This window comes from Sedimentisphaera cyanobacteriorum (genome assembly GCF_001997385.1).
In the GTDB taxonomy this organism is placed as follows: Bacteria; Planctomycetota; Phycisphaerae; order Sedimentisphaerales; family Sedimentisphaeraceae; genus Sedimentisphaera; species Sedimentisphaera cyanobacteriorum.
This window is the reverse complement of sequence record NZ_CP019633.1, coordinates 1730145-1787815: the sequence shown is the minus strand read 5'-3', so window position 1 is coordinate 1787815 and position 57671 is coordinate 1730145. Positions and strand designations below refer to the sequence as shown.

The 57671-nt window shown below is 46.3% G+C and carries 40 protein-coding genes, 1 tRNA gene and 1 other RNA gene (2 of these 42 cut by a window edge); 23 read left to right on the top strand and 19 right to left on the bottom strand.

Annotation, left to right across the window (positions count from 1 at the left end):
• The 3 genes from L21SP3_RS07170 to L21SP3_RS07160 all read right to left on the bottom strand — a co-directional run.
• Positions 1-1327, bottom strand: partial view of an IS5 family transposase gene (locus tag L21SP3_RS07170; protein WP_227806747.1) — the 5' portion only. 17 nt of this gene lie to the left of the window's left edge; 1327 of the gene's 1344 nt are visible here — the first part of the coding sequence; it begins with the start codon at positions 1325-1327; the stop codon falls past the left edge of the window.
• Between the two features lie 280 nt (positions 1328-1607).
• Positions 1608-2609, bottom strand: a complete 1002-nt coding sequence (locus L21SP3_RS07165) for a hypothetical protein (RefSeq protein WP_077540203.1) — start codon at positions 2607-2609, stop codon at positions 1608-1610.
• A gap of 5 nt (positions 2610-2614) precedes the next feature.
• Positions 2615-3223, bottom strand: a complete 609-nt coding sequence (locus tag L21SP3_RS07160; RefSeq protein ID WP_077540202.1) for an RNA polymerase sigma factor — start codon at positions 3221-3223, stop codon at positions 2615-2617.
• A gap of 324 nt (positions 3224-3547) precedes the next feature.
• On the opposite strand from L21SP3_RS07160, the gene ispD reads away from it, so the two are divergent.
• Entirely contained in the window at positions 3548-4279 is a 732-nt protein-coding gene (gene ispD, locus L21SP3_RS07155; protein WP_077540201.1) for a 2-C-methyl-D-erythritol 4-phosphate cytidylyltransferase, read from the top strand.
• Between the two features lie 34 nt (positions 4280-4313).
• The gene (locus tag L21SP3_RS07150; RefSeq protein WP_077540200.1) at positions 4314-4694 is read left to right on the top strand and encodes a PH domain-containing protein; all 381 of its coding nucleotides are present in this window, start codon (positions 4314-4316) and stop codon (positions 4692-4694) included.
• A 6-nt stretch (positions 4695-4700) separates the two neighbouring features.
• On the opposite strand, the gene aroE is transcribed toward L21SP3_RS07150, so the two are convergent.
• From aroE to L21SP3_RS07120, 6 genes are all read right to left on the bottom strand, one after another.
• Positions 4701-6224, bottom strand: a complete 1524-nt coding sequence (aroE, locus tag L21SP3_RS07145; RefSeq protein WP_077540199.1) for a shikimate dehydrogenase — start codon at positions 6222-6224, stop codon at positions 4701-4703.
• On the bottom strand, positions 6221-6574 hold the full coding sequence (locus tag L21SP3_RS07140; protein WP_077540198.1) for a hypothetical protein: 354 nt from the start codon (positions 6572-6574) through the stop codon (positions 6221-6223). The genes aroE and L21SP3_RS07140 overlap by 4 nt, the downstream gene beginning before the upstream one ends.
• Positions 6575-6741: 167 nt before the next feature.
• Complete coding sequence (gene purH / locus L21SP3_RS07135) at positions 6742-8355, bottom strand: bifunctional phosphoribosylaminoimidazolecarboxamide formyltransferase/IMP cyclohydrolase (protein ID WP_077540197.1); 1614 nt, start codon at positions 8353-8355, stop codon at positions 6742-6744.
• Between the two features lie 106 nt (positions 8356-8461).
• Complete coding sequence (locus L21SP3_RS07130) at positions 8462-9577, bottom strand: outer membrane protein assembly factor BamB family protein (protein ID WP_123785161.1); 1116 nt, start codon at positions 9575-9577, stop codon at positions 8462-8464.
• A gap of 398 nt (positions 9578-9975) precedes the next feature.
• The gene (locus L21SP3_RS07125) at positions 9976-10173 is read right to left on the bottom strand and encodes a type II toxin-antitoxin system Phd/YefM family antitoxin (protein ID WP_077540195.1); all 198 of its coding nucleotides are present in this window, start codon (positions 10171-10173) and stop codon (positions 9976-9978) included.
• 102 nt (positions 10174-10275) lie between these two features.
• A protein-coding gene (locus L21SP3_RS07120; protein WP_390612105.1) for an IS3 family transposase occupies positions 10276-11420 on the bottom strand; the annotation gives its coding sequence in 2 pieces (ribosomal slippage) (positions 10276-11159 and positions 11159-11420; 1146 coding nt in all).
• 197 nt (positions 11421-11617) lie between these two features.
• On the opposite strand from L21SP3_RS07120, the gene leuS reads away from it, so the two are divergent.
• On the top strand, positions 11618-14179 hold the full coding sequence (gene leuS / locus L21SP3_RS07115; RefSeq protein ID WP_077540194.1) for a leucine--tRNA ligase: 2562 nt from the start codon (positions 11618-11620) through the stop codon (positions 14177-14179).
• Positions 14180-14191: 12 nt separating this feature from the next.
• Positions 14192-14590: a hypothetical protein gene (locus L21SP3_RS07110; protein ID WP_077540193.1), complete on the top strand. Its 399-nt coding sequence runs from the start codon at positions 14192-14194 to the stop codon at positions 14588-14590.
• A gap of 16 nt (positions 14591-14606) precedes the next feature.
• On the opposite strand, the gene L21SP3_RS07105 is transcribed toward L21SP3_RS07110, so the two are convergent.
• Both L21SP3_RS07105 and L21SP3_RS07100 read right to left on the bottom strand, forming a co-directional pair.
• A complete protein-coding gene (locus L21SP3_RS07105; RefSeq protein ID WP_077540192.1) occupies positions 14607-15986 on the bottom strand; it encodes a sugar transferase in 1380 nt (459 codons plus the stop codon).
• 210 nt (positions 15987-16196) lie between these two features.
• Positions 16197-18242: an SLC5 family protein gene (locus L21SP3_RS07100; RefSeq protein WP_123785160.1), complete on the bottom strand. Its 2046-nt coding sequence runs from the start codon at positions 18240-18242 to the stop codon at positions 16197-16199.
• A gap of 341 nt (positions 18243-18583) precedes the next feature.
• Here L21SP3_RS07100 and gatB point away from each other — a divergent pair, with 341 nt between their 5' ends.
• Entirely contained in the window at positions 18584-20047 is a 1464-nt protein-coding gene (gatB, locus tag L21SP3_RS07095; protein ID WP_077540190.1) for an Asp-tRNA(Asn)/Glu-tRNA(Gln) amidotransferase subunit GatB, read from the top strand.
• 127 nt (positions 20048-20174) lie between these two features.
• Here gatB and L21SP3_RS07090 read toward each other — a convergent pair whose 3' ends face one another.
• The gene (locus tag L21SP3_RS07090) at positions 20175-25565 is read right to left on the bottom strand and encodes an RHS repeat-associated core domain-containing protein (protein ID WP_123785159.1); all 5391 of its coding nucleotides are present in this window, start codon (positions 25563-25565) and stop codon (positions 20175-20177) included.
• A 256-nt stretch (positions 25566-25821) separates the two neighbouring features.
• Here L21SP3_RS07090 and L21SP3_RS07085 point away from each other — a divergent pair, with 256 nt between their 5' ends.
• The gene (locus L21SP3_RS07085; RefSeq protein ID WP_077540188.1) at positions 25822-26334 is read left to right on the top strand and encodes a manganese efflux pump MntP; all 513 of its coding nucleotides are present in this window, start codon (positions 25822-25824) and stop codon (positions 26332-26334) included.
• Between the two features lie 557 nt (positions 26335-26891).
• Here the strand turns inward: L21SP3_RS07085 and recA are convergent.
• Positions 26892-27965: a recombinase RecA gene (recA, locus tag L21SP3_RS07080; RefSeq protein ID WP_077540187.1), complete on the bottom strand. Its 1074-nt coding sequence runs from the start codon at positions 27963-27965 to the stop codon at positions 26892-26894.
• A 314-nt stretch (positions 27966-28279) separates the two neighbouring features.
• Between recA and L21SP3_RS07075 the strand changes: the two genes are divergently transcribed.
• The 7 genes from L21SP3_RS07075 (at position 28280) to L21SP3_RS07045 (ending at position 38084) form a co-directional block, all read left to right on the top strand.
• Positions 28280-29671: a sigma-54-dependent transcriptional regulator gene (locus tag L21SP3_RS07075; RefSeq protein ID WP_077540186.1), complete on the top strand. Its 1392-nt coding sequence runs from the start codon at positions 28280-28282 to the stop codon at positions 29669-29671.
• 20 nt (positions 29672-29691) lie between these two features.
• Positions 29692-30249, top strand: coding sequence for a nitroreductase family protein (locus L21SP3_RS07070; RefSeq protein WP_077540185.1), 558 nt, complete (start codon positions 29692-29694; stop codon positions 30247-30249).
• A 42-nt stretch (positions 30250-30291) separates the two neighbouring features.
• The gene (locus L21SP3_RS07065) at positions 30292-31659 is read left to right on the top strand and encodes a sulfatase-like hydrolase/transferase (protein WP_077540184.1); all 1368 of its coding nucleotides are present in this window, start codon (positions 30292-30294) and stop codon (positions 31657-31659) included.
• Positions 31660-31702: 43 nt separating this feature from the next.
• A complete protein-coding gene (locus L21SP3_RS07060) occupies positions 31703-32659 on the top strand; it encodes an ROK family protein (RefSeq protein WP_077540183.1) in 957 nt (318 codons plus the stop codon).
• Positions 32660-32685: 26 nt separating this feature from the next.
• Positions 32686-35031 (top strand): beta-galactosidase, encoded by a 2346-nt coding sequence (locus L21SP3_RS07055; protein ID WP_077540182.1) that lies wholly within the window; start codon positions 32686-32688, stop codon positions 35029-35031.
• 126 nt (positions 35032-35157) lie between these two features.
• Positions 35158-36576: a sigma 54-interacting transcriptional regulator gene (locus L21SP3_RS07050; protein WP_077540181.1), complete on the top strand. Its 1419-nt coding sequence runs from the start codon at positions 35158-35160 to the stop codon at positions 36574-36576.
• Positions 36577-36596: 20 nt separating this feature from the next.
• Positions 36597-38084: a TIGR03790 family protein gene (locus tag L21SP3_RS07045; protein WP_077540180.1), complete on the top strand. Its 1488-nt coding sequence runs from the start codon at positions 36597-36599 to the stop codon at positions 38082-38084.
• Positions 38085-38286: 202 nt separating this feature from the next.
• Here L21SP3_RS07045 and L21SP3_RS07040 read toward each other — a convergent pair whose 3' ends face one another.
• Positions 38287-39138, bottom strand: coding sequence for a type II secretion system protein (locus L21SP3_RS07040; protein ID WP_077540179.1), 852 nt, complete (start codon positions 39136-39138; stop codon positions 38287-38289).
• Between the two features lie 395 nt (positions 39139-39533).
• Between L21SP3_RS07040 and L21SP3_RS07035 the strand changes: the two genes are divergently transcribed.
• From L21SP3_RS07035 to ssrA, 5 genes are all read left to right on the top strand, one after another.
• Complete coding sequence (locus L21SP3_RS07035; RefSeq protein ID WP_077540178.1) at positions 39534-40265, top strand: TorF family putative porin; 732 nt, start codon at positions 39534-39536, stop codon at positions 40263-40265.
• Positions 40266-41025: 760 nt separating this feature from the next.
• Positions 41026-41835, top strand: coding sequence for a pyrroline-5-carboxylate reductase (proC, locus tag L21SP3_RS07030; protein WP_077540177.1), 810 nt, complete (start codon positions 41026-41028; stop codon positions 41833-41835).
• A 15-nt stretch (positions 41836-41850) separates the two neighbouring features.
• Complete coding sequence (locus tag L21SP3_RS07025; RefSeq protein WP_161488136.1) at positions 41851-42084, top strand: DUF2905 domain-containing protein; 234 nt, start codon at positions 41851-41853, stop codon at positions 42082-42084.
• On the top strand, positions 42081-42710 hold the full coding sequence (locus tag L21SP3_RS07020; RefSeq protein WP_077540175.1) for a M48 family metallopeptidase: 630 nt from the start codon (positions 42081-42083) through the stop codon (positions 42708-42710). The genes L21SP3_RS07025 and L21SP3_RS07020 overlap by 4 nt, the downstream gene beginning before the upstream one ends.
• Positions 42711-42756: 46 nt before the next feature.
• Positions 42757-43119, top strand: a transfer-messenger RNA (tmRNA) gene (gene ssrA, locus L21SP3_RS07015).
• 161 nt (positions 43120-43280) lie between these two features.
• Here ssrA and L21SP3_RS07010 read toward each other — a convergent pair.
• The gene (locus tag L21SP3_RS07010; RefSeq protein WP_077540174.1) at positions 43281-44810 is read right to left on the bottom strand and encodes an alkaline phosphatase D family protein; all 1530 of its coding nucleotides are present in this window, start codon (positions 44808-44810) and stop codon (positions 43281-43283) included.
• 237 nt (positions 44811-45047) lie between these two features.
• Here L21SP3_RS07010 and L21SP3_RS07005 point away from each other — a divergent pair, with 237 nt between their 5' ends.
• Complete coding sequence (locus L21SP3_RS07005; RefSeq protein ID WP_123785158.1) at positions 45048-46955, top strand: SWIM zinc finger family protein; 1908 nt, start codon at positions 45048-45050, stop codon at positions 46953-46955.
• 260 nt (positions 46956-47215) lie between these two features.
• Here L21SP3_RS07005 and L21SP3_RS07000 read toward each other — a convergent pair.
• Positions 47216-47288 (bottom strand) — tRNA-Ala (locus L21SP3_RS07000).
• A gap of 238 nt (positions 47289-47526) precedes the next feature.
• Between L21SP3_RS07000 and guaB the strand changes: the two genes are divergently transcribed.
• Together guaB and guaA are read left to right on the top strand one after the other, a co-directional pair.
• Positions 47527-48990 carry an IMP dehydrogenase gene (gene guaB / locus L21SP3_RS06995; protein ID WP_077540172.1) on the top strand — a complete coding sequence of 488 codons (1464 nt, stop codon included), beginning with the start codon at positions 47527-47529 and terminating at the stop codon, positions 48988-48990.
• Between the two features lie 14 nt (positions 48991-49004).
• Entirely contained in the window at positions 49005-50552 is a 1548-nt protein-coding gene (gene guaA, locus L21SP3_RS06990; RefSeq protein ID WP_077540171.1) for a glutamine-hydrolyzing GMP synthase, read from the top strand.
• A gap of 104 nt (positions 50553-50656) precedes the next feature.
• Here guaA and L21SP3_RS06985 read toward each other — a convergent pair whose 3' ends face one another.
• Positions 50657-50983, bottom strand: a complete 327-nt coding sequence (locus L21SP3_RS06985; protein WP_123785157.1) for a hypothetical protein — start codon at positions 50981-50983, stop codon at positions 50657-50659.
• Between the two features lie 107 nt (positions 50984-51090).
• Between L21SP3_RS06985 and L21SP3_RS06980 the strand changes: the two genes are divergently transcribed.
• Positions 51091-52713 (top strand): IS1634 family transposase, encoded by a 1623-nt coding sequence (locus L21SP3_RS06980; RefSeq protein ID WP_077539090.1) that lies wholly within the window; start codon positions 51091-51093, stop codon positions 52711-52713.
• Between the two features lie 99 nt (positions 52714-52812).
• Here the strand turns inward: L21SP3_RS06980 and L21SP3_RS06975 are convergent, their stop codons facing one another.
• A complete protein-coding gene (locus L21SP3_RS06975; protein WP_123785156.1) occupies positions 52813-55596 on the bottom strand; it encodes a GLUG motif-containing protein in 2784 nt (927 codons plus the stop codon).
• Positions 55515-56288 carry a hypothetical protein gene (locus L21SP3_RS06970; RefSeq protein ID WP_077540168.1) on the bottom strand — a complete coding sequence of 258 codons (774 nt, stop codon included), beginning with the start codon at positions 56286-56288 and terminating at the stop codon, positions 55515-55517. The genes L21SP3_RS06975 and L21SP3_RS06970 overlap by 82 nt, the downstream gene beginning before the upstream one ends.
• 543 nt (positions 56289-56831) lie before the next feature.
• On the opposite strand from L21SP3_RS06970, the gene clpB reads away from it, so the two are divergent.
• Positions 56832-57671: the 5' end (the start) of an ATP-dependent chaperone ClpB gene (gene clpB / locus L21SP3_RS06960; RefSeq protein WP_077540166.1), read on the top strand. Its footprint extends 1761 nt past the window's final position; only the first 840 of its 2601 coding nucleotides appear in the window; its start codon is at positions 56832-56834; the stop codon falls past the right edge of the window.

Here is a 57671-nt window from a genome sequence, read left to right as displayed (position 1 = left end):
TTAATTTGCTTTTCATTGCCAAATTTCTGTAAAATTCAATAATTTTAAGCATAAAAATATAGGCAAAAGTAAACTTCTTTAGAAGTTTACGCATATTGTACCCAAAAGCGCTGCCGAGGGCGTTCATTTTGTCCCCTTCTACACCTTTCAAGAAGTTTCTTCCCAACCTGTTGTCTTCTTTGAGGTGGCCTATCGTTGGTTCTATGCTCGATCTTCTCTTAATCCACCTCTTGATACTTCGTTTCTTTTTTCGCCAGCCCTTTTCTACAATTTCAACATTTCCAATATCTTCGCAGCCATGTTTCTTGTATCCTCCATCAACATAAACATCTCCAAGCTTTTCTCTCCCGATTAAATTCATTGTCTGCTTCAGATTAGCCCGAAGAGTATGGCCATCATAAGGGTTTCCTTCAAAGCCCAACGCTCCTACGATAAAATTATTCTTGGCAGTAGTTACAATTCCAACCTTATTTCCAAACTCATATTTCTTGTGGCTTTTGCCTTTCCCAATGCAGCAGACGTGAGGTTCGTGAATACTGTAGAGCTTATTTTTGCTTTTCTTTGTCTGGGCTAAAAGCTTCTTAGCGGCTTGAAGCAATGTATCAAAAATTATTCTTAACTGCTCATTGCCTGCTATATTCCGCTCGACCTCTTTCGTAATTCGCCGCAGGTAGTTCCTTAATTTCTTCACTTCTTTTTTAGCTCTTTTGAACTGTCTTGCACGTCGATACCTGCCCTGCATTACATACGCCCTTTTTCCAACCCTTTCGTAGCTTTGGCGAAGTTGGAGTTTTGATGCTTTTGCAAGATCTACAAGCTTAATGCGCAGTTTGTGGCAGAGTTTTGCGTCGGTCGGATAAGTGATGTTCTTCTGCTGAACGGTTGTATCTGCAACGAGCTTGTTGAAATCGTTCTTTTTGATAACCTTAAGCTTCAAGCCGGCTTTGATAGTTTCTTCGAGCAGCTCTTCAAGACCATCAGATTTTACCTTATTACGCCACTTAGTCATACTGGTTGGATCAATAGGAGGCTCGTGCTGGAAGTATCTTTCGCCGCAGAAATACTGCCAGTAAGGATTCTCAACCCAGCCGGCAACGATTGCTTCATCGCTGAGATTGAAAGTGTACTTGAGATACTGAAGGCCGACCATCAGGCGAATCGGCTTGGCCGGCCTGCCTGAATCAGGACTGTATAAACTGCCAAACTTTTCTTCAAAGCGAGACCAGTTGACAACCTCTGAGAGTTGGACTAAAGAGTGATCAGGATTTACAAGAGGTTTTAATGGCTGCTGAAAGAGTAAGCCTGCTTTATTGTTTTTTGCCTTCATTATTTTGTCCCAATATTGCAATGTTTTGATAGATGTAAGATAAACACTTGCAATATTATACCATATCTCGAAAGCTTTTCAATCATATAAACCATTATCAGGAAAGAATTTAAGGAAAATTTTAAACTTTTTCAGGGGCGACTAATTTACTTAGCGCATTATAATTCAATCAAATTCATTTTCAAACTAAATTTTCAGAATTATGGGTTCCCGTGCCAAAAAAAAGCCCCTTGCCGAATAAGGCAGGGGGCTGTAGATATGCTTATTTAGTCATTTCTGGTTAAGGAGCAAGGAAAGTGTCGTTTTTCTCGCTGGGTCTTTCGTTGCCTGAATAGCTTTTTAAGCCCTCTACAGTGTAGAAATTGTCGCCGTTATAGAAGCTGGTTTTATTGAATTTTACGCTGTTATCCAGAAGCAGTATATTCTGTCCGGCGCCGTTATGATTTACGCTGCGGAAATTTTTCATTTTCTCATCAAGCCTAACAGTCTTGAAGAAGGTCTGCTGATCAAGGCAGTTGCCCTCGAAAAGGGGGTTTGAGTCTGCCGCTATTGCTCTTTTGTTGTGTTTTTCGAGCTTTACGTTTCCGCTGATTACAGGGAAGCTGTAGTTTATGAATTCTTTGTGGGGGAAGTCGTGCTCATAATCGCAAACATCGACTCTTTCCAGTTTGATTTCGGCTTTTATAGGTCTTGCCGGGCATTCGAAATCTTCCATCTGGCAGTATCCGTTCTTCACAAGCAGCCAGGCATTTCGGGTGTTTGAGTAGTCATCTTCTCTCTGCGAGCCCACTTTCCACCACGAATCACTGCTCGAACTGGCAACAGGCATCATACCTGCGTTGTCGAAGGCATAATTATGCAGGCCGGTTCCGATTCTTGCCATATTGTGTTTGCAGGCGATGGAATCTGCAACAGCTCTCATTTTATTTGTAGCGGGGAAATAGGTCGCTGCGATAATCGCTATCATTGCTGCCGCTGCTGCTATCCTGCCAACCTTGTTCCAGAAGTACAGGTTATCGCTTCCGGCAGCAGATTCCTTCTCAAGGAGCAGCTCAAGATCGTTTTGACTTCCGCTTTTCTCAGTACGTGCGAAAAGATTATCAATAAGATAATCGGGGCATGGCTCTTCTTTGAGTGAGTCCAGAGGCTCGAGTGCTTGTTTTAAGTCTCTGTAAAATCTTGAGCAGTCGCTGCTCTCTTCTATGCTTTTTCTTATGTTTTCTTTGTCCTGGTCGGGACAGGAATCAAAAAAATAATCGAAAATTGCAGTATTACGATTCAAATCTTTTACCTTTCAAAATCAGGCTCAGCATTTTTCAAGTCTTTGGCAAAACGCGCCACCGCTGAATGCAACCTGCTTTTAACTGTTCCTATAGGTATACTCAGCATTTCGGCCATTTGTTTGTATGAAAATTGTTCAAAATACGCCAGCAGCAAAATTTCTCGTAGTTTTTCTGGCATATTCTCAACAACTTCTCTTACTCTATGTTCGGTTTCTTCAGTGATGTAGCTGTCAAGCGGAGTAGTGTCTTCAGAAGAAACAGAGCTAAAAACGTCTTCTATCGACGATTCAGACTCATCTGCTATCGAACCCACTGAAATCGAGCTGTTGCGTTTTCTCTTACGTAGCAGGTCCTTGGCTTTGTTCGCTGCAATTGTAAAAAGCCATGGTTTTAGCGGGCGGTCGAGGTCGAAAGATTCCCTGGACTGATAAAGCTGCATAAACGTGTCCTGAAAAACGTCTTCAATGAGGTCCTGATTGCCCACAAAACGCCTCAGAAAATTAAACAGAGGGTCTTTGTATTCCTGCACAATATCCCTGAACGCTGCTTCATCGCCTGAGCAGAATCGCCTGAGCAGTTCTTTCTCTTCCCGTTTTTTTGTGGATTTGGTCATTATTTTTAACAGCCCCGGGCAGTTAAGTTCCCAAGAAGTAGTCCATTCTGGGTCTGCCCGGCTAAAAGCGGGAAGACCTTCACAGCGAGTGATTATATGGATAAGTCTTTTTTTTTCAAAATTTAATTGAATCTCTATTTTATAAACCTATCATAACCAATGAATATTGTTTTTATGGTATGCCTATGTTTGGTGATTTTTTTATAAGTTTTTGTTTCTCAGCCGGTTTGCTGGGTTTGGTGTTCAGTGAAAAAATTCTTATAATCCTGGCAGTCGCGAATCTCCCCGTGTATTTTTTATATTTATCTGCTCAAAGGAGCGATTATGAAAGCAGCAGTAATAATATGCGCAGCAGGCGGAAGCACCCGCTTTGAAGGGAAAACGAAGAAAGTATTTGAGAAAGCAGCGGGCAAGCCTTTGTTTCTGCATTCTGTAAATTTATTTTCTGAGATGGATGAGGTGGTTCAGATTATCCTTGCCGCCGCAGAGGAAGACCACGAAAAGATAAAGCTTAATTGGGAGGCAAATCTCGCATTTGCAGGCGTGCAGCTCTCCGCAGGGGGGCAGACAAGAGGCGAAACAGTGGCAAAGGCATTTGAGATGGTAAGTGAGGCTGCTGATATAGTTGCTGTTCACGATGCAGCAAGGTGCTGCCTCACAGAGCAGTGGGCGAGGAAGGTTCTTCAGAAGGCATACCAAACCGGAGCAGCAATACCTGCTTCCCCTGTTACCGCTACGCTCAAGAGGGTTTCCGAGGAGGGCGTAATCAGCGAAACTGTAAACAGGAACTCGCTTTACAGCGCGCAGACCCCTCAGGCGTTCTCGAGAGAGCTTTTTGCAAAGGCTCTGGCCAAATGCGAAAACCTCGCTGAATTCAGCGACGATTCAATGATGGCAGAAAATATCGGGGCAGAAGTGCATATTGTAGAAACTGACGATACGAACATAAAAGTTACAAAAAAGGCCGATATAGCTGTTGCCAATGCTGTTATCAGCTCACGAGAGAAAAAAACGCCCAAGACAATTCACCCTTTCAGAGAAGACCAGATGTGGTAGAAGTTTCCAGCAAATTTATAGCTAAGGAGAAATAATGGGTATTATTTCAGGTATTATTGGAAATGCGGGAGTTGTCCCGCCGGAGAAGCTCGAAGAGGACTACGGCAAACTCCTAACTGAGAACGAAAATATTGAGGTTGGCTTCAAGCTCGTGCGGGATACTTATATCTTCACGAACAAGCGTATGATTCTAATCGACAAGCAGGGCGTTACGGGCAAAAAGACGCAGTATCTTTCGATATGCTACAACAGAGTTTCCAGATTCAGCATTGAAACCGCAGGCCATTTCGACCTTGATGCTGAGCTAAAGATTTGGCTCTCCGGCGAGGATACCCCAACGATAGACAAGAAATTCAACAGGAAGGTGAATATATACGACCTGCAGAAGGTGCTTGCGGGCTTTGTTCTGGGCTGAGAGCGATCACTGCTTAATCTTCTTTAGCACCTTTTTGCGGATGTAGGCCTTGTCCATCTCTCTGCCGGTGAGGAAATTGTACTGTTCAACCGCCTGCTGAACAAACATCTCAATCCCGCCAAGAGGCCTCGCACCAACATGCCTTGCCTCTTTGAGCAGTCTCGTTTCAGGGGGGTTGTAAACTGTATCAAACACGATGCAGCCCTTTTGAAGGAAGGTTGTGTCTATAGGGCACGCCTCCACCTTAGGGCTCATACCGAGGCTCGTGCAGTTTACGACTGCCTCAAACGCCTCGCCCATAGGGAAATACCCAATCTGGCATGCCTTGCATCCGAACTGCTCTGCCAGCGATTCGGCCTTGCTTAGGGTTCTGTTGAAAATGGTAACTTCTGCTCCCTTGTCTGTAAGCGCCGCCACCACAGCCTTCGCAGCTCCGCCTGCTCCGAGAACGGCTGTTTTTAGCCCGTTCAAATCGCCTGCGGCCTCTTCAAGCGGTTTTTGAGCGCCGCTGCAGTCGGTGTTTTCGCCTATAAGGAAGCTTGTTTTCAGCGTGTTTACCGCCCCGATTTTCTTCGCCCTCTCTGTAAGCTCGCCCTTTCGGGCGGCGTATTGGAAGGCGTTTGTTTTATGAGGCAGTGTAACAGAGAAGCCCTTGAAGCTCAGCCACGGCCTTGAAAGCACGTTATCCAGAAATGTATTGAAATTTTCAGCACCTTCCTCGAGCAGAAGCGGGAGAAAGACACTGCTTGAGGCCTCTTTTTTAAATGTCTTGTTGTATATCAGCGGGCTCATCGAATGTTCCACGGGTGAGGCTATAATCCCGTAAAGGTTTGAATCCTCGTTTATGTCTTTGAAACGGTAAAATTTCTTCATCTGTTTGAGCGGAATTTGCCCGGGTGCTGTTGATTTTCCGCCTTTGCTTGCATAGCAGAAAAAAGAGCCGATCTTGGGAGCGAGGATTCTTGTAATCTTTCCGGCATCTCCCATAGCCAGTATCACAGCATCGCCCCTTCTCACCTTGAGCACGTCAAAACACTCAAAACACTGATTTATATTATCCGCCTGATAAGCAATTTTTATAACTGCCTCCGGTGCTGCCTCCTGCATCTTATCGTACTGCCCCCGGAGGTTCTCGAACCTGCCTTCGAAATTGTGGGCTGAGAGGATAAGCCGGCAGCCGGTATCGGGCGTGAGAGCTTCATAGAGCTCCTTGAAATTAGCTTCAAAATTTGCGAACTCGCAGTCAATGAAATCTGCACCGCTCAGGGCGGCCTCCCTCAGGACAGACATACGAAAAGCTTCGCTCAAGTCGTTTTCCCCGCCTTCCCGAGGGTCTCGGCACGTGCATATCACCTTGAGCCCTGTTTTAGAGGCCTGCTGAGTGAGAGTTCTCACGTTATCATGGTCGAATTTCGAAAGGCAATCAAAACGAAGCTCAAGAGCTACTGCTCCGCTGGAGGCAAGTTTGTCTATCCGCTTGGAAAAATCCTTCTTCTTTTTCTCGCAAACAGGAACTGTAAGATAGCTCATAAAGTTTTGGCTTCCTCTTGTTTATTTCTGCTTTTACGCTCTTCTATATAGACCTGCATCCTCTCGCTGATTTTGCTGATCCTTTCTACAGAGAGTGAAATTTCATCGTGAAGTTTATGGGCATCTTCGCTCAATTTCTCGTCAGCAGGAAGCTGCTTGAGCTGTTCTGTGGCAATGCGAAGCGTTTCAGATTCCTTGTCGAGGGCTTTTTTATAGTTTGAAATGGCCTTTGAAAGCTGTTTTTCGCTCATCCTGGAGGCTAAGGCTCGAACTTCGTCCAGCGATTTGGAGGTGTCAACGTTTACCGCATTGGCGGGAAGCCTGTCTGAAGAGCCTGCCAGTATAAACATAATGAGAAATACTGCTGATAGAAAACAAAATATCCTGTACATATCGCAAACCCTGATACAGCTATAAAATTTTTGGAGGCCTTGATTTCAGCAGTCTATTGTAACAGCGAAGCGGATATCTTCAAACTTTGGTTAAGCGAATTTCAAAGATTTTGAGCAATTCCGGTTTAATGCCTGAAATGCCGTTTACCTGTGAAAATCATAGCAATTCCGAGCTCATCGGCCTTTGCAATAACCTCATCATCTTTCTTCGAACCGCCCGGCTGAACAATACACTTAACGCCCGCCTGAGCCGCATTTTCCACATTATCGGGGAACGGGAAGAATGCATCCGAGCCCAGAGCTGCGCCCTGAGCCTGCTTGCCGGCATTCTTGAATGCAATGAGCCCTGATTCCACCCTGTTCATCTGGCCTGCACCGCAGCCTACCAGCTTGCGTCCGTTCACCAGCGTTATCGTATTGCTCTTTACATGCTTTGCGCATATCCAAGCCATCTTGAGGTCTTCCATCTGGGCATCTGTAGGCTTTAGCTTTGTGGGGCAGGTTATCAGTTCGGGCTCCCAGCCGATAAGGTCTCTCTGCTGAAGGAGCAGTCCGCCGGTAATGCAGCGAACATCATATTCTGATTCGTTAATGTTATCCCTGCTAACCTCGCCTGTTTTGAGCAGTCTTACCCTTTTGCCCCAACCTTTGAGGGTTCGTATTGTTTCAAGGGCGTTCTGGTCGTAATCGGGGGCTATGATAACCTCAGCAAAGAAGCCGCTCGCCCCGTTTTCCTTCCCGAAACGGGAGTATGATTCCATAATCACTTCTGCAAGCTCTTTATCAACAGGCCTGTTCAGGGCGATAATACCGCCGAACGCGCTCACTACATCTCCAAGATAGGCCCTTCTGTAGGCCTCTTTGATATTATCGTCAAATGAGCAGCCGCAGGGATTGAGATGCTTTACTACAACAGCAGCAGGGGCATCGAATTCTTTTACCAGCTCAAATGCGGCATTCGCATCAAGCAGGTTGTTAAAGCTAATGTCTTTCTCGCCGCCTTCAATCATCTCGGCATTTGCAACGCAAACCTCTTTGGAATCGCTTGCACGGTAGAACGCTGCCTGCTGATGTGGGTTTTCACCGTATCGAAGGTCTTTAACCTTTTTAACCGGAATTGATACCTTCTTCGGAAACCTTTCTTCAGCTCTGCCGGAGAGGTATTTGCTTATCGCAGCATCGTAGCCGGCAGTGAGAGAGAAGGCCTCTCTTGCAAGCCTTTCACGGAGCTGGAAGTTTGTGCTGCCGCTGTTATTCTTCATCTGCGATATTATTTCGCCGTAGTCGGAAGGATTTGTTACAACAGTAACGAATTTATAATTCTTAGAGGCAGACCTAACCATACTCGGGCCGCCGATATCGATATTCTCAATAGCATCTTCAAGAGTGCAGTCTTCTTTTGCAACAGTCTTCTCAAACGGATACAGGTTTACGCATACCAGGTCAATAGGGTCTATCCCGTGCTCACTCATAGCGGCGGTATGTTCATCGTTGTCTCGAAGGCCGAGAAGTCCTCCGTGAATAATCGGATGGAGGGTCTTAACTCTGCCGTTCATCATCTCAGGGAAACCGGTAACAGAGTCAATGCTTACTACATCAACCCCCGCCTGCTGAATCTTCTTTGCAGTTCCGCCGGTACTGATGATTCTAACGCCCATCTCGCTGAGCTCCTTTGCAAACTCAGCAACGCCTGTCTTATCTGATACGCTAATCAGAGCTGTCTTGATTTTAATATCCATTCTACACTCGTAATTTGTAATCATTTGCGGCAAAGACCGCTATATTCGTAAAACTTAAAAAAGACGCATCCTAAAATGCGTCTCTGTGATTATCGCTGATTAAATATCAGTCAACCGTTCTTATAGCGTCAAGGCAGTAAATTCTTCCGCCTTTGCTTACAAGGAAAATTCGGCTGTCTATTGTGTTTTCCAAGGCTGTATCAAGATTTTCAACCTTCATACTGCCTACGCATTCCTGCTGACGGAGGCTCATCTTCTTTACGATTCCGCCCTCGCAGAGCACAAACACCCTGTCTGCCTTGCGCGAGAGAAATTTTATCCCGTCTTTAACCATCCAGAGCAGTTTGCCGTTATCTGCTTTTACGGCGCACAGCCCGTTTCTTGAGGTCTGCTGCAGGATTACATCATCGTAAACCACCGGCTTTGTTAATAACGGCGAGCCAAGATGTGCCTTCCACTGCAGATCGCCGGTATAGGCGTTGAGCTTGTAGAGCATAGTGTCCATTGAGGCGGCGTAGAGATAGTCTCCCCTAGCTGCAATATCCGCTTTTATCTCGTCTGTTGCATCGAAAGCCCATATCCTTTTGGCCTCATCTGCACTGCTGCAGTAGATGTTGCCTTTTTTTGTGGCAAACCAGAGATACTCATCATTTACAAGAGCCGTAGTGATTTTCGAATCATTATCCGCTGTTACCTGAAAGCTCAGAACGCCGTCTTCAAGGCCGTAGCAGGAGATTCTCTTGTCAAGACCAATAACATAAGCAGCGTAGCTGTTAAACACAACAGGGCTTCTGGTGGGGGATTCAAGTTCGCTTACTACCCCAATATTGGCAGATTCAACATCTATAGACCAAAGCACATCTCCTACGGTGGTGTAGAGAATTCCTTCCCTCTCGCTTGGCTCTGTAAGCGGGAGCCCGGGGCGGGAAATACTGCGTATGAAATGCTGCTTGCCAGTTTCGATGTTGTAGCAGAGGATTACGTTTTTGTTTGTAAGGGCGAGAAAATAGCCCGGATTGCGAAACACGAATTTAATCTCTTCGTTTTGCTTGATAGGCATATCACGCTGCCACTCAAGTTCATAGCCGTTTTTCTCTAAAACAGGCACAGATACCATATCAAGACCGCTCACATCAGCAGACTGCTTGTACATATTACTGTTTTCTTGGCAGCCGGCCAGAAGAGCTGCCGCCGATAGAAGAAGCACTATTCGACTGATCATATAAAAACCTCTTTGAAATAGGCTAAAATCAAAAATCTTTGGGGTAAACGCAGAAATCCTAACCGCAACGCAGGTAAATTTCAACTAAAATTTAACAGTACCTGCCCAGATATTTTCCAAAGTTTGCCCATCTTTTCGAACAATTGTTTTTCTGACGGCTTCTGTATCAGGATTTGCTGTAACGCTGATATACTCCTGCCTGCACAAACCACCCCTGATTATCTGCTCTTCTATCTCAGAATGGTCAGTGATAAATCAGCGGATTAAAAGACTTAGACCAAATAGCTGTTCATACGCGGCTAATTCAGAATTTACACATCATTAGCATAAAGGCTTCAAGAATAGTCCAGCAGCAGTATAGTTTCTTCCCGAGATAATACTTGCCCGCCAGTGCAGATTTATATCCCCAGCTTCTCCTTGGCCTCGTTTAGATTGAATCCGTCTTTGCCGGCATCTGAAGCTTTGGCTTCTCTGAGCTCTTGCAAATCTTCATAGTCCTGAAGCTTATCTTTAATACGCTCATATTCTTCAAACGGAAGCACAACAAATTGTTTCTTACCGTCTTTACCTATAATTTGCGGGTGCAGTTTGATCATAGCATACTCCTATCTATCATAGACATCTTTTCTGTGTCTAATTCTATGAACTAAAATCTTGTCTTGTTCGTGTGCCTCTCCCCTGTCTTTGAACAGTAATAATTAGACAAATTCCTTCAAACAGCAGTTTTTTCCTTTTGCCCCTTCAGAATTATTTTGAGGGGTGAAAGGCAAAAAACTGCGAACATACTCTACAGGAGTTTTCTCTCCCAGTGATTCGTGCCCACGCTCATAATTATATTCTATAAGCCAATCTAAAGTTAAATTACGAGCTTCTGATAAATTCTTAAAACTGTACATATCAAGTATATCCTCTCGATAACTCCGATTGAATCGTTCAATAAAACTGTTTTGCTGAGGCTTGCCTGCTTCTATACGGCGGTGCCTGATTCTGTTTCGGCAGCAGAACCTGCGAAATTGAAGGCTCCTAAATTCCGGCCCATTATCGCTGCGAATAAAGCGGGGGAAACCCCGATCAGAGCCTATTAATTCAAGGCTACGAATTATGCGAAGCGAAGGTAAGCTCGTGTCGATCTCAATATCCAATGCCTCACGGTTAAACTCATCGATAACGTTGAAAGCCCTGAATGGCCGACCATTACTCAAACTATCGCTCATAAAATCAATACTCCATATCTCATTAGCTCTCGTAGCTTCTGGCATAGGTTTACGCTCTATTTGCCTTATCAAATTCTTTTTACGGTTGTTAAGCTGAAATTCATTTTCCTTATAAACACGATAAACCTTTTTGTGATTCCAGCTATATCCCTTGCGGCGGATACTGTCGAATATCTTTGGAAATCCGCGTCGAGGACGGGAATCTATTACCAGCTCTATCTGTCTTTTTACCTCAGCATCATCGTTTCTTGAAGGAGTATAGTAAAAACTGCCCCGGCTGATGCCTGCTGCTTTACAAGATGATTGCACGCATAAGCCCTTAGAATGTGCCTGCCTGGCAAAATCCTTTCGCTCGGCAGGCTTTAGAAGTTTTTTTCTATTAAATCCTTGAGAACGTTATTCTCTAATGATAAGTCCGCATACATCTTTTTGAGCTTGCCGTTCTCTCGCTCTAACTCGCGTAAACGCCTTATCTCACTGCCGCCAATACCAGAATACTTGCTCTTCCAGTTGTAAAATGTGGCACGGGATATGCCGTATTTCCTGGTCAAATCACTGACCTCTAAACCGGCTTCTGACTCCTTGAGAATCGAAAGTATCTGGCTTTCACTAAACCTCGATCTTCGCATTTTAAGTTCCTTTCTAAATATTTGAGTTGGTTTATATTATTCAGGAACCGTCTAATTTAAAGTGTTCAATTCTATGGGAGAGCTACAGGCTGTATATAAATCTTTCAGGTTGAAAAAAAAGCCCTCTTGAATATATTACATTCTTTTACCGCAGTTTTGAAAACAGGATAAAAACACTAATATACAGGCAAAGCAATATGGAAAAGCCCGGCAGATACAATTTCAACCAGATCGAAAAGAAGTGGCAGGAGTTTTGGGATAAGAACAAAACTTTCAAGGCAGAGATGCAGCCAGAGAAGCCAAAGTATTATGTGCTTGATATGTTCCCCTATCCGAGCGGGCAGGGCCTGCATGTGGGGCACCCTGAGGGCTACACCGCGAGCGATATCTTCTCACGCTACAAACGAATGAATGGGTTCAACGTTTTGCATCCGATGGGCTGGGATGCCTTCGGCCTGCCGGCAGAGCAGTACGCTGTTCAAACCGGCACACACCCCTCAGAAACCACAAAGGCCAACGTTGATAATATGCGAAGGCAGATAAAGGGGCTGGGCTTCAGCTACGACTGGGACCGTGAGGTTAACACCACCGACCCGAACTACTACAAATGGACGCAGTGGATTTTCCTGAAATTCTTCAACAGTTTCTTCGACAGAGAACAGCAGAAGGCACGTCCAATTGAGGAGCTTGAAATCCCTGACTCTGTAAAGCAGGCGGGCAAAGATGCGGTTCGGGAGTATGTTGATTCCCGCAGGCTTGCATACGAGCATGAAGCGCCGGTGAACTGGTGCCCTGAATTGGGGACTGTTCTTGCCAACGAGGAGGTTGTAAACGGCGTGAGCGAGCGGGGCGGGCATCCTGTAATCAGAAAGCCAATGAGGCAGTGGATGCTTCGAATCACAGAGTATGCCGATAGGCTTCTGCAGGGGCTGGATGGGGTGGACTGGTCTTATTCAATCAAGAAGCTCCAGCAGGACTGGATAGGAAAGAGCATCGGTGCGGAGGTTGATTTCCGTCTCGATGGTTTTGATGATGTAATCAGCGTGTTTACCACGCGCCCTGATACGCTTTTCGGAGCAACGTATATGGTGCTTGCCCCGGAACATCCGCTGGTCGATAAGATTACAAGCGAAGAGCATAAGGAAAGCGTGGCTGAGTATAAGCAGCAGGCTGCAATGAAGAGCGATTTAGACCGTACAGACCTTGCCAAGGAAAAGACTGGTCAGTTTACAGGCGCTTATGCTGTAAATCCGGTAAACGGCGAGAGGATTCCTGTATGGATAAGCGATTATGTCCTGCTGAGCTATGGTACTGGTGCGATTATGGCAGTACCCGCGCACGACAGCAGAGACTTCGAATTCGCAAAGCAGTTCGGGATTGATATTATTCAGGTTGTAAAACCGGAAGACCCTGAGCTCGCAGCTAAGGCGCAGGCAGAGGAAATCTGCTTCGATGGCGAGGGCATTGCAGTTAATTCTGCCCAGTTCAACGGCAAGAAAACGCCTGAGGTGAAGGAAGAGATTATATCTTGGTTAGAGGAGCAGGGGCTTGGTAAAAAGGCCGTAAACTACAAACTTCGTGATTGGCTCTTCAGCAGGCAGAGGTACTGGGGCGAGCCTTTCCCCATACTGCACGCAGAAGATGGCGAGAGAATCGCTCTTGACGAATCCGAACTGCCCCTGATGCTGCCTGAAGTAGAGGATTACAAGCCAACCCAAAACGGTGCGCCGCCTCTTGGAAATGCAAAAGACTGGATAGAGGTTGTCCTGCCCGACGGCCGGAAGGCCAGAAGAGAGCTTAATACTATGCCGCAGTGGGCAGGGAGCTGCTGGTATTACCTCAGATACCTCGACCCGCAAAACAGCGAAGAGCCCTTCAGCAGGGAAAAACAGAAATACTGGCTGCCGGTGGATCTGTATATAGGCGGAGCAGAGCATGCCGTGCTGCACCTTCTCTACTCGAGATTCTGGCATAATCTGCTTTACGATTTGGGCTATTTGGACTACCCCGAGCCTTTCCAGAAGCTCGTTAATCAGGGGATGATTCTCGGCGAAGACGGACAGAAGATGAGCAAGAGCCGCGGGAATGTAATCAATCCGGATATGGTTATAAGCCAGTACGGAGCGGATTCAATGCGGCTTTACGAGATGTTTATGGGGCCGCTCGAGGCCACAAAGCCTTGGAGTATGAGCGGGCTTGAAGGCGTGCACAGATTCCTCCAGAAGTTTTGGCGCGTTGTCGTAAGCGAGAATACCGGAAAGCTTTCTGAGACAGTTTCAGATGTCCCGCCGGACGAGCAGACCGAAAGACTTATGCACCAGACTATACGCAAGGTTAGCAGTGATATAGACAGCTTCGCCTTCAACACAGCCATAAGCCAGATGATGATATTTGTAAACCACCTCGCAAAGCTGAAGTTCAAGCCGCTTTCGGCTGTAAAAAATGCAGTGATTCTGCTTTATCCGTTTGCTCCGCATATTGCCGAAGAGCTTTGGCAGATCTGCGGGGGAGAAGGCGATACACTCGCCTACCACAGCTGGCCGGAATACAGCGAGGAGCTTGCAAAAGAGAAGGAAGTGGAAATTGCGGTACAGGTGAAGGGTAAGATAAAGGACAGGATTATGATCAATCCCGAAGCGGGAGAAGACCAGATGAGAGAAGCCGCCTTGAGCAGTGAGAAGGTGTCTAAGGCTGTGGAAGGCAAGCAGATACGCAAGGTAATCGCTGTTAAAGGCAGGCTGGTAAATATTATCACCTGATAAGGCTGATTTATGAGAAGCTTTTTTATTACAGCATCAGTTGCTGCATTTCTGGCATTGGCCGGCTGCGGGGCGTTTGATGCGGTTCTGCCGTTTTCAGGCGGCCAATTATATGAGCAGGGCGTGCATCTGGACAGCAGCGGGTATGGTAAGCTCGAAGAAAAAAATGTACATATAGACGATTTCAATTCGGGCAGCGGCGGAGAAAAGGCGGCATTTTACATTACTTTCGTTAATAAGGGCAGTGAAAGGCAGGCGTTTTACTGCAGGCCGGTCTGGAAAAGCTCTTTCTCTAAAAAGGGCGGGGCATTCCCAGAAACTTGGACACCCGTTGAGGTAGAAGCGGGCGATAAAACGAAACTAAAAATTATGCCCCGGAAGAGAATATCAAAGATTTCTATCTTGAAATAAAGATGGAAGAATAGCCTTACCTGCTTCCCTTCATTATTGAAGGGATTGTTTTGATTATTATCTGTACATCAAACAAAAGCGAGAGATGACGGATGTAGTACAGGTCGTACTCAAGCTTGCGGCGGGAATCCTCTACGCTCGCACCGTATTTGTAGCATATCTGAGCCCAGCCTGTAAGTCCGGGAGGAACAAGATATCTTCGGTGGTAATAGGGGATTTGCGCCTCATACATCCTTGCAAGCTTAACAGCCTCAGGCCTCGGCCCTACAATAGACATATTACCCTTAAGAATGTTTATAAGCTGAGGCAGTTCATCCAGCCGTGTTTTTCGCAGAAATGAGCCTAACTTTGTTATTCGTGCATCAGACTCTACTGTCCAATGCGTCCCGTTTTTTTCTGCGCCGTCCACCATAGTGCGAAATTTATAAACGTTAAATAATTTGCCGTACATCCCTACCCTCTGCTGAACAAACATCGCCTTGCCTTTGCTGTCTATGCGAATAGCCAAAGCTATAAGAGGCCATAAAGGAAGAGATAATAGAAAAACTATGCCGGCGACTAAAATATCGAATATCCTTTTTGCTGAGAATATTGCTGTGTTTCCGGGAAGTGAGCGATGAGAGGCCATCCAGTGCAGGTTGGCATAGTTAAGGGAAATCTCGCGGAAGTAATTTTCAACAAATGCCCCCTTGCTCAAAATGTCTATCCCGTAAAGGGGCACATCCATCAGAATTTTTCCTGTTTTTTGAGGCAGGTCTTTTATTTCGCAAAGCACCACCATTTCTACCTGTTTATTTTTAAGCTCTTTGATAATTTCATCTTTTGAATTTTCCTGAAGGTCTATCATAATCCCGTCCTTCAGTTCGCCCGAATAGCGGGAATCGCATAAAACCGCTGCCACTTCAAAGTTGGTTTTTTCCTTGAGCCTTTCCTGAAGAGCTTCTGCGTTCGGCCCGCTTGGGTAAAGGGCGATTTTAACAGCCTTTACCATCATAAACTCTATGGCCAGAAGACGGGGAATAAAAATCGAAACGAACGTGAATATGAGTATTGTTGCCGTTACTGTACGTGCGAACTGATAGTAGCACAAACTCCCGAGAAACTGCAGGCAGAGGAATGAAACGCCCGTGCCGATTGCGGTTGCAAAGAAAAGCTCCAATCGCGAATAAGAAAAGTCTTTACCGGGCACACTTACCCCGCAAAGCCTGATTACAACAGTCGTTAGAACTGCATACACTATAGATATGGAAACTTTTAGCCCCAAAAAGGTGAGAGTATTAGCTGGAGTAAAAGTCATCGCAAGGAAAAGCGAAAGAAAACACGCCAAAAGATCCCAGAAAATCCACCTGTGCCCATTTCTTGATTCAAAGATACTTGAAACTATTTGAGGAGGCATAAACAATCTCTGCAAGTAATACTAATAATTCAATTAAAACAGCAATGTACAAAAGTAATATAACCTGTAATGATTCTATAAACCATTGCAAAATTTTCAACTTATTTGTTTCTCAAGGCCGTTTTTTTTGCTGTTGGAGTTTTGTAAGGACAAAAAAAGACCCTTCCAATATGCGGAAGGGTCTTGGTATTTGGTTTAAATGTAATTTGCCTATCTGATAAGGCCGATTGGGCTGAACAGGAAGTAAAGCAGCACAACTACTACAATAACTGCAGCACCTGCAATCTTGGCTCCTGAATGCACATCCAGTTCAATTGTTGTATTCTTCTTGATCTGAACAGGCTCTTTCAGAGGCGTAGCAATTCTCATAATCGTAAGAGCTACAAGGCAAAGCCCGAGGCATATTGCCATCCTGTTGAGGAAGTTCAGCTCAGGTACCAAAAGCATAAGCCCGATATAAACAACCGCATTAAGCACAAGCCCTACTAGCCCTGCATACCTCGGAGCCTTCTTGGATATAAGCCCGAATGCAAATACAGCGAGTACGCCAGGACTGAGGATTCCCTGTCCTTCCTGAATAACAGTAAATATACTGCTGAATTTCGGGTTGCCCAGCTGAGGTGCGAGGAATATCGCAATTGCCGAGAACACCAAAACACTAATTCTTCCAAGCTTCAGGATACCGTCCTGAGAAATTCCCGGATTGAGGTATTTCTTGAAGATATCCATTGAGAAGATTGTAGAAGCAGCGTTCAGAAGGGCTGCAAGCGAACTCACAACAGCGCCAAGCAGTGCTGCAAGCACAAATCCTGTAAGACCTGTATTCTGCGGGAGCACTCCGCCGAGCAGCTGAGCAAGCGCCGTATCGTATTTGTAGGCAAGGAAAAATTTCTTTTCAGATTTTCCTCCTATTGAGGCATTATATTTTTCCAGCTCTTTGCTTAGAGTCGGAAAAGCGCTTGTTACTGAAGAATCGTGGCATACAAATTCAACATTTTCATTTGCCTCTATGTTCTTATATTCTTCTTGTGTTATAGGATATACATACGGGTGGTTTGTGTATGTCTCGCTTAAAGCTTCTTCAGTATCGAATACAGCAAGCATAACCTGATCTTCTTTTGGCCAAGACTGTATTTCCTCTTTAGTGGGTGATTTATCAACAATGATCGCTTCTGTATCCGGATTAGTCTTGTAGTATTGGGCGAATACAGGCGTATTTCCGTCAACCGCTGCCACCTGCATATTGCCTGCAAACAGGTTGAAAGCCATTATACCCGGCACAACAATCACAAACGGAACAACCACCTTCATCGCTGCCGCAAACACAATGCCCTTTTGACCTTCTGCAAGGGAAGCAGAACCGAGAGTTCTCTGGGTAATGTACTGGTTCAAACCCCAGTAGTAGAAGTTCGGAATCCACAGTCCGATTATCAGGGCTGTCCAAGGGAGGGTCATATCGCTTGCAGGAAGGAACATATTCATTCGTTCCTTATTCAGAGACCAGAAACGTTCAAGGGCTGATTTGTCTGCGCTGAATGTCTGTTCAACAACTTTTCCTGATGTAGCATCCACTACCTTTGTAAGCTCATCTGCATTGCCCATCTTGTCCATTGCGAAGAAAAGAATAATAGCTCCGCCGACAATCAGAGCAGAACCCTGAAGCAAATCAGCCCACGCACAGGCCTTAAGCCCGCCCGAGGCCACATAGAACATAGCTATAAGGCCAATAGCCACAGAGCCCTTAAAAAGGCTTATATCCATGCCCATGTTCCCGCCGAGGGATTTGATTGTCAGAGCCCCTGAATAAGTTACAGCACCAAGCAGAAGGCAGTATATAGCAAGCGTTGCAAGAGCCATTACAAAACGTGCCCCTTGGTTGTAACGGTGTTCGAGGAATTCCGGCATAGTGTAAATTCCTGCTCGAAGGAAAAACGGCAGCAGGAAAAATGCCACAATCACAAGCACAATAGCTGCCATCCATTCATAGCTCGCTATTGCAAGTCCAATATGGCTGGCGGCGTTACCGCTCATACCAACGAACTGTTCGGTTGAAATGTTAGCAGCGATCAGCGAGAAACCAATCAGCCACCATTTCAAGCCTCTGCCGGCGAGGAAGAAATCTTCGCCGCCTTTTTCGCCGCGGCTCTTAAGAGTTCCTATAAGCAGCACAGCAGCTATGAATCCGAAAAACACTATGTAATCTAATACTGAAAATGTCATAACAACCTCGATCATTAAAATTACACGAACACGCACAGCACCTCTGCTTAGTGCGCAACACTTCTTTCGAGAAGTGTTAGGCTAATATTTAATATGAACTGTTAAATTAGTCAAGTTTATTGTTTTGCCTGAAACAAATTTAATCTAAACTTTTTTGAATAAAAAATGCAAAAAAAGCTCTCCATCTCGGCCAAGCCGGCATACAAGCTCTAACTTTTATGTTGACTCACCCCGAAATTAACAGCAGTGCCCTTCAAACAAAACTTGATACCCGAATATTTTATCTTACAATTTACAGCCGGAATGAAATCGGCCGAAGCCCTTGAAATCAATTAACATCTCGGAAAGACCGAAAAAGTGAGAAAAAGCGAGTAATTATGAGCGGTATAAAATACAAAACCATAGTCGGCCTTGAGATACACGTTCAGCTCAAGACCCAAACGAAGATGTTCTGCAGCTGCCCGACAGGTTTCGGGGGCGAAGCGAACACCAGAGTATGTCCGGTATGCCTCGGTATGCCCGGGACACTTCCGGTAATGAACAAAAAGGCCTACGAATATTCGGTTCTTGCGGGGCTCGCTCTCGGGTGCAATATTCCCCGCTATACGAAGTGGGACAGAAAAAATTATTTCTATCCGGACCTGCCCAAGGGCTATCAGATAAGCCAGTACGATTTGCCCATGAGCGAGAACGGGGCGATCGAGATCCCCGCAGACGAGGGAGGCACTAAAAACGTACGGATTATAAGGGCGCATCTGGAGGAAGATGCAGGTAAAAACAGCCACGAAGCAGCCGATTACTCGCAGGTGGATCTCAATCGTGCAGGAACGCCTCTTCTGGAAATTGTAACCGAGCCGGATATGAACAGCGGGGCGGAAGTTAGGTATATGGCCACTGAGCTGCAGAGAATTGTTCAGTATCTCGGCGTATCCGAGGGAAGTATGCAGAAGGGGCATATGCGTTTCGAGCCCAATATCAACTTGGAGATTGAGAAAGACGGCAGGCAGTATCGCACGGCTATAGTTGAAGTAAAAAACTTAAACAGCTTCAAGGCCCTCGAGAAAAGCGTTGATTACGAAACAAAACGCCAGCTCAATGAGTTTATGGAAAAGGGCAGTGTATGGGAGAATACTCCCAAATCCACCCGAGGCTGGGATGCAAACAAAGAAATCACCCTGCACCAGAGGGACAAGGAGCTCGCAAACGACTACCGCTATTTTCCAGATCCGGATTTAGTGCCGGTTGAGATGGACGAGGCGTGGTTTGATCAGATAAAATCAAGCTTGCCGGAGCTGCCTATAGAAAAGGAAAAACGCTTCATCAGCGAGCTTGGGCTTAGCGAATACGATGCCTCCGTGCTTACCGCAGAACGCGAGATGGCAGAATATTTTGAGAATGCAATAAGCTCTGGCGCCTCTGCCAAGCGGGCTTGCAACCTGCTTACTCAGCACGGGCTCAAACGGGCGAAAGAAGCGGAAAAGGCCTTTGTGGAATTCGGCATACCCGCAGATAAGATTGCAGAGCTTGCTAAAATGATGGATGATTCCACCGTAGGCTCTTCAGCAGGCGAGAAGATTCTCGATGCTATGATAGATTTCGGAGGCGAGCCAATGGAGCTTGCTGAAAAGATGAATCTCATTCAAAAGAGCGATGCCGGCGAGCTTGAAGCGATAATCAAAGAAGTTTTCGCGGAAAATCCCAAGGCTGTGGAAGATGCCAAAGACGGCAAGAAAGCGAAGAAATCTCGCGGGTTTTTGATGGGGCAGGTTATGAAGAAATCAAAGGGGCAGGCGAATCCAAAGGTGGCCAATGAGATAATCGCCAAGCTCCTCGAGGGATAATTTCTCCTCAGGCAAAATAGCTGAGGAAGGCCTCTGATTCAGCATTAACATTTTATCATAAAGCAAAAAAAAAGAGAGACGCTTCAAACGTCTCTCTTTCACATTTCAGGGTATTAGTTTCGCAGGGCTATTTCATAACCTTGTCTATCTCACCCTTGAACGATTCTGGTACAGCATTGAATATGCTCTTTGTTTTCTGGTTTACCGGGTCTGAAGGTATGCAGGCATCCGGATTTTTCGGATTCCTCAGCTCGCCTGAAGCCGCTGCCTGCGGCTGCACACCTGAACCTACCCCGAGCTTCTTCATAGCAGATACCGCTCTTGAGGAGGGCAGCATATCAACAGCGTCAAGCCCGGCTTCGAGACCGAAATCTCTCTGCCGTGCGATATCTGAGAATATCCCGAGCCCGCTCATTGGATCCACTGAGTTTATAAAGTTCAGGTAGTCGTCATCTCCGCCTAAAGGATTGTTTCTGCAGAAATCGTACATATTCATACTCTCGATTTTCCTCTGCGGATCGCGGGACATATATATACCCAGCTCAGGATTATAGCACCTGGACCCGACGTAGTAGAAGTCTGTTTCCCTGTCGAGGCGGAAGCCTGAGAACATATACGGATTTCCGATATTAGACTCGGATATCTGGCTGCCGGTGCTGTCGAATATTTCATATTCGCCGAAAGCCGAATAGCGGTATGTTTCTTTTATTCCGCCGGTGGTTGGGTCTGCTGAATATACTCCGACAACGCTGCCCTGAGCGTCAAGGTAGTAGCCGAAGTAGTTCTCTTCAATCTCTGCTGTAAATTCAGAGTCGAAGCTTGTATCCATATAAACAGCGAGGTCTGCAAGGTCTATCCTGTTCGGGTCGGCAAAGTTTGCTCCTGCAAGGTATTCTGTGTCATTTGGCAGGCAAAGCCAAGAATCAGCTATTTTAGAAGCGCTTGGCAGTTCGAGCAGATTTTCAGGCCTTTCGATATTTATCATAGCGATGATTTCCTCGCCGTTCTCGCCATAAACATACCTCGAAGTTACTTTGCCCTCTGAGCTGTATTCAGCGATAACGTTTCTGCCGTGATAGCAGAAAGTTTTAGTAAGCTGGCCTTCTTCAACCAAAGCCCCGGTTCCGATAGCCTTGCTGATTCTTCTTCCAAAGGCATCATAGTTATACAGTGCAACATTCACAGTATTAGGGTCTGCTGTGAGTGAGTATTCGCCTATCAGCCTATTTTCGTTGTCGTATATAAACTGCCTGTCGCCGAATATCTCAATATTTCCGTTTCCGTCGTACTGAACCTGCTCAGAGCCTGCAGAAGTGAAACGTCCCATCCCGTCGCCGTCGTCGGTGTATTGGATGGTTGTGCCGTTTTCGGTTTTGCTTTCACGCTGGAGAATGTTGTTGTAGTCGTATGCAACGCCGTCAGCTAAGGTGAGCCAGTAGTTTTCGTCGTAGAAGAAATTCTGTACATACTGCTGCTGGCTTCTTGATATCACGTTACCTGCCGGGTCTCTGGTGTATTCAACGCTCATCTCATTCGTGCCGGCAAAGAGGTAGCTGATCTTCTCAAGGTATATCCCCATATCGTCATCAGATGTGCCTGCATCCTCATAATCATAGAGCGTTTCCGCTCCGCCAGCGGTGAGTTTTCTTGTGGTTCTACCGCTCTCATCATGCTCATAGTAGGCAAGCAGTTCACTGTTCGAGTCTGTAATGCTTTCAAGCCTGCCTGCTGCGTCGTATGTATAAGTTACATAATATCCGTCCGGATAAACGAGCTTCTTGAGCTTTCCGCCCGGGTAATACTCTTTGCTTATTTCCCGTCCGAAAGCATCAATCTCTTTTACAAGGTTGCCTGCGGGGTCGTACTCAAATTCGCATTTACCTGCTGAAACGAGCCTGCCCATCACATCATACTTATACAGCGTACAGGGCACGAGCCTTACCCCGTCAAATGCTGCTGTCCCGCTTACCTGCTCAAACTGTATTGCTGCCTGATCATTCTCAAACTCGCACATGCCCACATTAACCCAGCTCTCGCTTGCGTAGCCGAGGTTGATCTGTTTTGTGAATTTCGGGCTGCTGCTGTCGAAGCCGTCGAATACATTTACATTCATAGTGCCTGTTATCCCCGCAGGGTAGTACACCTGCACGAGGTATGCGTCTTTGCTGATCGACGTTTGCATCGGGAAGGTTGCCCCGCTTGCTATGGACTGACTGAACTGCCCGCCTAAGCTTTCGCTGTCCTGAACGGTTTGCCAGTTCTGAGAATCCATCATAGCCGGTATGCCCGAATCATCCAGCTCAAGAACGCCTTCCTGATCTCCCTGAGACTCCGGAATCTTAACAGACTTGCCCCTTAGCAGGCCGTTTGAATAGTAGTCGTAGAAATAAACAGCATCTGAAGATTTCTTGTGCTTTACGAGATTCCCTGTCCCGTCATACTGAAATTCCTCACTCGTTCCGTCCGGCATAATAACCTCATCTACTCTTCCGTAGTTGTCGTAGTTGTAAGTGGTTGTGCTGCCTCTGGGATCTGTTATTGATTTGAGCTTCCCGTTGCCGTAGTATCTGAAATCAGTTTTGTTTCCGTTCGGGCCTCTTTCATAGCTCTCCGGCAGCTGAACAGATTTAACCCTTCCGCTGTTGTCATATGTATATTCAAGGTTTTTGAATCCTTCCTGAACGGCTTTCGGGTCTTTGAGATACTCTCTCTTGCCGTTTGCGTCATAGCCGAGCTGAGTGATTCTGCCGAGGGAGTCTGTTATCTGAGTGAGCTGGTTTAATATTGAATAGCTGAAATCATAACTCAGAGCAGTATTCTCAGAGAAACTGGTGCCCAGCTGAGAGCTTACTCTTGATACAAGGCCTGAGGGGTTGTAAGCGATTTTTGTAATCTCGTTGAGCCCGTTGCTTATTTCACGGATCCTGTCGGCATTGTCATAGGTGAAAGATGTAATACCGCCCTGAGGCTTTACCACCTTCTCAACAAATCCCGTTTGAGGGTTATAGTCGTACTCCCATTTAGCATCCCAAACCCCGGAAACCTTGTTGAGGTATATCGTGAGATAATCTATCGCTCCAGAGCTCGCAAAGGAGTACTCATAATCGAGAGTTCCGCCGTCGGGCAGTGTAATCTTGCTTATAAGCCCTTCCTGCGTGTACTCGAAATGATAAGACGGCCTTACATTTTCGAACTGTCCTGTCTGCGGACTGAAATACCTGTCTGCGGGCAGCTCAATTTTCTCAAGCAGGCTTCCGTTATAGCTGAAGTCTGCTGTGTTTCCGTTTTCGTCCGTTGCAGAAAGCAGTTTGCTCTGAGGACCAGAGCTGTAGGTGTAGCTGCGTGAAAGGCCTGTATCATTCTCGTCGGCTTTATGTATTAGTTCTACCATATTCCCGTAGCTGTCGTATTCATATTCATAGATCTCGCCTGTAGGGAGGATCATTTTTCTCAGGTGCCCGGGGGCATTCTCCTCTGAGAGCTGCTGGTCGAGGTCGAAATCATAAACATAATCAGTTATTGCCCAATCGCCGTCGTCCATTTCTTTTTCAAGTTTGTCTAAAAGCCCGGTTTCTGTGAGGTAATGCTTTTCAAGATTGCCTGCTCTGTCGTACACTTCTACAGAAGTTATATTCCCGTTAGGGTCGGTGTAATAAGATGCTATGAAATCATCCTGTCCGTATGTCTGCCTGTTTATTCTGCCTTCAGAGTCGTAGTAGTTCACAGACCAGATCTGCCCCTGAGAATCCTCCTGAGTTATAATCTGGTGCGGGTTGTCTGAGTTGGCAGAGGTGTATGTATATTGTACAGTTCTGTTTCCTGTGCCGCTCTCTGCAGGCGGGCACTGAACAGATACGAGGTCTTGGTCGTCGTTTCTTGTGTAGTACCATTTTCTTCCGCGACTGTCTTCAATGTAGTCTATCATCTTGTCATCATCGTAGTAGATGTTGATGTATCTGCCCGCATCGTTGGTGATGTTTGTCAGCAGTCCGTCTGAATAGTAGAAATCCATCTGGTTGCCGTATCTGTCTTTTATGTAGTCGATGAAGTATGTACGGTCGGTATTTTCTTTATTTGATGCATCGAAGTACCAGTCCACATCGTTCTTCATCTTTACAGTAAGCGTGTCGCCGTCTTCAAAAAGCATCACTCCAGGAGCCTTTGCGCAGGTGTAAGGACCGGTTTCGAGGCTTTTGTCTCTGAGGAAGCTGTATCTTGCATTGCCCGCATAAAGGCGGTATTTGTCGTATTCAATGCATGTGCTCTCATCGGTTTCTGTACCGCAGTATCTAAGCGCAATGTTGTAGTTGTGAGTCCAGTTGCGCCCTACCCTGCAGCTCTCGGGGTCTATGCCGTAATCGATTGTATAGGAGTATGATTCTTCATCGATCTGCAGAACATAGCTTGTGCAGTCGCTGATGATTTCGCTGTTTGGGTCGCATTCCCAGCAGAAGTGTTCATAGGTGGAATAAACATCAACCTGAAGCGTACCTCCGTCCTTATCGTAGAATTCTCCGAAGCCTTCCTGCACTTCTATCAAATTATCGTTGGGGTCAGGTGCGCTTTGCCCGGGCTTCCAGCAGTCCGGTTCAATAAAGTATGACACATCCTCTACTACCATAAATGTGTAGTTCTTAATCGTATCAGATCTGCTGCCGGTATTTCCGTAGGCGTTTACAAGCTCTTCAACGCTCATATTAACTGAATCGCTCTTCATCTGCTCCAGAGCTGCGCAGTCGTTCTTGAGCTGTTCGTCGTTTGTGCCGGCAAGATATTTCTGCCCGGGAGCGGGATTTGAGAACCTGCGTTTGAATCCCTGATCATCGCTGTCGCCGTAATAAAGACGTGTGAAATTTATGTCCATCGTATTGCCGGGAACATAAATGTCATTTATGCTTTGTATCCCTTTGCCTGTGCAGAATTCAACAGGGTCCATACCCTTGTCTGTATCAGGCAGAACCTGATCGAGACTCTGGATTCTGTATTTTTTGTTATCTTCTTCGTTGTCAAACGGAAGAACGTGAATATTCGTAAGCCAATGGTGATAAAGGAAACTGTCAACAGAGACATGTGCAAAGTAGTTCGTGAACATCGGGGGGGCAGGATTGTTTACAGTTATCTCGTAATGCTCCTCGATATCCATATCTCGAAGAGAGCCCTCTGATACTAACGGAACACCGCCCGCTGTGCGTACTGAGCAGTATCCCTCATCTGGACCTTTCTCGTTGAATGCTTCAACCTGCAGAATAAGATCGCTCCCGTAAAACTCCCAGTTGTAGAAGATGCTGTTAGGGCATACGGGGAAGAAGCTGTTGTCTAAAGCATACCTGTAAACAGTAAGCCCCTCTTCGATTGGCGGGGTTTCAAGTTCCGGGTATGCAGCGTTGCACTCGGAACGCTCTGTTTTGAACACTACCTTAAACAGCTTAAACCAGCGACCAGCTGATGCGCTCTGTACAGCAAAAAAACCAAGCACAACCGCAGAAACCAGCAGTCCGCTTATAATCGAACGTTTCATTCTAATAACCTCATTTTTTTGTTTCAAATTTACAACCCCGGATAACACTTGCTATCCAATCTTCAAGTCTATAGTAGTTTTACCATAGAAGAATGTCAAGGAAAATAATTCCTAATCTTTAAATAATTTATAAAGAAAAAATTCAGGAAAATATAGTGCAAAGCTTCGGCTTCAATTTCTTGATTATTATCCACAGTCTGTTTACAATTTCAGCTATGCCTTATTTAGAAATAACAGCACTGGCTTTGGGCTTGCGATGGATGCATTTTCCGTTTCCCTGGCGATAGGGGCAGCATACAAAGAGCTCAAGTTTTCTCGGTCGATGTTTATGGCCTCGATGTTCGGTCTGTTTCAGGCTTTAATGCCGCTTGCAGGCTTTTTTGTGGGCGGTTTTTTCTCGAAATACCTTCAGAATGCCGCTAATCTGCTTGCCTTCTTCATACTTTCGTTTCTGGGTGTAAAAATGATATACGAAGCGGGAAAACTGCTCAATACCGGAAGAGGGGGGAAAGTGAGAGCGGATATGGCGGCTATTATAATTTTGGCCTTTGCCGCCAGCATAGACGCTCTGGCTGCCGGATTTACTATAACCCTGTTTGATACCAGCGTCTGGTTTGCCGTTACGGTTATAGGAATTATTACGTTTATATTGAGCATTATCGGTACAGAATTGGGCTGCAGAGCAGGGCATCTTTTCGAAAATAAAACCGAGCTGGCAGGCGGGATAATACTTATCGTACTTGGAATAAAAATCCTGATCTTTGGATGAAAAATTGTATCCACAAATTTTATGTTTTGTTTTACAGCGAAGGGCACGAAACACACGAAGAGGATATGGTTTTGTTTTATTATTTATCCACAGATGACACGGATTTCACAGATATTTTTAGAATGTAAAGCTCTGTTATAAAAGGGTTTATAAAAAATCTTCGTGCCCTTCGTGGTTCAAATAAATTACCCTCCCAAAAATCCTGTAAATCCCGTCTAAAAAATCTCCCCTCCGTTTACTCTCCGCCTTCGGCGGACGTAACAAGCGGATAGATTCGGCAGCATCATCAGTGAAAAATCAGGGGAAATTAGTCGTTCGTCAAACTCCTTAGCGTATCTCAGTGTTTCTCAGCGCCTGAAATATCTCAGCGCTGCTCAGCGGCCTAAAATCACAGAAGCTCTTTAAAAAGCAGAAGAGGCTCACCTCACGCGAGGCGCCTCTTTTGCCTGTCCGAATTAGTTTTATGTAACTTAAAAGAACGAAGGTTCTTTTGAAGTGCGGTTCTTAAGGGGTGAAAGAATCAGAATCCTTTCAGATTTTTCACCCTTCTGCCAGTTTTATTTAGCAGTCTCCTCTTCTTTAACAGCCTCTGCCTCTTTTTCCTCTTCGAGGAGGCCTTCCTGCGAGAGTATTTTGTTTTTAATTTCATCGATCATCTCGGGGTTATCAAGCATAAACTGCTTTGCATTGTCTCTTCCCTGTCCGAGCTTTATATCGCCGTAATTGAGCCAAGCCCCGCTTTTGGAGATGACTTCCTTGTTCACCGCTGTGTCTATAATATCGCCAACCCAGTTTATCCCGCCTGTAAACAGGATATCGAATTCTGTCTGACGGAAGGGCGGTGCAACTTTATTCTTCACCACCTTAACCCTCGTGCGGTTTCCGTATGCTTCTCCGCCGGAGTCTTTAAGAGTGGCAATCCGCCTTACATCAAGCCTTACAGAGCTGTAAAACTTCAGAGCGTTCCCGCCGGTGGTCGTTTCGGGATTGCCGAACATAACTCCGATTTTCTGCCTTATCTGGTTGATGAAAACGAGTATCGTTTTGCTCTTGCTCATAATGCCGGTAAGTTTTCTCATCGCCTGGCTCATCAGCCTTGCCTGAAGCCCAACGTGATTATCGCCCATCTCGCCTGTTATCTCGGCCTCGGGCACAAGCGCTGCCACAGAGTCAACTACGATAATATCAACCGAATTGCTCTTCACAAGCAGCTCTGCAATATCCAGAGCCTGCTCGCCTGTTTCCGGCTGACTCACCAGCAGCCCTGATACATCCACGCCGATTTTTCTCGCCCAAGTGGTGTCGAGTGCGTGTTCGGCATCAATAAATGCCGCAACGCCGCCTTCTTTCTGTGCCTCGGAAATCATATGCAGAGCGAGGGTGGTTTTTCCGGACGCCTCAGGCCCGAAAACCTCTACCACTCTGCCTCTGGGAACCCCCTTTCCTCCAAGGGCGATATCCAGCGAAAGCGAACCGGAGCTGACGCTGCTAACAGTAAGGTGCCGCGATTCATCCATCTTCATAATCGCGCCCGCACCGTACTGTTTTTCGATCATATCTAATGTACGCTGCAGATTCGGGTTGCCCTCGTCCTGCTTTTCTTTCTTGGTATTTTTCTTAGTCTTAGCCATTTGTTCAGCTCCTGAATTATCAAATTTTCATTAACCAACTGAGACGTATTATAATACCGAACAAAAACCGAACAAGTAAAAAATCAAAATTTTTTGAATTTTTTTTCAATCACTTTCCTTTTTTCGTATCAGCTGCATTCAAAAGCAAGATAATTTGCTTGTATATTGCAAAATAGAGGCGTTAGTTTATACTAATGCCTTTGAATAACTGTACTGGAAAACCAAAGTTTCTGCCGGGCTGATTTTCGTGCTGTGATTTACAATATTCAGCTCAAGCTTATCCGGCATAAAACTTCCGGAGAATATATAAATCAATGAAAGACAGAGGCATAACAGTTCTTATTGTTGACGAAAAGTCCAGACGGGCTGAGCGCGTTGGAAGTCTTCTTGAAGGGCTTTGCGAAAGGGTTTACTACGCCCAGAGCGCAGAAGACGCTGCTAATGTAATGAATCGCGTGAAGGCTCCGCTTGTGCTCACGGATATGATGGCAGGGGCGGAGATAGACGGCTTTGAGCTCATAAAGGGGCTTAGGCGTCAGTACCGGGCAGCGAGATTTGTAATGCTTGCCTCATCGGCCTCAATAGACGCATGCAAGAAGGCCCTTTGGCTCGGCGCGTATGATTTTCTCGAAAGGCCTGTTTCGCGGGAATCTCTCGAGAAGCTTTTCGAAGGGCTCAATAAGAGTTTCAGCCTCAGCGCGCCGGACCCCATTCAGGCCTCGCCTGCCGGACAGACCGGTTCTGAGAGAAGCTTTTATTTTGAGGGCGTAAAGAGCAAATCCCCCGCAATGCGCCATATATACAAGGTGATAAGCAAGGCCGCCCCTACGAATCTCAGCGTTCTGATTGAGGGCGAATCGGGTACTGGAAAAGAGCTTACTGCCCGTGCGATACATATGAACTCAAACCGTGCGGGCAATGAATTCCGTCCGATAAACTGCGCGGGGTTAAACGAATCGCTGCTCGAGAGCGAGCTGTTCGGCCATGTCAAAGGCGCTTTCACAGGCGCCGCCACAGACAGAAAGGGGCTTTTCGAGGTAGGTGATAAAGGCACCCTCTTCCTTGATGAGATCGGCGATATGCCGATGAGCATGCAGGCAAAGCTTCTTCGCGTGCTGGAAGACGGAATAATCATCCCTGTAGGCTCGAACAAGCCTGTGAGAGTGGATGTAAGAGTAGTAAGTGCAACGAACTGCGATCTTGCAAAGCTCGTTGAAGAGAAAAAATTTCGCGAAGACCTGTACTTCAGGATCAAGGGGGTGAGCATTGTTTTGCCTCCGCTTCGTTCGAGGCAGGAAGATATACCGGATTTATTGTATTATTTCCTCGAACAGGCCTGCTCTGAGCTGGGAGTCGATACCAAGGACATTTCAAAGAACTGTATGGATATACTTTTGAGCTACCCTTGGCCGGGCAATATAAGAGAGCTTAGAAACGTGGTTCGAACGACGGCTCTGATGAGCGAATCGGACGTGATAGAGCCCGGGGATGTCCCGCCGGAGGTTAATTCAATGCCCAAGCTCAGCAGTCCTAAGCCCGAACCTGCCCCTAAGCTTCTGGTAGGGCAGTCTCTTGAGGAAATCGAAAAGCAGGCAATTGAAAGCACCCTCGAAATGACCGAGGGCAACAGGGAAAAGGCGTCAAGGATTCTCGGCATCGGCGAGAGAACGCTTTACAGAAAAATAAAAGAGTATGGACTAAGTTAGATTTTCGAAGGAGATTTAAGATGCAGAGAAAGGCAAATAAGGATATAAACCCAATATTTCTGGAGAGATGGTCTCCCAGAGCGTTCTCGGATGAACCGGTAACTCAGGAAGAAATTCTCACTATCCTCGAAGCAGCGAGATGGAGCCCTTCATGCTATAATGAACAGCCATGGCGTTTTGCAGTTGCCCAGAGCGATGAAAAGAAGCAGGCTTTTGTTGAAACGCTCGTGAAACCCAATCAGGCCTGGGCAGGCGAGGCGTCTGCGCTTATATATATAGTTTACAAGAAGACCTATATGCAAACCGGAAACCCGAATGAATGGGCATTTTTCGATGCAGGAGCAAGCTGGATGGCTATGGCTCTCCAGGCGCACATGATGGGCATAAGTATGCACGCAATGGCGGGCTTCAAACAGCAGAAAGCAGCCGAGCTCTTAGGCCTCAGCGATGATTATGTTGTTGCGGCTGCGGCTGCTGTGGGACGTAAAGGCGATAAATCAAGGCTCCCCGAGCAGATTCAGGCAATGGAAGAGCCGTCCGGAAGAATGGCGGTGGAAGACTTGCTGATTGATTTTTAATTTTCAATCTTAAATCTTAAATTTTAAAGAAGGATTTGTACTATGTTATCACGGAGAAATTTCATTAAATCAGCAGGAGCAGGCGTTTTAGCTGCTTCGCTGGGTTCGGCTGAGCTGTTTGCAGACCAGAGCCAAAAACCGAACATACTTATGATTCTGATCGACGACTTGGGATACAGCGATGTTTCCTGCTACGGAAGCGAATCGTATCATACACCAAGCGTTGACAAGCTTGCAAGAGAGGGGCTCAGCTTCAGCGATGCTTATGCGGCCTGTCCGGTATGCTCGCCGACAAGAGCAAGCATCCTCACAGGCAAACACCCTGCACGCCTGCACCTTACAGACTGGATCCCTGGCCATAAACACCCTCACGAAAAGCTTCAAATTCCAGACTGGCAGAAGGTTCTCCCGCAGAAAGAGATTACCATCGGAGAAGCCCTCAAAAAGATTGGCTATAACACTGCATGGCTTGGTAAATGGCATCAGGGCGGCAAAGCCCACCCAACAGAAATGGGATTCGACCGAGGCGGGGAAAACTGGAGCCTAAACAAGAAAAAAACAGACAAAGACCCAAAAGGCACGGTAACGCTTACCCGTCAGTGTCAGGATTTCATTCGAGACAGCAAAAAGCAAAACAAGCCGTTTTTCGCATGCCTCTCGCACTACACTGTTCATACGCCTGTTTACGGCTCAAGCGATCTCAAAGAGAAGTACAAAAAATACTTCGACCGCCTCGAGCCGAGGTATCAGGACAGGGCGGATTATGCCGCTATGGTGGCGGATATGGACAAGAGCGTTGGAGATATGCTCAGATTCTTAAGGCATGAGAATCTGGAGGATACAATTGTAATATTCTTCTCCGACAACGGCGGGCTCTTCAAGAAAACGCATAACTACCCACTCCGCGCCGGCAAGGGAACTCTTTACGAAGGCGGAATACGCGTTCCGCTTATCTTCAAATGGCCGGGAGTAACAAAGGCGGGAGAAGAAACCAAAGAAATTGCAACGAGCCACGATTTGTACACGACAGTCCTCTCAATGGCCGGCATAAAAGATGTTGACAGAACTCTCGACGGCGTTGACCTGTCTCCGCTGCTCAAGCAGGGCAAACCGATTGACAGAGAAGCAATATACTGGCATTACCCCCATTATCACAAAACCAAACCCGCAAGCGCTGTTAGAAAGGGCGACTACAAGCTCATTGAATACCTCGAAGACGGCAAGAAAGAGCTCTACAACCTTGAAAGAGACATCTCGGAGAAGAACGACCTTGCAGAAAAGATGCCCGAGAAAACAAAAGAGCTCTACGAAGACCTCTGCCGCTGGCGTGAAGAAGTCGGTGCGCAGGAGATGAAGCCGAATCCAAACTACAAACCAAATAAAGCAAAAAAGAAGAACATTCGTCTGTAACGCAGAATAATACTAACAAATACTTTAATCTGGAAATTTATATATGAGAGTATATTCGGGAATAGATTTAGGCGGGACCAACGTGAAGGTTGGTTTCATTGATGATAATTTCAGGCTCCTCTGCAAGAGCTCTATACAAACAAAGCCCGAAATGGGGCCGGAAAATGTTTTTGACAGAGTTGCAGCTGAGCATAACAGGCTTGCCTCAGAAAACGGCTTTCCTCTTGAAGATATCTGCATAGCAGGTATGGGGCTTCCAGGGCCTGCCAACCTGAGCGAAGGGATACTGATAAATCCGCCTAATCTGCCCGGATTTGAAAACTGCCCTGTACGGGATATCTGCAGTAAAAAGCTCGGACGCAGGGTCGTTATTGAAAACGATGCCAACGCTGCCTGCTGGGCGGAATACGAATGCGGCAAGGGCGAGCAGAGCGAAGATATAGCCTTCGTAACCCTCGGCACAGGCGTGGGCGGAGGGCTTGTCTGCGACGGCCATCTCCTGCACGGATTCAAAGAAAGCGCTGCTGAGGTTGGCCATATAATTATTTATCCCGACGGCAGGCTCTGCGGCTGCGGGCAGAGGGGCTGCGCTGAGGCGTATGCCTCCGCATCAAACACAGCTGCCCGGGCGGAGGAATACGTTAAGTCCGGGGCAGCCAGCTCGCTTTCAGAGTACGACCAGATAACAAGCGAGGCTGTATTTCAAGAGGCTCAAAAAGGCGACAGGCTCGCACTCAGCGTTGTAGAGGAAACCGCAAAGGTGCTCGCTCTCTTGGCTGTAAATGTGCAAAACACAACAAACCCCGAGAGGGTGATCTTTGCAGGCGGAATGATTAAAGCGGGCGATTTCCTGCTCGATAAAATCAAATTCTACTTCGATAAATACTGCTGGCCAAGCAGAAAAGGCGAAACAGACCTCGCCTTCTCAACACTCGGAACAGAATCCGGGATGATAGGAGCTGCTGCTGTGGCGAGGCGTCATTACTTGGCAGGTAATTAATCTATTGCTTTTTTAGGAAGGCCAAAATGTTTGCTAGTATTTCTGCCGAGCTTCGGCTTATATGCGTTTTTCTTGTTTTTATTCTTGCGTGTAATGTTAATGGCTCAGATGATTACCGGGCTTTGCGGAAAGAAGCTGAGGCTAAGCTCGACCGCCTTGAAAATTTCTTGAAAAAAGCAGACGAACACGGCCTTGAAACAGGCTGTGAATCTGTTAGTGTTTCAGTTGCAAAGGCCTTTCTCGAATTTGCCCAGTGGGATTATAATAATAAAGAAAAACTCAGGGATATTCTTTCCGAATGGAAAAAAGGGCCGAAAAATTTTGACCCCGCTAAAAAGGCTGAAGGGCTTGCAGAATTTGAGCTCAGAGAAACCATCAAACTGCTGGATGAAGTCTGGGAAAAATCCAAGAATAAAAAAGATAATCTCTGGAATCGAAGAGGGATGAAGGAGTTTAATCCTGCAAAAGCCGAAATTAAGGACGGGTGGGTTAAATATAAAGGAAGAGTGGTTTATCCCTACGGATTTAATGTGCTTCAAGACCACTGGAAACACAATAATTTTGAAACTCTTGCCACTCTCTACTTAGACTGTATGGGTACGGAAAAGCAGGGGCGGAATGAATCAATCAGGGAAAAGTTTGCAAAGGGGCTTAATCAGCTTAAATCTTTCGGGCTTATGGGCGATGTTCTTATCGGCCATCACGGTGTCCCTGAAAAGGCAAAAGAAAGCAATCCGGAGATTGCAGGAGAATTTGGCCACGGAGTAGGCTACGATATAGACCATCCGCTCGCAAGAGGCCTTTGGAAAAAAACGCTTTCCAAAGTTGTTGGTATCACGGCAGATTCTGAAAATATTAAATTATACGATATTATGAATGAACCATCCTGGCTTACTGCAAAGACGAAATGGACGGATGAAAATGTTCAGCTGCCTTCAAGATATACCATCGCCGGCTACAGAAGCTGGCTTAAAGATATTTACAAAGATATTTCCAATCTGAACAGCTCATGGGGGAAAGACTTTGCTTCTTTTTCCGAGATTCAAAGCTTTCAGAGAACGCCTGAAAACAAAGCTGCCTGGTACGACTGGTGCCGTTATAACCAGATTCGCTGTACTGATTTTTTCCGATTTATGCACGATGAAATAAAACAGCACGACCCTCAAGCAAAATGCCACGTGAAATTCATAAATCACAACGTCCTCATAGGCAGCGGCGGGCCTTGGTCTATCGGAAAAGAGGGCATAATTCCCGCAAGGCATAAAGGGCTGGACAGGGAGGCCGTGATGGAGATTATGGAAGTGAACGGCTGCGACACCAGAATCACCGACGGCGGAAATATGATCCTTCCCCATCCCTATTCCGACCCGAGCGAGTATGCACTTAACTGGCGGGCTCAGTCGATGTGTTTCGATTTTATGAAATCTCTCCAGCCCGATAAGCTCCTTTACGATTCTGAATGGCACAGCGTGCAGACAATAAAATACCGCAATCAGCGCATCTCGCCCGAGCATATGAAGCTTTCTCTCTGGCTTGCTCATATGCACGGGATGGGAGCGAATATAACTTGGTACTGGGGACGTAAGGGCGTTTCAGCGAGAGGCGGCTGGCAGGGGTCTTTCTATGCAAACATAACCACCCAGCCAAGACTCCTGTATTCATACCTGCAAAATATGCTCCGGCTGAACAGCTATGCAGACAAGGTTCACCTCTTTTCTGAGCAGAAAAGGCCTGTAAGAATTCTTTATTCGAATGCTTCGGCTATTCAAGACACTGTATCCTGCGATGCAGCGATAATAGCTTATGAATCTTTGTATTTTTCCGGCCTGCCAATAGGCTTTGTAACTGAGAAGATGCTTCAGGAAAATGCGCTGTCAGACTGTGAGTGTTTAATTGCCGCTAACACAGGGTATGTTGAGGATGAAACTGTCGCAGCGGTGAAGAAATTTATCGACAGAGGCGGTGAGGTTGTAAATCTTGGCGATGATACCTTTAAGTTCAATAAACGGGGCAAAAAACGCAGTTTGAAAGATTACGCTTTTATAAAGCGATGCCGGAGCTTTGATTTGAAGAGTCCGAAAAAACTGGCTCCTGCGATGGTATATCTGATGAAAAAGTGGGAAATCTCTTCAGAGTTTAATGTTGAGCCGTCCGGGAATGGGTCTTTATGGGGTGTTTTATGCAGGTCAGTTCAGTCGGATAACAAGAGCTATGTTCTTTTGATGAATCTAACCAAACAAGCCAAGGGCGTTTCACTAAAGAGAAAAGGGAAAACTCCAGCTTCTGCAAAAGAGATTATTGAAGGCGTAAAGGTAAATCCTGAAAATATAACGCTTAAATCCAGAGATGTGTTGTTTATGGAAATTCCCTAACGAAAAGAAGATTGTTTTTCAGTTAATATTTTATATTTGTGAAGAGCTCCAAAACCCGATTCGTGAGCAGCTCTGCGTGTGTTCAAACTGTTTGACATTCCCCTCTAAAAGCTGTACAATAAATGTATGGAAACTCTTACAAAAAATGAGCTTAGTTTCATTTCATCCGCTTTCGACAGCGTGTTTGCCAATCCGTTTGCCGCTGAAAAACGAAATCCTGCCTGCCCCGAAGGTTTTTCCCCAGACCAGCTCAATGAAAGGCTGCTCGGGATTATTAAGCGTTTGGAGGAAAGCGGGCTTGAACTGATTCAAGACTTCCCTGCTCAGGAGAAGGGGATAGCAGAGAAGCTTTTTATCAGCTCGTCATATCTGCGTTTTGCCGGCAAACTGTACTCTAAGGCTGCTGAGGCTTTCAAGGCTGAATCCCCGCTAAAGATTGAATTCGGAGCAGAGGCTCTTCTAAGCCTTGAGAAACACGGCTTTGAGCGAAAAAACGCCAATCGTCTTTTTTCCGCATTCTTCCAGATTCAAAGGGCAAGGCTCTCTGTAGAAGATTCAATCTGGGGCATCGGGCAAAGCGCTGAGGATTTCAGGAAACAGCTTTGGGATTCTGTGTTTTCAAGCAATTTTGAAAATTACATCAATTTCTTTGCAGAAAGCCCCGAGCATTTTCCTTCGCTGATAATCAGTCAGCCCGGGTGCCTGAGAAACAGAGCCGCCAAATCATCTGCGATGAGCAGTTTCATCGGATTCAACGAAAAGAAACAGAGCTTCAAAACAGACTTCCAAAAGCTTTATGCCTTTGCGGATATTTCAGGCTGCCGAGAAGACGAAGCCGAATCCCTGATTTTCGGGAGAGCGAAAGGTGCGTTTTTCTGGGCAGATTCTGCGGCTAAAGGCGTTTTGGATAAGCCCGTTTCAGGGGGGATTGCCTTTATTGAAGGCTTAGAGAATCTTTCGCCGAGGCTCTCAGAAAAGCTCCGTATCGCTTTAGACAAGCGGTTTTACTGCCCCGCAGGCGATACTAAACAAAACACCCTTGAAACCAGAATATTTGCAGGTATGCAGGAGGGAAGCGAGATTTCAGCGGGGCTAAAAAACTGCTTCGCTAAGATAATCCGCCTGCCCTCTCTGAAACGCAGAATCGATGACAGCAGCGATAATATCGCAATTATCGTTTCAAATATTCTCCGTGAATTCTTGGCAGTCAGAAGTGATGAGATATCTGAAAAACTAACCGAACAGATCATCAAAAGCGCACGCTCAAGGCAGAATTGGCCTATGAATGAAATGGAGCTAACCTCTCTGGTCAAATCCTTCATTATTTCCGGACGAGATGAGCAATTTTGTGATTGCAGGCCAGACCTGAATAAAGAGCTGCTCAGCTCCCGCCCAACTGCGTCAGAGCTTCTCTCGGACTACTGCAAAATGCTGTACGAAGAATACGGTTCTTATGAAAAGGTGGCAAGGACAGCAGACTTAGACAGGAGAACCGCCAAGAAATACATTGAGATGGACGAAACTCCTGCGAATGATTCAAGCTGAAAGCAAACGGTGATTTTGATATGAAAGCACTTGCATTTCTCATCCTTCTGTTTGCTGCTGAGATCTCCTGCTGCGAGCTCGCACCGGAGGAAATTGCTGTTGTGTGCAATATTGATGCGCCTGAATCTCTGAGCATCGCCCATTTTTACGCACAAACACGCAGCCTTCCCGAGGATAATATCATTCAGCTGAGCTTAGGGGCGGATGCAGGCAAATCCATTTCCAGAAAGAAATATATCAGCGATGTAAAAACGCCTGTCAAAGCTGCTTTAAGCGATATCAGCGGGATTCGCTGCCTTGTAACAGTTTACGGCGTACCTTACAAGATCAGGCCTTGGGACACAGCGGAGAAAAACAAACCCTATCTCGAGAAACTTCAAAAGTTGCGTAAGAGGCTTGAGGCCGAGATTCAAGACGTTTTATCCGAGCTTTCGGATGCTGCACTGAGCGATTCGAAACCATTCCTAATGGCTGTAAACTCTTTTCTGTACAAAGAATTAGAAGATGCTGCCCGTAAAGACAGAGCCTTTCAGCTGGAATTTATGAACAAGGTAAGGCCTTTATACGGCAGCCGGCTTTCCAGAAAAATGGCAAGGGAAGAATTCGGGATTAAATTTTACTCGCCCAACATCCAGTCCGCATTTTCAGACAGCGAAATCTACGAACAGCTCAGCCCCAAGCATTCCAGCTATTCAGAAAAGCTGCGGCGAGGGTATTATGAGACCGCCGAGAGGCTTTACGGCAAACTCGAGGCATACAAGGCGTGCAGGGACGATATAGAGCAGATTAAAGGCATCAAAACACAGGCAGCTCTTGACAGCGAACTTTCAATGCTGAACTTCAGAAGTTATAGAATTCACGGCTCCGCGGAGAACGAATTTTTCCAGAATATCCAGGCTTTAGATAATCAAAACGCAAAGACGTTGATGGTATGCCGTCTTGACGGGCCGGGTGAGACGATCATTAAGAGAATCATAAGCAACTCCGCCCAAAGAATGTATTATCCCGGAGAGAAGTGCGTTTTCGATTTGCAGAACGCTGAGAAGGCAGGCCTTGCTGATGCCTATGTGCAATACGATTCATACATTGAAAAGGCCGCTGAAATATTCAGAAAACACGGCTGCTCAACGCTTATTGAAGAAACTGCGAGCCTAACGGATTCTAATGCCGAATGTATGTTCTACGCAGGCTGGTACAGCCCGGGAAATTATAATTGCAGGCTCAATTTTATCCCAGGGTCTATCGCATATCATATCACCAGCTTCGGGGCGAGCGAGCTTCGAAGCAGGAAAAGCCGGACGTGGTGCCCGAATCTGCTGAAAAACGGAGCAGATGCGGTGATTGGATCGGCAGCCGAGCCTGTGCTTACTGCTATGCCCAGGCCGGAGCTGTTCGCCGGCGCTCTTCTGGACGGAAAAACCCTTGTGGAGGCGTTTTACTACAGCAAACCGCAGAATTCATGGACAGTTCTGCTTGTTGGCGACCCGCTGATGAAACTGAGCTACTGAAAACAATCTATCCGCTTAGGCTTGGGCAAAATATACATCTAATTTTCACAGATTTTAATTTTTGTTTTACCGCGAAGCCTAATATGAGAATATGTATTTAATGAGTTTAGGGAGGGGAAGCGGCTTAAAAAGAAAAGAGGCGGTGGGTAATCCGCCTCTTAATTGATTTTTTTTGAGAATCTCTGCTCTAATCTTTTCGCTATCACCTTGAGCTTTTAGGCATTGTTATGTCGTACTGTTTCTGGAAGAGCTTATTCCATTTCAGTGTCCATAGCTCAGCCAGTTCCACTCTGTCAACGTGCCCGTCGGTGAATGCAACGTTCACGCCCATATCGTGCCTGTCGAGGCATACACGCTGCATACCGCCCATGCTGCCGCCCAGCGGTGCTCCCAGACTGTTAAATTCATTCGGGGGTTGGTTTTTTGTGGTCTCATCGTACATAGGGCCAGCATCAACCCAAGCCCCGTCTGAGAACGCCGGCACATCTTCTCTCTGCACAAAGGCATCTCTGAACGACTTTCGGTAATTTGGCTTACCTTCTTCCATACTGCTGCTTCTCCAGCCTCCAATCCAAGTATTCATAGTATAGGAGCCTTCATTTTTAGAGCCTGTAGTGTTGTGTGAGCTTCCTTCGCTGTACACGTGATAACGCCAGTTGTGGACGCCAGATTTCTGGTATTTATCCGTTATCACGGGGTTGTAATATACTGTAGGGTCCTCTTCCATCGGCGGCTTGCAGCTTGGGCACATCATAACAGCCATCGCCCCTTTTAGATTCGACTGAGGGTCATACTGGTAGTTGTCATCTCCGAGGTAAGGGGCAATCTGATTGAACCAGAACTCAGACCCGCCTTCGGATATAAGCGGCTGGCCGTCGTTGTCTCCAACGTAAGTAATCAAAGCCGTAACAAGCTGCCTCTGGTTGCTCTTGCAAAGAACGTTCTTGGCCTGCTCCCTTGCCTTGCTCAATGCCGGCATCAATATCGCCATCAACAGGGCAATGATCGATATCACTACAAGAAGTTCGATTAAAGTAAATCCTCTGCTTTTCATTTGTACTCCTGAATTTAAGTTATACTGCTTTCAAAGTTTAATATCCTAAGGTATATGATTTTTCTTAAAAAAAACTGTAAAAAAATTTTCACTTTTTAAATTAAATTTTCGTTTTCTTAAAAAAACATACTTAGCTTCGCTTTTTTTTCTCTTTCAGTTCGAGCGGAAGAAATGTATACCCAAGCTTTGTCTATACAATATTGTATAAGCTTCTTAAAACAGATACATATTTGTAGTTAAATTATTCATCGTTTTTTTGTGCTTTTTTTTCTTAAGCCCTTTTTTTGAAATGCTTTATGGCAAAATCATCAAAATAGTTTCACCTTTTGGCACATCGATTGCATTGCTGTTGGCGAAACCGTAAATTTTATTAACTTTTTTCAGGAGCGTTTACGATGCTTAAAAAAATCATTCTCACTACTGCCCTTGCAGCGGGGCTGGCAACTTCGGCCAGTGCTTTCGATGCGGAAATCGAAGGCGATCTTTCTGTCGGCTATTTCAGCAAGTACATCTGGAGAGGCCAGGCGATTAACGATGAGTCTGTAATTCAGACGGGCATAGGATTTCAGGTGGACAAAATATACCTGAATCTCTGGGGGAATATGGACTTAACAGATGAGGGCGAGAAAAACAACTTCACAGAGGTCGATTTTACCGCAGAATATTCAGACTCGCTCACCGAGGGTGTTGATTACACTCTGGGCGTAATAAGGTACGATTTCGATGAAGATGCAGGCAACACAAATGAAATCTATGGCGGACTGAGCTTTGATATGCCGCTGAGCCCTTCTTTCACTGTTTACCGCGACATTGACGCAATTGAAGGAACATACTTCAGCGCGGGGGTTTCACACAGCTTCTCATTGGGTGAGGATATGGCCTTAGACTGCGCAGCCTCGCTTGGCTATGCAGACTCAGACTACAACCTCGGATACTGGGGCGTTGATGACAGCTCCATGCAGGATCTGGCTCTCTCGGCGTCTATGCCTCTTGCCATGGGCGACTGGACTCTCACTCCTTCAGTTACCTATGCTGCCATAATGGATGATGAGCTCAAAGAGACTGATGCCTACGAGCCCGATCCGGACTACATCTACGCCGGCATTTCACTCTCAACTACATTCTAAAAGATTCGCCTTTCAGAGAGAGCGGACTTACAGTACCCCGTATGCGGAAAAGAGGCCGCCAACCGGTATTCAGATGCGCCGGCTGGCGGCTTTCCGCTATGTTTCTAAACCCTTGCAGGACGTTCACACAAAAGCCTCAGTAAAAAATATAAATGGCTAAGATTTTTAACCGCTAATTTTCACTAATTTCCGCTAAGATGGTTTCTTCGTAGTGCATAATTCATTTTAAAATTACGAAGCTCGAAGGGCACAAAGGATTTTTGTAGGGTATTTTATAGAAGGGCTTTACATTCAAAAAATATCTGTGCCATCAGTGTTTTCTTGCTATCCATATCTAATCCGATATACTTCTTCATTGGAGTCTCCTTTAGTAAATAAAATTTTTTGGGACGTATTATATACGATCCTGTATGAAACGGGAGGCTCCACTTAAATAGGCTATCTGTGGATGACCTAATTTCGCTGCGGGCTCGCAAAATCATCTATCCGTTTGTTCTCCGCCGCAGGCGGACAGGCTCATCGCCTACGGCGCACTCCACGTGCGGCTCTGATTATCGTGAGTATTAAGCAGCGGTTTCAGGGTAATATAGATAGCAATAAATTCAACAAAGCATTGCAGAGTGATGATTTGCATTTTGCCCAAAAAATTGTCGCACACTCGTAAAGGTAAGCGCTGATTTTTCTTTAATTGAGCCCTGTTTGTTATAAAATATATGCCAGCTTTTAATTGAGTTTTCAGTTTATTAAAACGGAGCAAGCAATGGCTACTATAGGTTTTATCGGTGCGGGAAATATGGCTGAGGCTATAATCAAGGGGCTAATCTCTAAGAAGGTTTATTCCTGCGATGAGATCAACATCAGCGACATCAGCGACAACCGTCTCGATTATATGAAGTCTGCCTACGGGATAAACGCCTTTAAATACAACAATCTCGTTGTAAGCTCGAGCGATATGGCTGTGCTTGCAGTTAAGCCGCAGATTGCAGGGGAAGTGTTGGAATCGCTGGATGATTTCCCTTGCGATAAACCTGTTATATCAATCGCCGCAGGGCTTAAAATTAAGAAAATCACTGATCTGCTCGGAGATATACCGGTGATTCGCGTTATGCCGAATACACCTGCCCTCGTTGGCTGGGGAGCAGCGGGCTTATTCGCAAACAAAAAAGGCGAAAAGCACCTCCCTGATGCGCAAAAAATATTCTCTGCGATAGGAGAGGCCTTTGTGCTCTCGAGCGAGGAGGATATGAATATCGTAACCGCCCTTAGCGGGTCTGGGCCGGCATATTTCTTTCTGTTTATGGAAGAGATGATAAACGCAGCGGTTGAGCTCGGCCTTGATGAAAAAACCGCTTCCGAGCTTACGATGCAAACAGCCCTTGGCGCAGCTATGCTGGCAAAGCACAGAAGCGATGCAGGCGAAAAGCCCGAAGACCTTAGACGCAAGGTTGCCTCGCCAGGCGGAACTACAGAGGCCGCATTAAAAGAGCTCGAAAACAACCAGCTCGGGGCAATAGTTATGCTCGCTGTATCACGTGCCAAGCAGAGAAGCGAAGAGCTCTCTGAAGTTTGACAAACGGAGGAAATCTTGCCGGACGGTTACACTCAAATCGGGAAATTCCTTATTGCTGCAGGACTGATAATCTCTGCAACAGGGCTGATTATGGTCTTTGCCCCAAAGCTGAATCTCTTCAAACTTCCCGGAGACTTAAGCTTCAGCGGGAAAGGCTGGAAGATATACTTCCCTGTAGTAAGCTGCATCGTAATATCAATTGTGCTCACGCTCATATCCTGGGTAGTTAAGTATTTCAGCGGGAAATGATGGACTTCATTGAAAAGGTTGAGGGGATTGAAGTGAGGGTGGTAACATCGCCTCGCGCCAAGCATCTCCGGCTAACCGTTTCGCAAAGCGGGGCGAGGCTGAGCGTGCCTCTGGGCGTTTCCGGCAGGCGGGCGATAGAGTTTCTCAATACCAAAAAGGACTGGCTTAGCAAATCTTTTACAAAAGTTGAAAAACGCAAGGAAAACCTAAGTTCGCGCCTGAAAGACCTGCCTAAGCTTGATCTGTATCAGCAGCAGGAAAAGCTTTTCAGCAGAGCTCAGCAGCTCGCTTCCCGCTTCGGGTTCGAATACAGCAAAATTACATTCCGCTGCCAGAAAACCAGATGGGGCAGCTGCTCATCGAAAAACAGCATAAGCCTCAATATAAATATGGTTCTGCTTCCAGAATACCTGCAGGATTACCTCATCCTCCACGAACTCGCCCATACAAAGGTAAAATCGCACTGCAAAAAATTCTGGCATCTCTTAGACGGCTGCTGCGGGCAAAGGTCTGCAAAAGCTCTCGATAAAGAGCTCAACTCATATTCAATCATATTTACGCCCGAACAGATCTGGCAGCTGCACAAATCAAGCGACAAGCCGAACATTTTCCCTGAAGCCGAGTAATTCAAATTGCAATTATCTGCAAATTTTTTATAATTAAAAATTGTTTGGGGGCGACTGGCTTCGACCGGATAAGTTGACTCTCAAGCGGCATGTCCAGGATGGCAGTTGGCCTGGTAAAAAAATCTGCTGACTATTTTTTATATGGCAAAAATAACTTTGCTATGGCTGCCTAAAAATTCGCAGCCTGTCAGCCTGATAGCCGCCCGTGCTTGAAGGTCCTGACGCCAAAACTTACGGGATAGCCTGAGAAAGCTGCCTTCGGTTCTCAGGTGAAATTAAGAGGGCTGGTTTCTGCGAAGGCCTGTTTCTCAGCCTAACGCGTAAACGAGAATTAAATGAGAAACTAAACATGTAGAAACTTGGGATGAAGTATCACGGGATGAGGGTTCAATTCCCTCCGCCTCCAATTGTTTTAATAACTGCGGCTGCTTGTAAAAACAAACAAATATCGATCTCAAAGAGCAAATCCTAATTGAGCGATAATTGAAAAATGAGCCCGTGAGATTCGGATTCACGAGCTCTTCGTATTACTTAACAAACCATTCATACTGTCATTTCTGATAATATAAATCACTTCGGTGTGAGCTGGCTTTGTTTCAGCGTTTTGGTATATAATTTCTTGCCGCTGTCTTGGAAGAGTTTGAATGTAACTTCCGGATCTGCCCTTTTAGTATTGAAATCGAACTCAGCAAACATATATTTTTTCGCAAATCCGAAAAGCTGCGTCTCCCATTTTTCAGTAGCTGCGGGAGGGCCGCTTCTCCCGCCGAGGGCTGCCACTTCAAATTCATAGAAGTTATATCCGGATGGCCTCGGGATAAGAAATCCGCGAGCTCCGTGTCGGTCGCCTGAGATAAGGATTACCCCGGGAATTTTATTCTTTTCAATAAAACTGAAAAGCTCTTCCCGTTCGGAAGGGGCTGTTGTTCCCCATGAGTCTTTTCCGTTGGAAACATAATCACTCCACATGGTACCGCATGAAAGGATAACAAACGGCCCCTTGCAACCTGCCAATTGTTTCTTTAGCCATTGCATCTGGGCATCCCCAAGAAACTTGTTTGAATCATCCTGATTACGGAAGTATCGGTGATCAAGCATTATCACATCACAGGGCTCTATCCGTGTTCGGAAAAACACGCCGTTCGATGCCCCGTAAGAGGGATTGTTCCAAGAATTGCGGAATATTGAACATATATTCCGGCGGTCATTATCTGAAAAACCGTTTGGGATTCCGGCCAGATCGTTATCGAAATAATCGTGGTCGTCCCATGCTGCATATACAGGGATGTTGGCAGAAAATCGCTTCCACGGCGGCTGCAAATCACGCAGAATATAATCCGCTCGATGCTTTGCTCCGTTTTTACGTCGGTCTTGAACGGCAATATCCCCGCCGAGCAGCATAGCAGAGGGTTCACGCCTGCGTATCAGTTCAAACAGCTTTGAGTTGCCTAATCCCGACCGATGCGGACAAGTGCCGAATGCAATACGTTTAGAAGATGCTTTCTCATCGTTTACTGTTTTGAATGAAGGCTCAAAGGGCAGAGAAACTGCTTTATCGTCAATAATTAAACTGTATGGATAACGAGTATTGGGCTTGAGGCCTTTCACCGGTACAACAGCGGCATAATCCGATTCAGCAGTTGAATGCACCGGGCCGAAATCAACTGTACCGTCAATAGTTTCGACCCGAATTTTTACCGCTGCCGGATACAGTGTTCTGACCCATACTTTAATCCCTGTCGATGTAACATTTCCAAGCATCGGGCCGCCGATGTGTTTGATATTCCGGCTTTTGCACATTGATTTCACTTCGGCATCCGAAAACAGCTCTACATGAGTCATTCTTCTGTTTTTCGCAAGGAGATTATACATTTTTGAATATAGTGTTTTAACCTCAGAAGGAATTTGCTTCGGGTCCTTATCTTCTAACCGACCGCCAAAACCGTAGTTCAATATTCTTAAACCTGTATTAAGATCCCTGCCGCCTAAGCCGATTTGATTAAAGTAGTCTGCGTAGGCTGCATTTGTAAGCAGGCTCAATGTTGAAACAATGCCCAACCCGGCGGTTTGCTTTAAAAATTTTCGTCTTTGAATTTTCATATCTACCTTTCCGCAAAGTTTAAGTTCTGCAAATAAGACAGCGGAATAACCCCGCTAATCATTTTATATTATGATTCCACCTGAAAATATTTAGTCTGGCAAGTCCTTATCAAAGCCATTTCCCAAAATTTAATTTTTATCATATTGAAAAAATCTCATTGTCAAAATTCAATTTTACGCTTAATCTTTGCTTCAGGAAACATTAAATGTTTGAATGAAAAAGCTGAGAAATATCATATGGATAACAAAAAACTGGACAGATTATTAGAGCTCACTTGGAACGATTTAACTGAATGGGCGGGCACTAAAATTGTTTCAAGGGCGGAAGGCTATAAATCAAAAGTTTCCAAGGTTGCTGTTTTTCAGAACGGCCCGATTGCGACGGTAAGGGGCACGTTTGTTTATGCTGTTCACGTAAAATTAGATGAAAACGGCAGCCTCTATTCAGAATGCTCCTGCCCTTACGCTGTAAACTGCAAGCATGGGGTGGCAGCAGTGCTTAAATATATTGAAATGCGCAAGGAGAAAATTGAAGTCCCTGAGGCAAAAGAGCAAGACCCTCGTGTGCTCTTAATCAAACAGCAAAATTCCGAGCCCGTTTTAGACATTGCGCAAATTAACAGCTCCATTTATGGATATCAGGATGAGCAAAATGAGGCTGGGCAACTAGCCGAATTGCTGGAGAGGAAGAGCAAAGACGAGCTCAAGACGATTATTTATGAACTGATTGAAGTATTCCCGGGAATCACTAAAGAGCTGATTAAGCGAAACAAACTTACCAATGTAAAGGCAGAAAAGCTCATCTACTGGTTGAAAGAGTATTTAAAAACCGCCTACAAGGAGATTCAGTTTGATTACTACGGCGAGCCGGACGAAAACATTCTTGACTATCAACAGATAAACAGCAACCTCAAGAGACTAATTCGTGCAGGCTATGCGGACGATGTTTTGGAGATGGCAGATCAGATCGTATCTGCTGGAATTTACCAGATCGATAATTTGTACAGCGAAGAATTCATCACTTTGGATTTCGAAAAAATATCCCCTACCTTATTTTGCGCGCTTGAGCAGTCTTCAGCGACAGAAATAGAAAAGATGGAACACGCCCTTAATTTCGTTCTTGAAGACGGCTATCACCTCTTTGATAATTTCAAAAATTACCTCACTAAAAATCGTCCTGAATCTCAATGGAGCAGATTTGCAGACAGATTGCTTGTTCGCTTGAAAGAAATAGGTTTCCCAAAGGCTTCTCCTAATGTCTGCAGAGATCATTTCCGTGATAAATTTGTTGACTGGCTTGTTTATTCACTTGAAAAGGCCGGGAGAAAAAATGAAAAATTGTCTATCTGCAAGGCTGAAGCTCGAACAAACAACAACTACCCGCGGCTTGTAGAAGTGTTGAGAGAACAAGAGAAATACGATGAAGCAAAAAAATGGATCAAAGAAGGGGTCAAGCAGAATCAGGATAGATATAGCGGAATTGTTAGCACACTGCAAGAACAACTGAAACAAATCTACAAGCTTGAAAAGGACTGGGCATCTGCCGCAATTATGGATGTTGAGAATTTTGTCAGCTCACCTAACAAAGACAATTATGCCGCTTGCGAAAAGATAAACAAAAAAAATAAAACATGGACGGAAGTTCGGGAGCTGCTGCTTGAATATCTCGAAAAAGGTAATCTGCCATGGGAAAACTTATCTTGGCCTCTGCCCAAACCTAAAAATATTTATGCTGAGGAGGGCAGTTACAGAATTTTCCCGAATATCAGGGCATTAGTCTCAATTGCAATATACGAAGAAGACCCGAAGAGGGTTCTTTACTGGTTTAACAAGGGCAATGAATTGAATTTTAGAATGCCAATTCATCTTGCAGATGATGCAGCCGAAGCAGCAAAAGATTACTCTCCGCAGCGTGCAGTTTCAATATGGCAGAAGATTGCTGAAGATTATATAGATGAAACTAAAGTTAAATCATACTACGAAGCCGCCGAATACCTGCGCAAGGCACGTAAAGTTATGAGACTAAACGGCAGTAAGGATGAGTGGGAAAAATATATTAAAGAGCTTCAGCAGAAACACCGCAGAAAGAGAAGGTGCATTGAGATATTGAGCAAGCTCAGCCTTAAGCCTATTATCAGCGATTAGGCAAGCTGGGGCTCTGAAAAGCGGAAACAGGATTTGATTAAATACACCTAAGGGGATTTATAATCAGCCAGCCTTGCCTTAGGTACGCAGATTCCCGAACAGGGGCTAAGTATTATTTTAGATCTCGCTCTAACTTAAAATAATGATTCTGCTAATTCAAAAAACTTAATCAGTGAACCGTAAACAGATTGCAGAAATTACATAATCACAGCATCCCGCGGGGTAAATGATTTGTCTAAAAGATATGCTTAAAGAAGAAATGGAGCCGATGAGATTCGAACTCACGACCTCTTGCATGCCATGCAAGCGCTCTCCCAGCTGAGCTACGGCCCCTCAAAGCGAGATATAATATTCCAACGCCGAAAATTATCAAGAAGAATTCGAGCGGGCAGCAATTTTTCTCGTGTTTTAACGTCTTTCTCCAGCTTGACTGAAAGTGATATATATAGTAAAATTTGGCTTCGGGTTGAGCATTATTTGCCGGTAAATTTCCTTTGCTTCATTTCTCGAGTGTTACCGGTATATACTGCCTTAACAGCAAAGCGATACCTCTATACAATGGAGAGCTATAATGGACAATGAGCACAAGATTGCCGGTCTGGGAATTACATTTGACGATGTTCTGCTTGTACCTCAGCAGAGCGAGATCATTCCTTCAGAGGCGGAAATTTCAACAAGGCTCACAAGAAACATAAGAATAAATATTCCCATAGTTTCTGCAGCTATGGATACAGTAACAGAGTCTGCCCTTGCTATTGCACTTGCGCAGGAGGGCGGAATTGGAATAATCCACAAGAACCTCACCGTAAAAGCCCAGAAGCGTGAGGTGGAGAAGGTTAAGCGTTCGGAGAACGGGGTAATCCTCGATCCAATCACGCTTTCCCCCAGCGACCGCGTACTCAAGGCCAAGGAGCTGATGGACGAACACCACATCTCCGGCGTGCCTGTAGTGGTGGAGGATAAGAAGCTCGTTGGCATACTGACCAGCCGGGATATGAAATTCCTCGAAGACTACAACGTGAAGGTTGAACAGATTATGACCCGCAGCAATCTTGTTACGAGTTCATCTGATACAAACCTTGAGCAGGCCAAGGATATACTCCAGAGGCATAAGGTTGAAAAGCTCCTGCTCGTTGACGGAGACCGTCTCACCGGTCTGATCACGATGCGTGATATTGAGCGGGTAACCCAGTTTCCCATGGCAGCGAAAGACGATAAAGGCCGCCTCAGGGCGGGTGCTTCTATCGGCGTTCACGACTACAACAGGGCTCAGGCACTGATTGATGCGGATGTTGATGTGCTGGTAGTGGACACTGCCCACGGACATTCCAAAAACGTCATTGAAACCGTAAAAGAGCTGAAGAAATCGTGCGAAATAGACGTAATCGCAGGTAATGTAGGCACGAAAGAAGCAGCGAAAGCCCTGATAGATGCGGGCGCGGATGCTGTGAAGGTGGGGATCGGCCCAGGCGCAATATGCACAACGAGAGTGGTTTCGGGGGTGGGAGTTCCCCAGATCACGGCGATTATGCAGGCGGTGGAATATGCAGACAAGGCGGATGTGCCGGTAATAGCGGACGGCGGAATCAAACTCTCAGGCGATATATCAAAGGCGATTGCCGCAGGAGCGAGCAGCGTGATGCTCGGGTCTATTCTCGCAGGCCTCGCTGAAAGCCCGGGACAGCTGATTATATACAAAGGAAGGCAGTTCAAAGAGTATCGCGGTATGGGCTCGCTTGGAGCAATGGTTCTCGGCTCAGCCGACAGATACGGCCAGAAGGCAGAGGAAAGCAAGAACAAGCTCGTGCCCGAAGGCGTTGAGGGAAGAGTGCCCTATCGCGGACATCTGAGCGACTATATCTACCAGCTCGTAGGCGGGCTGAGAAGCGGAATGGGATACTGCGGAGCGGAGGATATCGAACAGCTGCGTACTAAAGCCAGATTCCTGCAGGTAACAGCGGCCTCGATCGCCGAGTCTCACCCGCACGATATACACATTACAAAAGAATCTCCAAACTATACCGATACGCTCTAACCTGAGGCGATTTAATGAAAACATCTCATGAAAAGATTGCAATAATAGATTTCGGCAGCCAGTACGGCCAGCTTATCGCAAGACGTGTGCGCGAGCAGAAGGTTCTTTCTGCGATTTATCCCCCGAGCGTAAGCGCTGAGGAGCTTCAAGGCGAAAACATAGCAGGGATAATACTCTCCGGAGGTCCTTCAAGCGTTTACGATAAAAACGCCCCGAGCTGCGATGAGAAGCTCTTCGATCTGGGAGTTCCCGTGCTGGGGATCTGCTACGGGATGCAGATAGCAGGCAAGATACTCGGAGCAGATATCAGGCCTGCAGAGAGCAGGGAATACGGCAGAACTGATCTGCATGTATCAGAGAGCTCCGGCCTGCTTGCAGGCGTTCCGGAGAAAACAACCGTATGGATGAGCCACGGGGATCAGGTTAATCAGCTCAACGATGATTTCATCACCCTCGCCCAAACGCCGACGTGCCCCTATGCAGCGGTAAAATACAGCAAGAAGCCATTCTACGGCGTACAGTTTCACCCCGAGGTTACCCACACCCCCGACGGCAGCGAGATGCTCAAAAATTTCCTCTATCAGATCTGCGGCTGCAAAGGCGACTGGCTGATTGGGGATATAGCGGAGGAGATGATCGCCCAGCTAAAAGACGAGCTCAAAGGCGAGAACGTAATATGCGGGCTCAGCGGCGGCGTGGATTCTTCTGTAGTAGCAGCGATTCTGCACAAGGCAATCGGTGAGCGTCTGCACTGCATATTTGTTGACAACGGCCTTCTTCGCGAGAATGAGCGGGAGGGAGTTGAAAAAACCTTCTGCGGCCATTTCAGCGTTAATCTGAGAGTGGTGGACTGGTCTGAGCAGTTTCTTTCGGGGCTTGAAGGCGTTACCGACCCGCAAAAGAAACGCAAGATTATCGGAGCGGAATTCATTGAGGCGTTCAAATCTGAGGCGGAGAAGATCGAAAACGCAAAATTTCTCGCTCAGGGAACGCTTTATCCGGATGTAATAGAATCCGGCTCGAAAGACGGCAACCTCGCCGCCAATATAAAACTGCACCACAACGTTGGCGGACTGCCCGAGGAGCTTGGGTTTGGGCTGGTGGAGCCGCTGCGGGATCTATTCAAGGATGAGGTTCGCCTGCTCGGGGAATACCTCGGCCTGCCTGAGGATATGGTATGGCGGCATCCCTTCCCCGGCCCGGGGCTCGCGGTACGCATCATCGGCGATATAACAAAGGAAAAGCTCAGGATCGTCCGTCAGGCAGATGAGATACTTATCGATGAGATTAAAGCCGCCGGGCTGTACAGGAAATGCAGCCAAACGCTTGCTGTTCTTCTGCCGGTGAAGAATGTGGGGGTTATGGGAGACGACAGAAGCTACGAGAGCGTGATAGCAATCCGCTCGGTGGATACATCAGACTTTATGACAGCCGACTTCTCGCGAATCCCCTACGACACACTCGGGATCATCTCAAACCGAATTATAAACGAGGTGCGAGGGGTGAACAGAGTGGTGTACGACATCTCCAGCAAGCCTCCCGCCACTATCGAATGGGAATAATCCCCCGCCGCTCGGCGGAAGGCCTGCGAAACTGATTTTGGGTAAGCGGATTCGCCCTTTGCGATAATAGCAGAGCTAATCCCCGTTCGCACTTATGCGCAAGACTAATCGGCTATGAGCCAGTTTTCCGAGAATATCGCAAAATCGAGAATATCAACGTATCCGTCCTCGTTCATATCAGCAGGATTGCTTCCCGAGGTGCTGCCGGCGCTGCCGGCGAGCTTGGGGTATCCGTTTTCCGGCATAAACCAGATATCCTCTTCGCCGTTTGCGCTTTCCCCTTCAAAATCCCAGCCGGCATCAAGAAATGTATTTATATCCTGCATCTGAGCGGTGGATTTGCCCCGAACACCCGGAAAATCCTCCATATTCAGCATTATCCAATAGATCTCGTCCTGACTTCGGCGGTATGATTGTGGAAAACTCTGCAAAAAGTGCGTTTTGAGGCTGTTATGAGGGTTTGTTAAGTTCGGTTCGCTCGTAGTGCCTAATTTTTATTTTTTTGACACAATGTTTTGATTTCGTATAATCTGCATTTATGTTTATACGAGTAAAGACATCAAAAAACAGTCCGAAGCAGTCGGTACAGATTGTAGAGAGTTATCGCAACGAGAAGAACCAGCCTCGTCAGCGTATAGTTCGTCATCTCGGCACAGCCTTCACAGAAGAAGAGCTTAAGCGGCTCAAGGATTTTGCCGAATTCGAGAAGGCCAAGCTTGAGGCCGAGAAAACGCCGGCACTTTTCAAGCCTGAGCATCTTGCAGAAGCTGCAATAGATGCCCGCAAAAACATTGATGATAAGCCTTTGCGGGTCAATCTAAAGAATCTCAGGGAACAGGCACGCATAACTACAGGCATCCATGAGGTATTCGGCAGCATCTACAATGAGCTTGGCTTTAACAATCTTTTCGATAGACGCAAAGAGTCTGCAGGCAAAAACCTTCGTCATATCACAATGGCAAGGCTTGCAAACCCAGTGAGCAAACGCAGCAGCGTTCAGGATCTCTCCAAAGACTTCGGCATTAACCTTTCTTTAGACAGCGTTTACCGTATGATGGATAATATCACAGATGATATTATCAGCAAGGCTCAAAACTGTGCTCACAGTGCTGCTAAAGGCCTTCTCGGCGAAGAGATAAGTCTTCTTTTCTACGACTGCACCACGCTTTATTTTGAATCATTTACAGAAGATGAGCTCAAAAAGAACGGCTACAGCAAGGATATGAAGTTCAATCAGCCGCAGGTTGTCCTTGGTCTTCTGTCCACATCAGAAGGGCTTCCAGTAGGTTATGAGGTATTCCCCGGCAATCAGTATGAAGGGCATACGCTGCATACTGTAATCCCTAAGATCAAAGAGAAATACAACCTCAAGCGTGTTATCTTCACCGCAGACAGCGCAATGCTTAGCAAGGCTAATCTTGATTACCTTGAAAAGCAGGGAGTTGAGTATATTGTGGCAGCGAGGCTTAAAAGCCTCACTGATAAATGGAAAGCAAAGGTTACAGAATCCAATGCCCCGCTTAGAAGCTTTGATTACGGCAAAGATACAAGGCTTATTGTTACCTACAGCGATAAACTCGCTAAAAAGAATAAGCACGACAGGGATGAAGCTATAAGAAAGCTCCAGGAGAAGCTTGAAAAGAGCAGCAACCCCAAATCACTTATAAGCAACTACGGCTACAAGAAGTTTATGCGTGTTACCGGCGATATAGACTGCCGGATAGATGAAGAGAAATACGCGCAGGCTGCGAATTTTGATGGTCTTCACGGTGTTATAACGAATGTCAAGGATATGGATGATTCGGCTGTAGTAGATCATTACAGGCAGCTCTGGCTGATTGAGGAGTGCTTCAGGATAAGCAAGCACGATCTGAAGATACGGCCGATATACCACTGGACGCCGAAACGAATCAAAGCCCATATACTGATATGCTTTATCGCTCTAACCTGCGCGAGAAATCTGGCCTACAGGGTTCGGCTGAGATTTGAGCCGATGTCTGTGGCGAGGATTGTAAATGCCCTCAACCACGTGCAGCTGAGCATACTCTGGGATAAGAAAACAGAGTGCAGATATGTCCTGCCATCAAAGATTAACGAGGACGCAAGAAAACTCTATAAAACAGTTAATCTCAGCACCAATACAACGCCTTACAAAATGTAATTTCACCCGCCGAAAAACCTTCCGAAATAGGGTTTGTAGTGCCTGCGCAAAAAATCGAGTCCTTTATTGACAAGGACTTATGAAAATTTACCGCCGAAGTCAGGAATAGATCTCGTCGTCGCCGTCGAGCCCGTTGATTTTCCCGTAGCCTATATCCACTGTCGAGGTTTCGATATCCCAGAAACACTCCAGCTCGGTGCTGTAACTCTTTTCGCCGCAGAAGCCGCCCTGCGGATTATCATCCCCTCCTACCCAAGAGGTAGAGTAGCAGTGTTTGATTGTCCCGCTGTTTTTCCCGCAGAAACCGCAGACTGTATCATCTTCTTCATTATCCCCGAGGCAGGAAACCCATTCGGTTGAATAGCTGTTTTTAATATGGCCTGAATTTTTCCCGCAAAGACCGCCAACGCTTCTGCTTCCAAAGACAGAAATTTCTGAACAGCAGCTTTCGATTGTGCCGAAATTTAATCCGCAGATACCGCCAACATCTTCAGTTCCATCTATAGACTGTAAATAGCCGTTTTCCGATTCAGCTCCGGCAGCGTAACAGTTTTCAATTGTTCCTCCATTGCTTCGGCCAACTAAACCGCCAACTCGATTATCTCCATGAACCATTGCTGTTGAGCTGCAGTTAATCAGGCTTCCTTCATAATAAAGATGCCCAACAAGCCCGCCTGTATCATCACCCCCTTCAACATTGCCGGATACATAGCAGTTTTCGATAGTGCCGCGACATTTTTTAGCGATTGAACCAATGGAAAAGGAATTTGTGCTGCTCATGCTGATATCGACTTCCTCAATTCCCAAATTAATTGCCTTTCCAGCTTCGCCGATACTGTAAAAAATAGGCTTATTCAAATGCTGAATCTTATTATCGTTTCCATCAAACGAGCCTGCAAATGGTTCTTCGGAATCTCCAATACTGTAAAAATTTTCCTCAGACAAATCAATATCATTGATCAAAACATAACGTGCGGAGAGGGCATAATCAGCCATTCCCAGATCTTGGGCTGTTTTAATCTGATACGGGTCTTCCGGCGTTCCGCTGCCGGCCATCGCAAATGAGTATTCCGCTGTAATCGCAAGATCGCTTGTTACGTTATCAAATGGTGTATCCCAGCCGGCAAACTCCCAGCCCTGATCAGCTTCAACACTCGGAGATGCTGCCGAGCTGCCGTATTCAATTGTCTGCTGAGACTGACCTTCTGATATAATGCCGTACTGCCCTGCATTGAATGTTACGGTGAATGTTTTGGTATCGTATTGGGCTGTTACAGTAATCTCGGACTGAACGTTTGTGAACTCTTTGTCCCAGCCGGCGAAAATGTATGGAGCATTAGGAGTTATTTCCGGAGCCTCGGCATCTCCGCCTTCGTAAACGGTCTGCACTGCCTCGCCTGAGGTTATGCTTCCGCCCGCTCCAGCGTCAAATGTTACTGTGTACTGCCGAGTCGCCTCATACTGAGCCGTTACAGTTAAGTCTGACTGAACATTTGTGAAATCCGTATCCCAGCCAGTGAATTCCCAGCCGGTATTTGCTTCAACAGTAGGAGCTGTCGCTGAACCGCCGTCAGCAACGGTCTGCTCGGTATCGCCTGAAGTTATAGTACCGTTGGCGCCCGACAAAAAGTTTACAGTATATGTAAGCTCATACTGAGCGGTTACTGTAAGGTCGGACTGGACGTTTGTAAAGTCTGTGTCCCAGCCGGCAAACTCCCAGCCTTCGTTAGCTTCGATTGTAGGCTCAGCTGCATCTTCGCCCTCGTAAACGGTCTGCACTGCATCGCCTGCGGTTATGCTTCCGCCCGCTCCAGCATCAAATGTTACTGTGTACTGCGGAGTCGCCTCGTACTGTGCAGTTGCCTCAAAATTGCCAGAAACAATGTCCGGCAGCGGAGGGTCAAAACCAACAAAATCGTAACCCATGTCAGAAGAAACATTTACTGAAGGAAAATCTGCCCCTTCAAAGTATATATCCACAAAATCATCTTCAGAATTTGCTTCATTTATTGATCCGTGTTCGCCCGGTTGGAGAACGACAAGATAATTTACAGAATCGCCAGTTTGCTGGAATGTGAGAACCGGATAAGCTGCTCCCATAGACCAAATCTGAGCGAAATTGAAGTTCGGGAAATTGCCCTGCTGGGTCATCTGTACTGAAGTGAGGGCTGTAGAGCTTGTCTCGTTCTGGTCGCCCCAGCCGATAAACTCGCTTACGCCTGCCAAGTCGCTGTCGTAATGTGCGCTGTCAAGGCTTCCGCCGTTATTCCAGCCAATCACTGCGCCGAGAAATCCTTGGCCGCCCTGCTTGTCCATTATAGTACCTGCATAATGCACGTACTGAACAGGGGCTTCGCCGCCGTTTTGGTCGTTTCTTTCGTTCTGGCCTACAACGCCGCCGAGCACTGTGTTATCGCCGCTTGACTCGTTGGCCACAACATTACCCGCTGCATAGCAGTTTGTTACCATCCCTCTTGAATTGCGTCCGGCAACTCCGCCTGCATAGCCAAGGTAGCCTGTTTCAATGTAACCAAGAGAAACAGCTTCGCTTATCTCTGCGCTTGCGCCGGCAGTGGATATCCCGCTGTAGCCCACGATACCGCCTGTATCGCTGTAGCGTCCGCCGATAACAGAAGCATCTTCAGCCAAAACAGCCTGCATAACGCTGCTGTCTAGCGACTGACCAACAATACCGCCGACAATTGAGCCGTTAAACGGTGCAGATGGAACAGTAACGCTTCCGCCTGCCATTTGGGCTCCGGTTACTGCGCTGGACTCAAGATAGCCTACAACGCCGCCTGCTACCACACCGCTTGCATCAGCGATGATTTCTGCATTTGTTGTAAGGTTGGTATATTCTGAACCGTCATAAGCGTATCCCAAGCGTATCCCACGATACCGCCTGCAATTGTCGGATTAGCTGTATCGTCAATACTTTCAAAGCCGGAATCTGCCACATCCATACTTCCCATGAATGAGCATTCGTCAATCGAACCGGTGGACTGTCCTGCTATACCGCCTGCGTTGCAGCCGTAGTCTGTTGCGATAGACACCTCAGACTGGCAATTCTGCAGAGTACCTGCGTTTGAAGCAACGATACCGCCAACAGCAAGGCCTTTGTCCTGGGCATCTATTGAACCAGCCGCAGAGCAGTTCTCGATAGTACCGCCGTTGTTAAAGCCGGCAATACCAGCTACAAATCCCCAGTTTCCGCTGTAAGCGCTGAGGTCGTAGTCGAGGTTTACGTTTAAGTTTTTGACAACTCCCTGCTGGCCGATCTCTTCGAAAAGAGCATCGTCGCCGGTTAGGGTGCCTTGATAGGAAACGTCTATAGTATTTCCGTCTCCATCAAAATTACCATTAAAACTACCGCCAATAACAAAGTCAACACCTGTGATGCTGCTTGTAAGAACGAAATAATCGCCGGAGTTAGGATTGTTCGTCGCTATCTCCTGCAAATCGTTCGTATTGGCAACCTGATAAGGATTAGCCTGTGAACCATCGCCGGCGGCGAAACCGAATGCAATGCCTGATGCTGCCAACGCTAACGCAACTGAAAATCTGAGGATACGCATTTTATGCTCCTGCTGTGAAACAATAATCTTTCTTTACTTTTTCCGCCCAATAAACGCCGTTTTCCCTGGTGATGAGCAGGTTAATGTATTTTGAAGAGAATTTCAATGGAAAAATAAAATTTCCGCCAAATTTTTATAATTTTTACAGGATTGGCAGGTTCTTTTTTAGACGGGATTTACAGGATTTTCGGGCGGTTGATTTTCTTAAACCGCGAAGGGAGCGAAGGAACACGAAGGATTTTATTATAAATTGTTTTACAGCAAGCTCTTACATTCATAAAATTATCCGTGAAATCCGTGCCATCTGTGGATAATAAAATCAATTAAAACCATATCCCCTTCGTGTGTTTCGTGGTAAAAAAACACAAAATCCGCGCGAATCTTCGTAATCACTAATGACAATCAATATGCCAAAATGACAGCAGAAATTGTTTTCAAATCTGTTCTGCGAGTCAGTTTTGTTTCATACAAGCCCCCAGAGGCTATGGCACGGAATTTGTGTATGCTCAGTGGTTCCTGAATTTTACGGAAAGGTAATTGAGGATGAAATTTGACAAATTCACAGTAAAAGCACAAGAAGCCCTGGCGACCGCCCAGCAGATCGCCATGGCTAAGAAAAATACGGTTTTGAGCCCTCTGCATCTGTTCTCAGCAATACTGGACGATGAGGATGGTGTTGCCGGGCAGGTGTTCGAGAAGCTCGGCGTGAAGGTTTCACGGCTCAAGGAGATGACAGAGTCTGAGATTATGAAGCTCTCGACCGGCAAAACAGGCTCAATGATTATGCCGGATATGCAGCTAAATCAGATAGTATTAAACGCCCAGAATGAAGCAGATCAAATGGGCGATGAGTATCTCAGCGTTGAACATATTCTGATCTCGCTTGCGAAGGTGGAGAGCACGGTAAAAGAGATTCTAAGCCTGAACTCTGTAAACGCAGATCAGATAAAAGAGGCCGTTGACAATGTTCGCGGCGGTCAGAAGGTAACCGATGAAAACCCCGAAGCGGGCTATCAGGCGCTCGAGAAATACGGGATTGATCTTGTGGAGATGGCCAGAAACGGCAAGCTCGATCCGGTTATCGGCCGGGAAGACCAGATCCGCAGGTGTATGCAGGTGCTCACTCGCCGCACGAAGAATAATCCTGTTCTGATTGGGGAGCCGGGAGTTGGGAAAACGGCTATCGTTGAGGGAATGGCGCAGCGGATTGTGGATGGAGACGTTCCAGCCGGGCTCAAGGAAAAGAAGATTATAGCTCTGGATATGGGCTCTCTGATTGCAGGCACAAAATTCCGCGGCGAGTTTGAAAGCAGGTTTAAGGCTGTTCTCAAAGAGGTTACTGAATCTGCGGGCAAGATTATTCTGTTCATAGACGAACTGCAT

Excerpts from the sequence above, each read along its gene's own strand:
- L21SP3_RS07160 (WP_077540202.1), bottom strand. The coding sequence starts at position 3,223 with ATGACCAAATCCACAAAAAAACGGGAAGAGAAAGAACTGCTCAGGCGA.
- ispD (WP_077540201.1), top strand. The coding sequence starts at position 3,548 with ATGAAAGCAGCAGTAATAATATGCGCAGCAGGCGGAAGCACCCGCTTT.
- L21SP3_RS07150 (WP_077540200.1), top strand. The coding sequence starts at position 4,314 with ATGGGTATTATTTCAGGTATTATTGGAAATGCGGGAGTTGTCCCGCCG.
- aroE (WP_077540199.1), bottom strand. The coding sequence starts at position 6,224 with ATGAGCTATCTTACAGTTCCTGTTTGCGAGAAAAAGAAGAAGGATTTT.
- L21SP3_RS07140 (WP_077540198.1), bottom strand. The coding sequence starts at position 6,574 with ATGTTTATACTGGCAGGCTCTTCAGACAGGCTTCCCGCCAATGCGGTA.
- purH (WP_077540197.1), bottom strand. The coding sequence starts at position 8,355 with ATGGATATTAAAATCAAGACAGCTCTGATTAGCGTATCAGATAAGACA.
- L21SP3_RS07130 (WP_123785161.1), bottom strand. The coding sequence starts at position 9,577 with ATGATCAGTCGAATAGTGCTTCTTCTATCGGCGGCAGCTCTTCTGGCC.
- L21SP3_RS07125 (WP_077540195.1), bottom strand. The coding sequence starts at position 10,173 with ATGATCAAACTGCACCCGCAAATTATAGGTAAAGACGGTAAGAAACAA.
- leuS (WP_077540194.1), top strand. The coding sequence starts at position 11,618 with ATGGAAAAGCCCGGCAGATACAATTTCAACCAGATCGAAAAGAAGTGG.
- L21SP3_RS07110 (WP_077540193.1), top strand. The coding sequence starts at position 14,192 with ATGAGAAGCTTTTTTATTACAGCATCAGTTGCTGCATTTCTGGCATTG.
- L21SP3_RS07105 (WP_077540192.1), bottom strand. The coding sequence starts at position 15,986 with ATGCCTCCTCAAATAGTTTCAAGTATCTTTGAATCAAGAAATGGGCAC.
- gatB (WP_077540190.1), top strand. The coding sequence starts at position 18,584 with ATGAGCGGTATAAAATACAAAACCATAGTCGGCCTTGAGATACACGTT.
- L21SP3_RS07090 (WP_123785159.1), bottom strand. The coding sequence starts at position 25,565 with ATGAAACGTTCGATTATAAGCGGACTGCTGGTTTCTGCGGTTGTGCTT.
- L21SP3_RS07085 (WP_077540188.1), top strand. The coding sequence starts at position 25,822 with ATGGATGCATTTTCCGTTTCCCTGGCGATAGGGGCAGCATACAAAGAG.
- recA (WP_077540187.1), bottom strand. The coding sequence starts at position 27,965 with ATGGCTAAGACTAAGAAAAATACCAAGAAAGAAAAGCAGGACGAGGGC.
- L21SP3_RS07075 (WP_077540186.1), top strand. The coding sequence starts at position 28,280 with ATGAAAGACAGAGGCATAACAGTTCTTATTGTTGACGAAAAGTCCAGA.
- L21SP3_RS07070 (WP_077540185.1), top strand. The coding sequence starts at position 29,692 with ATGCAGAGAAAGGCAAATAAGGATATAAACCCAATATTTCTGGAGAGA.
- L21SP3_RS07065 (WP_077540184.1), top strand. The coding sequence starts at position 30,292 with ATGTTATCACGGAGAAATTTCATTAAATCAGCAGGAGCAGGCGTTTTA.
- L21SP3_RS07060 (WP_077540183.1), top strand. The coding sequence starts at position 31,703 with ATGAGAGTATATTCGGGAATAGATTTAGGCGGGACCAACGTGAAGGTT.
- L21SP3_RS07055 (WP_077540182.1), top strand. The coding sequence starts at position 32,686 with ATGTTTGCTAGTATTTCTGCCGAGCTTCGGCTTATATGCGTTTTTCTT.
- L21SP3_RS07050 (WP_077540181.1), top strand. The coding sequence starts at position 35,158 with ATGGAAACTCTTACAAAAAATGAGCTTAGTTTCATTTCATCCGCTTTC.
- L21SP3_RS07045 (WP_077540180.1), top strand. The coding sequence starts at position 36,597 with ATGAAAGCACTTGCATTTCTCATCCTTCTGTTTGCTGCTGAGATCTCC.
- L21SP3_RS07040 (WP_077540179.1), bottom strand. The coding sequence starts at position 39,138 with ATGAAAAGCAGAGGATTTACTTTAATCGAACTTCTTGTAGTGATATCG.
- L21SP3_RS07035 (WP_077540178.1), top strand. The coding sequence starts at position 39,534 with ATGCTTAAAAAAATCATTCTCACTACTGCCCTTGCAGCGGGGCTGGCA.
- proC (WP_077540177.1), top strand. The coding sequence starts at position 41,026 with ATGGCTACTATAGGTTTTATCGGTGCGGGAAATATGGCTGAGGCTATA.
- L21SP3_RS07020 (WP_077540175.1), top strand. The coding sequence starts at position 42,081 with ATGATGGACTTCATTGAAAAGGTTGAGGGGATTGAAGTGAGGGTGGTA.
- L21SP3_RS07010 (WP_077540174.1), bottom strand. The coding sequence starts at position 44,810 with ATGAAAATTCAAAGACGAAAATTTTTAAAGCAAACCGCCGGGTTGGGC.
- L21SP3_RS07005 (WP_123785158.1), top strand. The coding sequence starts at position 45,048 with ATGGATAACAAAAAACTGGACAGATTATTAGAGCTCACTTGGAACGAT.
- guaB (WP_077540172.1), top strand. The coding sequence starts at position 47,527 with ATGGACAATGAGCACAAGATTGCCGGTCTGGGAATTACATTTGACGAT.
- guaA (WP_077540171.1), top strand. The coding sequence starts at position 49,005 with ATGAAAACATCTCATGAAAAGATTGCAATAATAGATTTCGGCAGCCAG.
- L21SP3_RS06980 (WP_077539090.1), top strand. The coding sequence starts at position 51,091 with ATGTTTATACGAGTAAAGACATCAAAAAACAGTCCGAAGCAGTCGGTA.
- L21SP3_RS06970 (WP_077540168.1), bottom strand. The coding sequence starts at position 56,288 with ATGCGTATCCTCAGATTTTCAGTTGCGTTAGCGTTGGCAGCATCAGGC.